The 57671-nt window shown below is 54.7% G+C and carries 47 protein-coding genes and 1 pseudogene (1 of these 48 running past the window's edge); 17 read left to right on the top strand and 31 right to left on the bottom strand.

The features are described from left to right. From hpsA to H6G52_RS08580, 4 genes are all read left to right on the top strand, one after another. Positions 1-2131 carry the 3' end of a hormogonium polysaccharide biosynthesis protein HpsA gene (gene hpsA, locus H6G52_RS08595; RefSeq protein WP_190527737.1) on the top strand. Its footprint begins 3062 nt before the window's first position, so 2131 of the gene's 5193 nt are visible here — the last part of the coding sequence; its start codon lies beyond the left edge, outside the window; it ends in the stop codon at positions 2129-2131. 36 nt (positions 2132-2167) lie between these two features. Beyond that, positions 2168-2938 (top strand): prepilin-type N-terminal cleavage/methylation domain-containing protein, encoded by a 771-nt coding sequence (locus H6G52_RS08590; protein WP_099533939.1) that lies wholly within the window; start codon positions 2168-2170, stop codon positions 2936-2938. Further along, the gene (locus tag H6G52_RS08585; RefSeq protein WP_190527736.1) at positions 2935-4098 is read left to right on the top strand and encodes a PilW family protein; all 1164 of its coding nucleotides are present in this window, start codon (positions 2935-2937) and stop codon (positions 4096-4098) included. The genes H6G52_RS08590 and H6G52_RS08585 overlap by 4 nt, the downstream gene beginning before the upstream one ends. 427 nt (positions 4099-4525) lie before the next feature. After that, on the top strand, positions 4526-6046 hold the full coding sequence (locus tag H6G52_RS08580; RefSeq protein ID WP_190527733.1) for a DEAD/DEAH box helicase: 1521 nt from the start codon (positions 4526-4528) through the stop codon (positions 6044-6046). Between the two features lie 229 nt (positions 6047-6275). Here the strand turns inward: H6G52_RS08580 and H6G52_RS08575 are convergent, their stop codons facing one another. The 3 genes from H6G52_RS08575 to cbiB form a co-directional block, all read right to left on the bottom strand. Next, complete coding sequence (locus H6G52_RS08575; RefSeq protein WP_190527731.1) at positions 6276-6980, bottom strand: THxN family PEP-CTERM protein; 705 nt, start codon at positions 6978-6980, stop codon at positions 6276-6278. A gap of 171 nt (positions 6981-7151) precedes the next feature. Further along, a complete protein-coding gene (cobD, locus tag H6G52_RS08570; RefSeq protein WP_190527729.1) occupies positions 7152-8228 on the bottom strand; it encodes a threonine-phosphate decarboxylase CobD in 1077 nt (358 codons plus the stop codon). Continuing rightward, positions 8225-9241, bottom strand: coding sequence for an adenosylcobinamide-phosphate synthase CbiB (cbiB, locus tag H6G52_RS08565; protein ID WP_242026282.1), 1017 nt, complete (start codon positions 9239-9241; stop codon positions 8225-8227). The genes cobD and cbiB overlap by 4 nt, the downstream gene beginning before the upstream one ends. 136 nt (positions 9242-9377) lie before the next feature. Between cbiB and H6G52_RS08560 the strand changes: the two genes are divergently transcribed. Both H6G52_RS08560 and H6G52_RS08555 read left to right on the top strand, forming a co-directional pair. Further along, a complete protein-coding gene (locus tag H6G52_RS08560) occupies positions 9378-10322 on the top strand; it encodes an IS630 family transposase (RefSeq protein ID WP_190527727.1) in 945 nt (314 codons plus the stop codon). A gap of 37 nt (positions 10323-10359) precedes the next feature. After that, a complete protein-coding gene (locus H6G52_RS08555) occupies positions 10360-10638 on the top strand; it encodes a DUF86 domain-containing protein (protein WP_190527725.1) in 279 nt (92 codons plus the stop codon). Positions 10639-10843: 205 nt separating this feature from the next. Here the strand turns inward: H6G52_RS08555 and H6G52_RS08550 are convergent, their stop codons facing one another. From H6G52_RS08550 to H6G52_RS08500, 11 genes are all read right to left on the bottom strand, one after another. After that, complete coding sequence (locus H6G52_RS08550) at positions 10844-11161, bottom strand: NIL domain-containing protein (protein ID WP_099533912.1); 318 nt, start codon at positions 11159-11161, stop codon at positions 10844-10846. A 94-nt stretch (positions 11162-11255) separates the two neighbouring features. Continuing rightward, entirely contained in the window at positions 11256-12314 is a 1059-nt protein-coding gene (locus H6G52_RS08545) for a sulfate ABC transporter substrate-binding protein (protein ID WP_099533920.1), read from the bottom strand. Positions 12315-12616: 302 nt separating this feature from the next. Further along, positions 12617-15223 carry a M48 family metalloprotease gene (locus tag H6G52_RS18765; protein WP_190527723.1) on the bottom strand — a complete coding sequence of 869 codons (2607 nt, stop codon included), beginning with the start codon at positions 15221-15223 and terminating at the stop codon, positions 12617-12619. 76 nt (positions 15224-15299) lie between these two features. Further along, positions 15300-15638 carry an MGMT family protein gene (locus H6G52_RS08535; protein ID WP_190527721.1) on the bottom strand — a complete coding sequence of 113 codons (339 nt, stop codon included), beginning with the start codon at positions 15636-15638 and terminating at the stop codon, positions 15300-15302. 121 nt (positions 15639-15759) lie between these two features. Continuing rightward, positions 15760-17124, bottom strand: a complete 1365-nt coding sequence (dnaB, locus tag H6G52_RS08530; RefSeq protein WP_190527719.1) for a replicative DNA helicase — start codon at positions 17122-17124, stop codon at positions 15760-15762. Positions 17125-17403: 279 nt separating this feature from the next. Next, complete coding sequence (gene rplI, locus H6G52_RS08525) at positions 17404-17862, bottom strand: 50S ribosomal protein L9 (RefSeq protein ID WP_099533812.1); 459 nt, start codon at positions 17860-17862, stop codon at positions 17404-17406. A gap of 234 nt (positions 17863-18096) precedes the next feature. Further along, positions 18097-18426, bottom strand: a complete 330-nt coding sequence (locus H6G52_RS08520; RefSeq protein WP_190527717.1) for a hypothetical protein — start codon at positions 18424-18426, stop codon at positions 18097-18099. 1249 nt (positions 18427-19675) lie between these two features. Then, entirely contained in the window at positions 19676-20245 is a 570-nt protein-coding gene (locus H6G52_RS08515; RefSeq protein WP_190353708.1) for a hypothetical protein, read from the bottom strand. Between the two features lie 414 nt (positions 20246-20659). Further along, positions 20660-21040 (bottom strand): hypothetical protein, encoded by a 381-nt coding sequence (locus tag H6G52_RS08510; RefSeq protein WP_234406971.1) that lies wholly within the window; start codon positions 21038-21040, stop codon positions 20660-20662. 366 nt (positions 21041-21406) lie between these two features. Beyond that, positions 21407-22030 carry a hypothetical protein gene (locus H6G52_RS08505; protein ID WP_190527715.1) on the bottom strand — a complete coding sequence of 208 codons (624 nt, stop codon included), beginning with the start codon at positions 22028-22030 and terminating at the stop codon, positions 21407-21409. A gap of 258 nt (positions 22031-22288) precedes the next feature. Then, a complete protein-coding gene (locus H6G52_RS08500; protein ID WP_347278284.1) occupies positions 22289-24151 on the bottom strand; it encodes a penicillin-binding protein 1A in 1863 nt (620 codons plus the stop codon). A 228-nt stretch (positions 24152-24379) separates the two neighbouring features. Between H6G52_RS08500 and H6G52_RS08495 the strand changes: the two genes are divergently transcribed. Then, on the top strand, positions 24380-24748 hold the full coding sequence (locus H6G52_RS08495; protein WP_190527713.1) for an EamA family transporter: 369 nt from the start codon (positions 24380-24382) through the stop codon (positions 24746-24748). Here H6G52_RS08495 and H6G52_RS08490 read toward each other — a convergent pair. Continuing rightward, a complete protein-coding gene (locus tag H6G52_RS08490; RefSeq protein WP_190527711.1) occupies positions 24745-26307 on the bottom strand; it encodes a hypothetical protein in 1563 nt (520 codons plus the stop codon). The two genes, H6G52_RS08495 and H6G52_RS08490, sit on opposite strands and share 4 nt — an antisense overlap. Positions 26308-28116: 1809 nt before the next feature. Beyond that, positions 28117-28614 (bottom strand): DUF427 domain-containing protein, encoded by a 498-nt coding sequence (locus tag H6G52_RS08485; protein WP_190353711.1) that lies wholly within the window; start codon positions 28612-28614, stop codon positions 28117-28119. A gap of 257 nt (positions 28615-28871) precedes the next feature. On the opposite strand from H6G52_RS08485, the gene H6G52_RS08480 reads away from it, so the two are divergent. From H6G52_RS08480 to H6G52_RS08470, 3 genes and pseudogenes are all read left to right on the top strand, one after another. Then, positions 28872-30341 (top strand): TldD/PmbA family protein, encoded by a 1470-nt coding sequence (locus tag H6G52_RS08480; RefSeq protein ID WP_190527709.1) that lies wholly within the window; start codon positions 28872-28874, stop codon positions 30339-30341. Positions 30342-30344: 3 nt separating this feature from the next. Continuing rightward, complete coding sequence (locus H6G52_RS08475; RefSeq protein ID WP_370567684.1) at positions 30345-31682, top strand: TldD/PmbA family protein; 1338 nt, start codon at positions 30345-30347, stop codon at positions 31680-31682. A 97-nt stretch (positions 31683-31779) separates the two neighbouring features. Continuing rightward, positions 31780-31956 (top strand): annotated as a pseudogene (locus H6G52_RS08470) (Uma2 family endonuclease); the annotation flags it as partial. Between the two features lie 106 nt (positions 31957-32062). Here the strand turns inward: H6G52_RS08470 and H6G52_RS08465 are convergent. From H6G52_RS08465 to H6G52_RS08445, 5 genes are all read right to left on the bottom strand, one after another. Continuing rightward, a complete protein-coding gene (locus H6G52_RS08465) occupies positions 32063-33997 on the bottom strand; it encodes an esterase-like activity of phytase family protein (RefSeq protein ID WP_190527705.1) in 1935 nt (644 codons plus the stop codon). A 172-nt stretch (positions 33998-34169) separates the two neighbouring features. Beyond that, positions 34170-35357 carry an NAD(P)/FAD-dependent oxidoreductase gene (locus tag H6G52_RS08460; protein ID WP_190527703.1) on the bottom strand — a complete coding sequence of 396 codons (1188 nt, stop codon included), beginning with the start codon at positions 35355-35357 and terminating at the stop codon, positions 34170-34172. A 131-nt stretch (positions 35358-35488) separates the two neighbouring features. Further along, positions 35489-35710: a helix-turn-helix transcriptional regulator gene (locus H6G52_RS08455; RefSeq protein WP_190353700.1), complete on the bottom strand. Its 222-nt coding sequence runs from the start codon at positions 35708-35710 to the stop codon at positions 35489-35491. 50 nt (positions 35711-35760) lie between these two features. Further along, on the bottom strand, positions 35761-35997 hold the full coding sequence (locus H6G52_RS08450) for a helix-turn-helix transcriptional regulator (protein WP_190353699.1): 237 nt from the start codon (positions 35995-35997) through the stop codon (positions 35761-35763). A 50-nt stretch (positions 35998-36047) separates the two neighbouring features. Then, positions 36048-36278: a helix-turn-helix transcriptional regulator gene (locus tag H6G52_RS08445; protein WP_190353698.1), complete on the bottom strand. Its 231-nt coding sequence runs from the start codon at positions 36276-36278 to the stop codon at positions 36048-36050. Between the two features lie 230 nt (positions 36279-36508). Here H6G52_RS08445 and H6G52_RS08440 point away from each other — a divergent pair, with 230 nt between their 5' ends. Beyond that, on the top strand, positions 36509-36778 hold the full coding sequence (locus tag H6G52_RS08440; protein ID WP_190353697.1) for a hypothetical protein: 270 nt from the start codon (positions 36509-36511) through the stop codon (positions 36776-36778). Between the two features lie 84 nt (positions 36779-36862). On the opposite strand, the gene H6G52_RS08435 is transcribed toward H6G52_RS08440, so the two are convergent. Beyond that, a complete protein-coding gene (locus H6G52_RS08435; RefSeq protein ID WP_199312278.1) occupies positions 36863-38062 on the bottom strand; it encodes an HNH endonuclease domain-containing protein in 1200 nt (399 codons plus the stop codon). Positions 38063-38269: 207 nt separating this feature from the next. Here H6G52_RS08435 and H6G52_RS08430 point away from each other — a divergent pair, with 207 nt between their 5' ends. Then, the gene (locus tag H6G52_RS08430; RefSeq protein ID WP_190527701.1) at positions 38270-39049 is read left to right on the top strand and encodes an MlaE family lipid ABC transporter permease subunit; all 780 of its coding nucleotides are present in this window, start codon (positions 38270-38272) and stop codon (positions 39047-39049) included. Between the two features lie 200 nt (positions 39050-39249). Further along, positions 39250-39645 carry a peptide-methionine (R)-S-oxide reductase MsrB gene (gene msrB / locus H6G52_RS08425; protein WP_099534448.1) on the top strand — a complete coding sequence of 132 codons (396 nt, stop codon included), beginning with the start codon at positions 39250-39252 and terminating at the stop codon, positions 39643-39645. 306 nt (positions 39646-39951) lie between these two features. On the opposite strand, the gene ftsH3 is transcribed toward msrB, so the two are convergent. Continuing rightward, the gene (gene ftsH3, locus H6G52_RS08420; protein WP_099534429.1) at positions 39952-41790 is read right to left on the bottom strand and encodes an ATP-dependent zinc metalloprotease FtsH3; all 1839 of its coding nucleotides are present in this window, start codon (positions 41788-41790) and stop codon (positions 39952-39954) included. A 290-nt stretch (positions 41791-42080) separates the two neighbouring features. Between ftsH3 and H6G52_RS08415 the strand changes: the two genes are divergently transcribed. Further along, positions 42081-43040, top strand: coding sequence for an LD-carboxypeptidase (locus H6G52_RS08415; RefSeq protein WP_242026281.1), 960 nt, complete (start codon positions 42081-42083; stop codon positions 43038-43040). Positions 43041-43347: 307 nt separating this feature from the next. On the opposite strand, the gene H6G52_RS08410 is transcribed toward H6G52_RS08415, so the two are convergent. Continuing rightward, a complete protein-coding gene (locus H6G52_RS08410; protein WP_190527700.1) occupies positions 43348-45669 on the bottom strand; it encodes an EAL domain-containing protein in 2322 nt (773 codons plus the stop codon). Between the two features lie 1513 nt (positions 45670-47182). On the opposite strand from H6G52_RS08410, the gene H6G52_RS08405 reads away from it, so the two are divergent. Continuing rightward, on the top strand, positions 47183-47932 hold the full coding sequence (locus tag H6G52_RS08405) for an alpha/beta fold hydrolase (RefSeq protein ID WP_347278317.1): 750 nt from the start codon (positions 47183-47185) through the stop codon (positions 47930-47932). A 796-nt stretch (positions 47933-48728) separates the two neighbouring features. Beyond that, positions 48729-49544: a DUF2993 domain-containing protein gene (locus tag H6G52_RS08400; RefSeq protein WP_242026280.1), complete on the top strand. Its 816-nt coding sequence runs from the start codon at positions 48729-48731 to the stop codon at positions 49542-49544. Positions 49545-49575: 31 nt separating this feature from the next. Here the strand turns inward: H6G52_RS08400 and H6G52_RS19070 are convergent, their stop codons facing one another. The 3 genes from H6G52_RS19070 to H6G52_RS08385 all read right to left on the bottom strand — a co-directional run bounded on the left by H6G52_RS19070 (position 49576) and on the right by H6G52_RS08385 (position 54321). After that, on the bottom strand, positions 49576-51483 hold the full coding sequence (locus H6G52_RS19070; protein WP_099534425.1) for a bifunctional diguanylate cyclase/phosphodiesterase: 1908 nt from the start codon (positions 51481-51483) through the stop codon (positions 49576-49578). A 771-nt stretch (positions 51484-52254) separates the two neighbouring features. Then, on the bottom strand, positions 52255-52923 hold the full coding sequence (gene grpE, locus H6G52_RS08390; RefSeq protein ID WP_099534424.1) for a nucleotide exchange factor GrpE: 669 nt from the start codon (positions 52921-52923) through the stop codon (positions 52255-52257). Between the two features lie 549 nt (positions 52924-53472). Continuing rightward, positions 53473-54321: a DUF1350 family protein gene (locus H6G52_RS08385; RefSeq protein WP_099534423.1), complete on the bottom strand. Its 849-nt coding sequence runs from the start codon at positions 54319-54321 to the stop codon at positions 53473-53475. A 171-nt stretch (positions 54322-54492) separates the two neighbouring features. On the opposite strand from H6G52_RS08385, the gene H6G52_RS08380 reads away from it, so the two are divergent. Further along, positions 54493-55728: an LL-diaminopimelate aminotransferase gene (locus tag H6G52_RS08380; protein ID WP_190527698.1), complete on the top strand. Its 1236-nt coding sequence runs from the start codon at positions 54493-54495 to the stop codon at positions 55726-55728. A gap of 65 nt (positions 55729-55793) precedes the next feature. Here the strand turns inward: H6G52_RS08380 and H6G52_RS08375 are convergent, their stop codons facing one another. From H6G52_RS08375 to H6G52_RS08360, 4 genes are all read right to left on the bottom strand, one after another. Beyond that, positions 55794-56303 (bottom strand): DUF2442 domain-containing protein, encoded by a 510-nt coding sequence (locus tag H6G52_RS08375; RefSeq protein ID WP_190527696.1) that lies wholly within the window; start codon positions 56301-56303, stop codon positions 55794-55796. 29 nt (positions 56304-56332) lie between these two features. Beyond that, positions 56333-56584 carry a DUF4160 domain-containing protein gene (locus H6G52_RS08370; RefSeq protein ID WP_190527694.1) on the bottom strand — a complete coding sequence of 84 codons (252 nt, stop codon included), beginning with the start codon at positions 56582-56584 and terminating at the stop codon, positions 56333-56335. Positions 56585-56701: 117 nt separating this feature from the next. Continuing rightward, positions 56702-57043, bottom strand: a complete 342-nt coding sequence (locus H6G52_RS08365) for a XisI protein (RefSeq protein WP_190527692.1) — start codon at positions 57041-57043, stop codon at positions 56702-56704. A gap of 135 nt (positions 57044-57178) precedes the next feature. Further along, positions 57179-57671: HEAT repeat domain-containing protein (locus H6G52_RS08360; RefSeq protein WP_190527690.1), on the bottom strand; the 493-nt coding region annotated here is incomplete at its 5' end.

The following is a 57671-nucleotide window of genomic DNA, read 5'->3' as shown; positions in this document are numbered from 1 at the left end:
ACATCACTACAGCTACACCGTCCAAAATGACCTGACCCCCACGCCGCCCTCCGGATCATTAACCGTCGGCTATGCTTTTGGCGGCCGGGTGTATGAGCAAGCCAAAACCTATGAGTTTGGTTGCGATTTCAGCAAGACAACGGGAAATAACTACTTCGGCTACGGAGTTCCTGGAACGGTTGCGGAAGAAAAGCGGTTCTTGCACCTGGCAGGTACTCTCTGCCCCGTGGAACCCAAATATCCTGCGCTGTACTATCTGCTCCCGCGGCCCCTGTCTGAAGACTTCATCGCTCACGATGCGGATGGAGATAAAACGCTGATCCCCGACTTGGAAGTGGGCACTGCCACCCTGTCTGTGGAGGTGGATCATGCCCAACCCAGGGCGACGGATCCGTTCTATGCGCCTTACGACAAGCTGTATTTCGATCCCTATCTGACGGTTGCTCAGGGTAATTTCCAGGTGCTGAGTGATAAGGATCTGGAGTCAATCATTATCAAGCCTCGGAAAGTGGCCGATTGGCTGCTACCTGTGGACGACAATCTCACGCCAACGGGTAGTTGCACCAATTCAGCTCCTAACTGCTCCCAGATGTTGTTTGTGGCAGTGGACAACGATGGGGCCAAAGCAGACAAGGCGATCGAGTATCACCGGGTTGCCTTCAAGGATGCAGCCTTGATGGACGGGCGAGAGCGCCTCGTGGAGCGGGTGCTGGATATCGACATCGACATGCTGCGGCAAAAAACCTACGCCCCATCTGCCCTCGGAGATCTGTGGTTGACCTTTGGCAACCTGAAGAAGAACGAGGCAGGTGGCATCGTCTATGCATTCCGGGAGGACAATACTCGGGAAGACGCGATCGAGCGATCGCCCTCTACCACCTGGTCAAGCTATAACCTAGACACCGAAAGTGCTCGCATGAGCATCGGTCGCAGCAATCCCTTGGGGCAAGATCCGCCGATCAGCGACGTGACCGGCATTAGTCCTAAGCCCGTGGACTACTATGCCGATCCCGATCGACGACCCCATGGGTTCCGATTGATCAACGGTGCTTTAGTAAGGCGCGAAGGTGGCGGGGATGAGAAGTCCAACATTGCCGGGATGTCCTTCATTACAGACAACCCCTTGTTTGTGAAAGGTGACTTCAACCTGCACCGAGTAAGCGGTGTCATGGTTGAAGAATTCAAGACCCTTCTTAATCGCGACAACTACGGCAACTTCTACTCCCGTGGTAGTCGCAGTCCTCAGGATGATCTGAATACTCAATTTGCACGTCTTGGGGTAGATACATGGCGACCTGTGGAATTGCTAGCAGACTCGATCACGTTGGTCTCTAGTAACTTCTGCGACGGCAGTGTTCGAGATACCTTCCTCAATGCCTCGCCCAAACTTGCAGATTGGTATGGTTGCCAGCGGGTTGGCTCGCTTTCTTCTCCTACCACTTCGTTCTATGCCCAAAACCGTCCCCTAGAGATGTCTGCTCAGGAACGGGACTTAGTGTTGGATTGGTGGCATGAAGATCGGTTTGACTTCACCAGCTCTGTGGCAGTGGATTACACTGGCAAGCCCCTACAGCGAATCAATGAAGACGCTGCCCGTCCAGAGTTTGGACGACCCAATCCCTACACCGGCAACTACCAAACAGTTCCCTTGGGCCAACGCTATGGTCGTGGCGCAAATGGTGTGTTGCCCGGTGCGAGCACAACTGAGGCGAATGCCATCTTTATTAGCGGCATTGGCTCCAGCCGAGAAAACCAGAGCTATGGCGGTTTCCATAACTTCCTCCCCATGCTGGAAAACTGGGGAGGCAGTAGCTCCAGCCAGTCTCAAACCATTTCAGGAGCCTTCTTGCAGCTAAACTTCCGCACGTCCTCAACGGGCCCCTATGAGCACGATGCTTGGGAAATCAATCAGCGCCCAGTCGGCGGTCAGGATGATATTCCCTACTACCAAACCCCAAGACGACGTTGGGGCTACGATGTGGGATTGCAATATGCTCCAGTGGGCCCCATTTCCAGTCGCTTTATTACGATCGGGAATACGCGCAGTGAGTTCTATAACGAACCGGAAGCCGGTGATCCCTACATCTGTGCTTTACGACGTTCAATTGAGACCACCCCTGATGGTTGCTGATAATCTGTCCCGATGAACTTGCGAGGCTTACCCGTCATGTCTAACGCCGCGTTCAATTACTGGGTTCGCCGCTGGCGCAGGCAGTCCCAAATCTCAGGCTCAGAATCTGGGCTGACGTTGCTGGAATGCATCGTGGCCTTGGTGATGATGTCTGTGGTGGCGGTGGCGATCACGCCTCCCCTATTTCTGGCAACAGCCTCGCGAGTCCAGAGCAACCGGGCAGAACAGGCCATTCAAGTGGCTCAGGGTGAAGTGGACAAAGTGCGCGTCACCATGGAGCGAGGAGATTTTAGTAATAATTTGTCTCTGCTGCCCCAAGAAAGTAGTAGCGGAGCCAGTGAGTTTGAAAAAACGCCAGCACCTTCGGGAGTTCCCGATTTAAAAAATCTGGAGTCTACTCGAAATAGTTGTGACAAAGGCGTGCCATTTGTGGGCGCTTTGGAGTTGCGGCCTGTGGATGTGGATGGCGATTGTTTGCCAGATTTTGCTGTTCAAACCTTTCGAAGTGCTGCCTCCGATAAAACCGCGATTGAAGGTGCGGCTGGCTTAGTTCCCGTGGCTTTTCGGCTTGGGGTGCGAGTTTGGGCTTATCAACCCATCCGGAGTGGAACTCAGCCCCTGGACATTAAAGCCGCTTCTCTGCAATTAACCAGTGGCACGGGTGAGCAGGGAATTAAGCCCTTGGCAGTGCTCTACACACAACTGGCCGTTTCGGACACCAAAGGTGCTTACGAAAAAATGTGTTATCTCCTCAACGGGGGGGCTGAAGACTGTAAGACGAAAACGAGTGGTGGAGAAACCCCATGATTACCCTTCAACGAGTCCTCAAACGAGTTAAGCGTCGTTACCAAGCATTTCAGCTACCTCATGGCCTTGCATTTTTAGGTAAACGCAAAGGCGCAATCCAAAACCGTCAGCTTGATTCAGCCCAAACATCTGGATTTACGCTGATCGAATTGTTGATTTCAGCGTTGATTGCAGGGCTGATCATTTCAGGCCTGTTAGGGATTGTGGTGGAGCTGGTTTCGACCAATCGTCGAGAATTGGCGCGATCAGAAACCATGCGTGATATGGGAATTGCTGCGGAGTTCATGAGTAATGAACTGCGAGAGGCGATTTATGTCTACACCGGTAAATGTCTATGGGAGGGGCAATCTTCTCCCGGGCAAACTGATTATTGTCCAGGTCTATTCGGTGGTGATGGAGGCTTGGAACCGCCTAAAGATAGCCTTCCACTGATCGCCTTTTGGAAGCTTGATCCGCTACCTCCTGGTTGCAATTCGAGTGAGTGTAGGACATATCAACTGTCGGGTAGAACGTACACTTTGGTTGTTTACTTTCTAGATAAGGATAATGAGAAAAAGCTATGGGATGGTCGTGCTCGAATTTCGCGACGTGTTCTCAAGCGATTTAATGACGCGGCAGAATTTAATAACACCTTCAATGATCCCCTAGATGCAGGCTTAGGTTTGACTTTGCAGACTTGGCCAAAAACGGCTGAAGGTAACACGCCCCCGGGTTCGTCTAACCCGAAGTTTGATCCACTACAGGTGCTGGTGGATTTTGTGGATGATACTCAGGATCAAAACTTAAGCGCAGAGCGGGAATGTCCTGCCCAGTATGAAGTTACGCCTAGTCTTGAGTCATTAACGGGGGATTTTGAAGGGGTTCGCAGTGTCTATGCCTGTGTGCTGGACGAAACTGGAGCAGTTAGTTTGCAACAGCTCCAGAAAAACGAGGGTAACCAGAACCAAAAGGTGATTTTGGCAGTTCGCGGTAACCCAGAAGGGCGCTATGGTTTGGATCGGCGGAGTTGCTCTCAGGATGATCCGGCGGCTGGGGAAAAGAATTTGAGTACGGAGCTGGGTAAAGAGACTCAACAGACAACCTGTCGGCTGGCGGCCGTCAAAACTGAAGTTTTGAACCGAGGCACGGTGAACAAGGTTCCGTCGAAGCTGCTGCAATAGCCAGCGGGCTGCCTGTTGGGCATCTGCGAAGGTTGCCTAGCTGAGAGGGTAAACGTTTTGAAACCCCGACGAATGAAGGGATTGAGGCGATCGCGCGGTTTCCTGACATGGCGTGATCCCAGAAAAATCTAGGGCATTTGCGATCGTATTGCCATTTTTTAAGTTATTTTAAGTAAAGAACGAGTTAACACTCGTCTGACTGTTTAAAGCGCCCAATTTTGCCTAATCTGCCCCGCTTGCTCGGGGGGCGATCGTGCGGTTAGGGTCAACGCGTCATCCCATCAGAAAGGACGTATTGACTCTGCGGCAACACAGACGACCGCTATTCAAATAAGATTCCCAGCCGTGCAATCTAGATCGTGCTGCGGGTTTTCGGGGCTAACTGCGAGATTGGGTTTTGGTTGTTCATCCGTTACGAAGCGTACTCATGACCCTTTCCTTCCAAAGCCTCGGCCTCTCGGAAACCCGTGCTGCTCATCTGGAAACCCTTGGCTTTACTGAACCCACCCCCATCCAAGCACGCGCGATTCCCGCCTTGCTCGAAGGAAAAGATGTGGTTGGCTTGGCTCAAACTGGAACTGGCAAGACGGCGGCCTTTGGGCTGCCCATGCTGGAGCAGATTGATGATGCCAATCGCACTGTTCAAACATTGATTCTGGCCCCGACTCGTGAGCTGGCGTTACAGGTTTCCCAGGCGATCGAGAAGTTTGTGGGCCCTGGTTCTCGTTTGCGAACCGTGACGGTCTACGGTGGCCAATCGATTGATCGGCAAATTAGCCAACTGCAACGGGGCGCGCAAATTGCGATCGGCACGCCCGGTCGGGTAATGGACTTGATGGATCGCGGTGCTTTGCGCCTCGACCAGGTGCGTTACTTTGTGTTGGATGAAGCCGATGAAATGCTGAATATGGGCTTCATTCAGGATATTGAAAAGATCTGTAGCTCGCTGCCCGCTGAGCGCCAAACGGCCTTCTTCTCCGCAACGATGAGTCCGACGATTCGTCGTCTGGTGGCGAACTTCCTGAAAGACCCGGTGTTTGTGACGGTGGAGCAGCCCCAGGCAACTCCCACCCGAATTGAACAGGTCCTGTATACGGTTCCCCGGGGTTGCAACAAAATTCGGGCCTTGCTGCCGATCCTGGAGCTAGAAGATCCTGAGTCGGCGATGATCTTTGTGCGCACCAAGCAGGGAGCTGCGGAACTGACCGTGCAACTGCAAGCGGCTGGCTACAGCGCCGATGAATATCACGGCAACCTGAACCAAGCCCAACGCGAACGCCTGATCACGCGCTTCCGCCGTGGGCAGTTGAAGCTGATTGTGGCGACTGATATTGCTGCTCGGGGTTTGGATGTGGATCGGGTAACCCACGTGTTCAACTTCGATCTGCCCGATAACCTGGAAAACTACGTTCACCGAATTGGTCGGACGGGCCGCGCAGGTCGGACGGGTCGTGCGATTACTCTGTCTTACAGCCTGGAGCGTTACCGGATTCGGCAGATTGAGCGGCACACGCGCCAATCGATGCAGCCGGTGGATTTGCCGACTCGTGCCGAGATCGAAGCTCGCCGGATCGATCGCCTCAAGAACCGGGTTAAGGAAGCGTTGACCAGTGATCGGGTGGCCTCGTTCCTGCCGATTGTGTCGCAACTGGGTGAGGAGTACGATCCTCGGGCAGTGGCGGCGGCGGCGCTGCAAATGTTCTACGACATGGAACGACCCGCTTGGCAAGTTGAAGGGGTCTTTGGTGACGATAACTTTGAAACCGAGCGTCCCGAGCGGGGCGATCGCGGTGGCCGAGGCGATCGCGGTGGTCGTAACTACGGGGGTGGCTCCCGTCGTCGGGGTGCTGGTGGGGGTGGCGATCGCCGCCCGAACCCCAATCGTCCCCGCCCCGATGCGCCGGTGAAGATGAACGATCGCAACCGTTTTGCTCCCGTCGGCGAATAAAAGCTCAGAGTCTGTCTCTTGGTTAATGACAGACTCGTAAGTTCCAGAAAAATTCAAAAATTCCAAAGGGTCTCAAGTCAATGATTAAACGCTTGAGACCCTTTTTTGTGGTCTTTACTTTTTGGGACTGCGTTTTTTGGGCAAAGACCCAATTAAGCAAAGACCAAAAATGTGATGTTGAATCTATGGTTTCCCAGAGCTACAGAGCACTGAGACAGTGACAAAATCCCTAGGAATTGACCCAACGGCGACGCAAACCCAAAGCGGCGAATCCTGCTAAGCCAAACATGAGCGACGGTTCCGGTGTGCTGCGCTCTTCGGGCACTTCACGGATCTGACCGTATAGATAGGCGGTACTGGTTCCACCTTCTTGGGAGATAAAGTCAGCGACCAGATCACCGATAGGAGAAGATTTGAACCCTGACAATTCTAGAGTGTACTGCTTTCCCGCGTAAGAGAATGAGCGGTCTCCCAAGGCGTTGTTCCAGCTAATTTTATCTGCACAGGGAGTGACACTGTAGTATGCACACAATCCATCGTTGGTTGTTTCGTCAATATCCAACGTGAAATTAAAGGTTTGGCTGGCGATTTCCGCAAACTGTAAGGCGACCGTTAACCCAACTGACGCAGCCGCAGTTCCACCAAAGATGGGATTGTTGAAATGCTGCAAAACTCCCAGTTGGAAGACATTACCAGGGGTAATGGATGTTGTTCCTACGCCAGTAAATCCAAGGCCGCTAGTTCCGGCCACACTGGCTGGAGATCCCCACCGAACTTGGCTTTCACTGCCAATGGTCTGAAACCCGTAATATGCGGTTCCAGACGGGGTGCCCCAAGATCCAGAGCTATTGAGTAAGGTTAGGGCAGTTGCTGGACTAGCCGACACAAGAGCAGCGGTAGCTGAAATGATGGCGGCTGATACAGTGAGTCGCATTTTGATTTTCAAGTGAATGGGAAATCTTACTGATCACCTTATCAAGGTAATGCTAAAAATCACAACATCACTTATTTTTGAAAAAATTTTAAAAATAGTGCCTGTGAGGTGATGATTTTCGGTGGCTGGTCGCTTACGCCGCAAGACTTTCACCCGCTCATCATTACTGAATTACGGCACTACCAAACTTTGTTGCAGCGATCGCAACAGTCGTTGATGATCGGCGGTGGTTCTGATCGCAACTCGAAAGAAGCGATCGCCTAACTCTGGGAAGCTGGAACAGTCTCGGATCAAAATCCGATCGCGCCGTAGCACTTGCTGCTGGAGCTGATTGCTGGGCAGGGCGGTTTTGACCAACAGATAATTGGCGGCGCTGGGATAGGGGATCAGCCCCGGTTGGGCTTGTAGACCCAGAAACAGTTCCGATCGGGCCGATTCCAGCCAAGTCCAGGTTTTTTCGGCAAAGGGGCGATCGGCAAGGGCGGCAAGGGCGGCGGCTACGGCTAAACCGTTAACAGACCAGGGGTCTCGCCATTGTTGCCAGCGTGTTAACCGATCGGGCTGGGCAATCGCGTAGCCTAGCCGGAGTCCCGGAATAGCGTAGAACTTGGTGAGCGATCGAATCACAATCAGGTTCGGATAGTCCTGAACCCAGTTCACAACGGTGGGTTGCTCGATCGGGCGCAAAAAATCCATAAACGCCTCATCCACCACCACCAACCCAAAACGATCGCAAAGGGGCCGCAAAAGATCGTGGCTCCAAAGTTGCCCGGTGGGGTTGTGAGGATTGTTCAGCACCAAACCATAGGCGGCGCAATCGCGATTCAGCCAGTCGCCCCAATCCCAAACCCAAGGCTCCACGGGCGCGATCGGCACAATTTTCGCCCCAAATGCCCGCAAGGCTCGGCCGTAGTCTGCGAAGGCCGGCACGGGCAGCATGGTTGCGGCCAACTGACTCAAATCCCGAGCGGCCCAAGTCAAGAGTTCCGCCGCCCCATTGCCTGGCAAAATCCAGTCTGGGTCGAGGTTGTGGTGCTGAGCGAGGGCCTGGCGCAATTCGCTGTAGTTTGGATCCGGGTAAGCGGCCAGGGAGGGCAAGGCGGCAGTGAGGGCGGCCAAAATGCTGGGTGGCAAGCCCTCAGGATGGATACTGGCAGAAAAGTCCAGAATTTCAGAGGGCGCACAATGGGCGATCGCGGCGGCCCAAGCCAGGTTGCCCCCATGGATTGGGTGGGAAACAGTGGTCATGGCAAAAATCCTAGCGCCAATAGCCCGATCGCCCCGCATAACCACCCCAAAAAGACCACACGGGTCAACCCCAAAGCCGATCGCACGGTCTCCGGTTCGATCGGTCGCTGGGGGTCTCCCAACAGGGGCTTGTATTTCACTTGACCGCGATAGCGATTTTCGCCCCCCAGTTGCACCCCCAAGGCGATCGCATAGGCGCACTCGCTCCAGCCGGAATTGGGACTAGGATCCAGCGCCCCATCCCGCCGACAGCGGCCCCAAACCTGCAAGGGCTTTCTTGAAATCAGGGCGATCGATCCCACGGCTAATCGACAGGGTAACCAAGTGAGGTAATCTTCCAAGCGAGCGCTGAACCAACCCAAATCCCGATGGCGTGAGTCTTTGTAGCCCACCATCGAATCCAGAGTGCTGGCGGCCTTGTAACCCAATGCCACCGCTGCGATCGCCCCAGAGCCCCACCCGAAAATTACCGTTGCCCCAGCACCCACCAAGGCCCAAAACAGCGGCCCCAACACGCCATCCACGGCATTTTCCGCCACGGTTTCCAGCACGGCTCGCAAAATTTCTGGGCGATCGAGATGCTCTGTTTCGCGGCCCACGTAGCGACTGAGACGTGATCGCGCTTCCGGCAAATCCTCACGGGCCAACGGTTCCAACACATCTTCTGCCGCATCCCGTAAGCTGCGACCCGCAAAACAAGCCGCCACCATCACCGCCTCGATTCCTAAGCCCAAAATGGGGTTCAGCTTGAAGGCTAGCGACCCGATCGCCCCAGCCAGGGCCCCTGCACCCCCGATCGTGGACAATGCCAGCCCCACCCCTAGCCAGCGCTGAACCCGATCGGGAGCGGCCAAAGACCAAACCCAACGACGGTAGCGATCAATCCATGCCCCGATGACCTGCACCGGATGCAACCAACTCCAAGGGTCACCCACCAGCCAATCAATCACTGCCGCCAGTCCCAATACCAGGATCGATCGGGTTGGCTCTCCCATGCCAATCAATCCGTTCATTCCTAAATTTAGATAAAAAATTATCAGTAATCTAGCTTAAACCAACTCATTCGCCTATTTTTCTGATACAGCCTTTGCCTATAACAAATGGCAGGATATAGTTATCAGTGTAGTGGAGTTATCGTCAGGAAAACTCATGAGTCTTTATTCGCTGAACTTGCGCCGAAAAATCGTAGAAGCTTACGAGAAGGGAGACACTTCGATTCGGAAAGTAGCAAAACAATTTTCGATTAGCCCCGAGACAGTCAGACGGCTTCTAAACCTATATCGCTCCACTAGGAGCTTATCACCTAAAAAGTGTGGTACGAAGCGGGTGAGCATCTTATCTCAGCATGAAGAAGCTATCTTGGAAATTGTAGAGACTAATCCTGATTTTACATTGCGAGAATACTGCGAAGAAGTCCAGGAAAAATTGGGTGTCAGTTCTAACACAGGCATGATGCATCGATTTTTAAAGCAACATGACATCAGTCTCAAAAAAACTTACAGGAGCGAGAAAATAATCACGGCGGAAGTGCAAGCAGAGCGTGTAGACCACTGGCAGCAAATTTTAAAGGTAGAAGCTGAAAGGCTTGTCTTCACTGACGAAAGCGGTTTTTGGGTTGGAATGAATCGCCCGGTTGCGAGAGCTAAAAAAGGAATGAAAGCTTATAAAATTCAGAAGCCCTATTGCGGCAAAAAGATGACAGTTATTAGTGCAATTAGGCGATCAGGAGTTGTAACAATCAAAGGTTTGAAAGGCTCAATGAAAAAGGAAGACTTTCTGGAGTTTTTCAAAGTAAACTTGGTACCGCAGCTCAAAGTAGGTGATGTGGTTATCATGGACAACTTAAACTCTCATCATCGTCCAGAGGTAAGAGAAATGATAGAAGCAGTAGGAGCAACGGTAGAATATCTGCCAGTGTATTCACCAGACTTTAATCCTATAGAAATGATGTGGTCGCAGTTAAAAATCTTTTTGTGGAAATTCAGAACAGAACCTATAGAGGTGTTGGAACAATTAACGAGACTAGCAGCCCGACTAGTGGATTTACAGTGCCTGAGAAACTGGTTTACTAAGTGCTGTTATTGTACCCAGTGATTGCGGCAAGGACTGTATCTCAAAAACCGAAGACTTCTTGGCAACCAAGGCTGGACGCAGCAATTTAGATACTATTTGCATGGTACTGCTTGCGGTTGGAGAAGCATTTAAAGCCATTGACAAAAGAACAGAAGGAACATTTCTCGTTCAATATCCAGAAATTCCCTGGAAAAAGGTTTTTGGACTCAGAAACTTGCTAGCTCACACTTATTTTGATGTTGACGAAGCTCAGATTTTTAACACCTGTCACCATGACATTCCAGCGCTAGTGACTACGGTGCAAAAAATGATCCAAGACTCCCAAGGCCAAGACTGAGCCAGACGACCGGCATTGCTAGACTCTAGCGCGATCGGCTGATCAGCACGAAATCTTGATCCAGTGGGCTAGCCGCTGGGCCTTGTCGATCGCCCCCCCCAAGAACCGATTACTTAGTTTGGATCTCGTCGAACAGAATGATGGAAGGGCGATCGAGCGGGTTCAGAACGCCATCAAAGCGGGGTGGCATGGTTCAGTCCAGAACTCAAATTCCGTCCGGATCCCCATCATCACGCCACACTTCCAGATCCAAATCGTTGAAATATAGCAAGGCGCTTTGAATTTGAGCGTTGGAACCGCTGAGTTCTAGGTCAAACCAACCATCGCTCTCTTGGTCAGATCCCAGCAAGGCTGCCAGCACATTCACCGTCAGCCCAAACCGGGAAATGATGGTGGAAATGACGGGATCGGGACGATAGTTACTGGGCACACGGATGCGCACCCGGACTTGCGATCGATGCCCCGGTTCTGAGTCGATCGGGGAATTCGTGACCGGAGAATTGGTGTGGATGGGGTCAGTCATCGGATTGCCTCCCGTCCAAAATCGGGATTGTGGGAATGGTGCGGAGCGATCGCGCTGGAGCCGTTGAGATCCATGGGCGATCGCCCCCCAAAACCTATTTCTTGGTTTGGATCTTGTCGAAAATGGCTCCATCGGCAAAGAACTGCTTCTGGACGGCATCCCAACCACCCAGTTCCTTAACCGTGAAGAGTTTGGTCACCTTGCCAAAGCGATCGCTAAACTGCGCTTCAATGGCCGGGTCGATCGGGCGGAACCCTGCTTCCGCAAAGGCTTTTTGGGCTTCGGGGGTGTAAAGGAACTTCACGAAGGCTTCCGCTACCTCCCGAGTACCCCGTTTGTCCACCACCTGATCCACCACAGCCACGGGGCTATCGATCGAAATATTCGTCGCCGGAACCACGTAATCGACCTTTTGGCCCTTGGCTTGGGCCAACAGCAGTTCGTTTTCGTAGTTAATCAGCACATCGCCTTGGTTTTGCTTCAAAAACACGTCCGTGGCTTCTCGCGCATCCCGAGGCAAAATCGGCACGTTGGCATACACCGACTTCACAAAAGATTCCGCCTTCTCCGGCGTGCCGCCCGTTTGGGTCACCGCGCCCCACAGCACCAGGAAGTTCCAACGGGCCCCGCCCGAGGTTTTGGGGTTGGCGGTAATCACCTTCAAACCCGGCTTGGCCAAGTCGGGCCAATCTTTCACGCCCTTGGGGTTGCCCGGCCGAGTCACCAGCGCGGCCACGGACTTGTGAACAATCGCGTCATTCGGCGCTTCCTGTTGCCAACCGGGTTCAATTAACTTAGCCTTTTCAATTTTTTCCACATCCTGACCCAATGCCAGGGCCACCACATCCGCTTCCAAACCATCGATTACGGCACGGGTTTGGGAGCCAGAACCGCCATAGCTTTGGTTAATTTTGACCGTTTGGCCCCGTTCTTTTTGCCACTTTTCGACAAAGAGCGGAATGATTTTTTCATAGGCCGATCGGGTCACGGCATAGGACACCAAGGTAATTTCGATCGGTTCGTTATTGGCAGCCGATGCGTTGGCCGCTGGTGTGCCCGTCGCGGGCGAGCTACCGGCAGCCGGGGAGCCGTTGGCGTTGGGATTGTTGGAGCCAGTGCAGGCGGAAATCATCCCACTCGCGAGCAAACCCATGCCCAAGCAGGCAAGCAGGCGGCGGCGGCTGGGGCGATTTAAGCGAAAAGGCACAGTCACGATGCAAAACTCCTTGCAATTAACCCTGTTTAAGCGTGGGTCGCAGGGTGGGGTAAAAAAATCGGGGGTGGGGTGATTGTACGCCCCGAATTGAATTTCCAGTAAATCAGTCGGTTTACCGGAGATTAAATCGCCTCTGAGAATAACCCATGTTGATCCAAAAGTCCAGATACCCGATCGAGTTACCGGTGTTTTGATTGCAAGGGGCTTGGTCAGGGCAGCCACACCAGTAGAACTCGCCCCTAAAACCAGCGATAGCGCATCAGAATACTGAAACCGATGGCCACGGCGATCGCCCCCAGGAGCACCGATCGCAAGGGATGGGCATCGGGTGAAACCAGGCTGGTGGTGCTGGTGAACCGACCCTGCACGAGATTCAGGCTTTCCACGTCAATCCAAGGAATGCCGCCCCGCCGCAGCCAACCAGTGACCATCACGGGGCTGCCGATCGGGAGTTCTTGGCGACTTTGACGAATCAAGGTTCCCAGCCAACCCCAACGGCTGGCCAGGTGCAAGGGCAAGAGGCCGCTGGGGGTTTGTAGCCACAGATCTTGCCATAGTCCATTGGCCCAGCCCGATCGCCCCAGGAGTCGTCCTGATACTTTCACCATCACCGCATCGATCGGGAGGGCGTTGGGTTCGGCCAAGGCGCTGGCCAAGGGCGGCCCATCCGCATGATTAAAGATCAGGGGTAAGCGGCCGCGAATTTCTGGAAAGAAGGCATTCAGCCGCAGGAAAATCCCCAGTCCGCAACCCATCCAGGCCAGGCCCCACAGCAGGGAGCGATCGGCCCACATCCAGCCGATCGGATGATTCAACAGCCGCCCCAATCCCCCAATCACCCACAGCAGCAGCGCCACCCCCACGCCGGCCACCATGCCCACCCAAGGCCCGGACTGTAGCCACAGGGTTTGAGGGGTGGTGGGTCTCAGGGGGCGGGCCCGGGGCAAGGGTGGCAGATAGCGTTGTTGTTGGTCTTGGGCCGCTCGATCGCTGGCTTCAAATTCCGGTTCCAATCGCCAGCGCACGGCCAATTCCGCCAGGGTGGCCATTCGCTGGCCCGTGAGCGGATGGGTGTGATTGAGCTGGAGCCAAGTGCGATAGGGATTGCGTCGGCCCCAGGCCCACAGGGGTTCGGGGGGCGCGATCGGGTGGAAGCTGCCTTCAATGGCGGCGCAGGTGGGGCTGAAGGGCAACAACAGCTCGATCGCCACCAACCAAGGGGATAGGGCCCGGTTCGCGATCGCCTGTTCCGCCACTGCCGCACCGCACTTAACCAGGGCCCGCGCCAGGGCATTGGGATCCCCCGTTTCGGCGGCCCCGAGCCGATCGGCTTCGGCCTGGCGCGATCGACTCCAACCAAACAGGGCCCAACGCTCCACCCGATACAGCCCATAGGCCAGGGCCGACAAACCCACCGCCCCCAGCTTGGCGGGCCAAAGCTGCCAGGTTTCCGCCAATTGCGCCGCCCATTGATGCAAACCATAGGGCAGCAGCAACACCACCGTGGCCCAACTAGCGATCGCGCTGTCGCCACGATCAATTTGGCTATATTGAGCGGCCACCAAAGTTGCCAGTTCCCCATCACTCAGACCATCGATCGCCCCTTGACTAATGGCTAGGCGAGCTTGGGCCGGCAACCAACCATAGACCACCACCACCGGCAGATCCGTGGTTAGCAACCGGAGATAGGGAACCGGGCGATTGCGCGATCGCACCAGTCGCTGCAACAGGCGTGCCGTTTCCGGCCGCTGGGCAGACAGTTCTGAGAACTTGCGTGTTTGGCTACCCCAACGGTGCATCACCTCATCCAACAGCCAGGGCGACCCCAAAAACAGCAGCCCCAAGGCGATCCAAGCCGAAACCGAGGGATCATCGGTGATGTAGGGTGTAGCTTCTCCCCAAATGGGCAACCAAGGCAACAAAACCGACAGCCAATCCAACAGTTTGTTATAGGTGGCGGTTCCCAACAGGACAGACTGTTGCACGATCCAGGCCAAAAGCACGATCGCGATCGCCTGGCTCACCAACCGCTGACCCCAAGGCCTTGGGGTCAAAGCAGTGCGGCGATCGGCTCGGCCCCCGTTGCGCCATTGAACGCTATAGGGTTCGGGGGTTTGGGCATCCGTCGCCGCCGGGGGTTGCGCTTCCGGTGCAGTCGTCTCTACCGTTGTCACCACCGCCATCACGGCCGGCGGGCGATCGGGATTGGGAGACCAGGGTGGGGAACCGGCTACGGCACTTGGGGGACGATCCGATTTCAATGGGGATGTTGGTGCGGTTGTAGGGGCGATCGCTGGATTCGCTCCCGGGTCAGCGCTCGAAGATCCCGGCGTTGCAGATCCCGGCGTTGCAGATCCCGGCGAGGATCCCAAAGCCGAAGATCCTGAGGCTGGAGACCCCAAGGCTGGCGATCCGGGATGAGGATTCAACGCCACCCGCACCACCTGGGTTCGCTTCCCGATCGCCTGGGGATCCGTTAGGGGCACAAATCCCGCATTTCCCGCTTCCAGGGGCACAAATCCCGGATCCTCGGCGGCTTTGGGTTTTGGGGTGAGCGGCGGTGGGGGCGGCGGCTTCAGTTGCGATCGCGCTTGGGTTGCCCATTGGCGCACCTGGGGGTTGGGATGGTTCAGCAGCGATTCACAAAGGGCGATCGCCTTGGCCCATTGCCCCACAGCTCGATAAGCCCCCACCAGGGCCGCCTGGGCCCGAGCCTGCTCTGCCCCCGTCAAGGTGGCGCTGGCCGTTTCCAATGGGGCGATCGCCGCCGCCGGTTTCCCCTGCTTCAGGGCCGCCAAACCCGCTTGGAGCTGCGATCGCGCCCCCTCTGCCCCCAACTCCGCCATAGTTTCAACCCAAAACTAGCCAACCCAAGACGCAGAATTCGACGGTTGCTCAACCGTTCAACTTCCGAATCCAAATCTAAAGGCTAGTGTGCCCATCAGGCTCCCCCGGCCGCCACCGATAGACCCGTAAATTGACCCGATCGGCTGCATCAAACTGCACCCCCTCCCGTTCCAGCAACGCCCGCTGCAAATAATCATTGCCCTGCCGAAACGGTGAGTAGGAAATTTCCCCCCGCGCATTCACGACCCGTTGCCAAGGAATGTCTCGATCATCCCCCGCCACCCGCGCCAGGGCATAGCCCACTAACCGCGCCTTGCCCGCCAAGTTGGCCAGCTTGGCCACTTGCCCATAGGTTGCCACCTTGCCTGGGGGAATTTGCTGAACCACCGCATAAATTTGGGCATAAACCGTCATTGAATTGCCATTGCTCCTCAACCGCCCGATCGCTATTCAAGCCGATACTCAAGCCAATATCAAAGCCAAAATTCAAAATCAGACTTTCAAGATATTCGCTAAGATTTCAGCCAGTTTTCACCTAGGGCTGAAAGCGGCCACCACCGCCACCAGCCATATTTTTAAATTGCGTAAACTGCGAATCAAACAGTAGGCGTACTGTGCCCGTTGGGCCGTTACGGTGCTTGGTCAGCAACACTTCTGCAATTCCCCGATCAGGAGTATCTGGGTTATAATATTCTTCTCTATAAAGCATTAATATTAGATCCGCATCTTGTTCGATCGATCCAGATTCGCGTAAATCCGACATCATTGGTCGCTTATTTGTTCGTGATTCTACACTACGACTGAGCTGAGATAGGGCCAAGATTGGCACATTTAATTCCCGAGCCAGGGCCTTGAGCGATCGGGTAATTTTTGACAGCTCCTGTACCCGGTTATCTCCGCCTCCTTCCATCAATTGCAGGTAATCAATCACAATTAGTCCCAATGCGCCGCCGCGTTCCGCTTGCAGGCGACGAGCTTTTGATCGCATTTCTGTAATTGAAATATCCGCTGTGTCGTCAATATAAAGCTTCAGATTAGAAAGACCTTGAATGGCAGACCCAATTCGCCCCCATTCGTTTTCGCTAATCCGTCCCGATCGCAGGCGATTACTTTCAATTTGCGCTTCGCTGGAGAGCATCCGATACATTAGTTGCTCCTTCGACATTTCCAGACTGAAAATGGCGATCGGGAGGTTATGAATTGCAGCCACATTGCGAGCCGCATTCATCACAAAACTGGTTTTGCCCATTGAGGGCCGACCCGCCACAATGATCAAATCCGATCGCTGAAATCCTTGAGTCATCGCATCTAGATCATAGAAGCCGCTGCTCAGTCCCGGCATCTGAGATTCCAGGGCCCGACTTTCCAGCTCAAAGAATGCTTCCGAGAGAATCACCTCCGCAGAAGTCAAATCGTTTTTGGCTTTGGATTGGGTGATATTAAACAGGCGCTGTTCTGCGCGATCGAGCAATTTTGCCAACTCTTCCCTATTGTCAAATGCCAACTGCGCAATATCACCGCCCACGGAAATTAGTTGTCGCCGCACATATTTATCGGCAATCAAAAGGGCATAGCGATCAATATTGACTGCGCTAACGGTGCGATCGAGCAGTTGCGATATTTTTTGCGAGCCGCCCACTTTTTCTAAGAGGTCTCGATCCTTCAACCAAGTGGTCACCGATAGCAAATCCGTAGGATTGCCCCGGGCGTGCAATTCACGCATGGCTTCAAAAATGGTGCGGTGGGCACTTAAATAAAACGCCTCCGGTGTCAGAATTTCAGCAACGCGGTTCATCGCTTCCGGATCTAGCAAAATGCCGCCGAGGATCGACTCTTCCGCGTCAATATTTTGCGGCGGCAGTCGATCGCTCACGGTCGAAAAATCAAGCGACTCACTCATATTGCAAACAAGTTTGATCGATGGGTTCGCGATCGCAAAAATAAAGAAAATAGGGAATCTAATAGGAAATTCAGGGCCATGCGCATTCTGATCGGCACTATGCCACAGAAATGGGGGCTGGAACTAGCCAGACCCCCATGGGCGTGAGTTGCTCGGAATCCCGCTGGGGATCTGAGCGATGGATAGGATATTCAGGACAGGCATGATGGAGAGCGGGCCACCAGCGATCGACCATGAGCGATCGCCTAGCTGATGTGCCCAGACATCCCGGCGGCAATCCTACTCAGCAATCACTTCGATCGTCGCCGTTGCCACCACTTCCGGGTGCAACTTCAGCGACACCGTGTACTTGCCCAGCTTGTTGATTTCGGGCAAGGTCATATCGCGGTGATCCAAATCGATCCCGGCGTATTCCTTCACCTTGTCAGCCACTTCGCGGGTGGTCACAGTTCCAAAGATCGCATCGCCTTCGCCCACCGACTTGGCAATCCGCAGCGTGCCCACGGTAGACAGAGCCGTTTTGTTGGCTTCTGCGCGTTGTTTTTCTTCAATCTTGCGTTGGCGCTCGGCCTCGCGGCGGCGCTCCACTTGCTTCAAAATTCCAGGGGTTACGTTAACGGCTGCCCCCTGAGGCAGCAGGTAGTTGCGGGCATAACCGGGAGCCACTTCTACCAAATCGCCGGTCTTACCCAGCTTGCTAACGTCTTTGCTCAGAACTACTTGAACTCGCTTAGCCATGGTTGAGGATATCGTGTGTTGGGCTGTTGATGGGCGGGTCGCTGGGTAAGCACTCGGGCACTGCGCAATTACGGTGTAGGAGCGATGTCACGCGCACCGATCGCGCCCCACTCAACAAACTTTTAGACATTGCCAGACAAAAGGCAATTTCCAATATTAACAGCTATGTCGAGCTTGGCAGCAGTCTGAGGACGAAGATTCATCAGCGAAGCCTGGCGGAAATTGTCTAAATCCTTAGCGTGTGCCCGATCCCTGGCTGCGGCTGGGGCCGCCGGAGTCTGGAGGGGTGGGCGCTGGCTGTTGGGCGGCCGCTCGCACTAACCAACTCTGCTCGGGAGAACCGGCCAGGGCAAAGCGCTGGCCCCGACCCAGCCAAGACCAGGGTTCCACCACCGCCAACAGCCCCCAAGCCAAAATCACCATTCCTTTGATCAGGGGTTGCGATCGATCCAGGATCGCAGCGGATCGACTTTCGCCCATGACCAATCTTGCTGATTCCCCTTCCGATCGGTGCATGAGTCGTTGGGGGCGAACCACTGTCCTTCGATCGCAACAGTCCAACATCACAAACCTCCCTAGTGCTTTCAAAAACACAAATTAAAGGGCGAAGCTTAACAAGCAATCAAACCGAAACTGAATGGTTAATGGTGATTTTTGAATAGCAATGATTCATTTCAGGCATTCATTTCAGTCATTTATTTCAGTTATTCATTGTTGCAATCCATTAAAATCATGAATTGCAAATCATCAATCGCAAATGATTGATCACAAGCGGCTGATTACAACGGTTAACAGCATGGTTCACAAGCTGATCACAGTTGGTCACGGTTGGTCAGAACCGCTACCACCCAAAAAAATTGATGACCTAGCGGGGGATGCTCCCGATCGTGATGTTGGTTTCCAAACAGTCCATCAAATTACGAAACAATCAACAAACATCATGATCAGAGTGATCTTGACTGATCTTTGATTGTCCAAGCTTGATGATGAAAACTAAGTTAATGGAACCTAATTGGCACAAACTCAGTCAGTGGTCATCAAACTCAGGCTTTCAAAGGTTGCAATCAAGAGTCGTAACCCAAAATTGCAGCTTCAAGTTACAACTTGTAATCGCGACTCAGAATCTTGACCCCGAATCTCAACTCAAGATTGCAACTCAAGATTGCGGCTTAAAATCGCAACTTTAGGGCTGCTTCTACGGTTTCGTGGGCAAGCTTTGGAGCTTCGGTTTTAGCACTGATTTTACGCATTGACCATAGCCCTCTAGTAGTACCGTAGAACGGATATGAGTAACTCATCAGATCTCTTGGGAATTCTGAAGAAAATCTTAATATCCACCATCATAGCCACTACTAGTCTGGTGAATTTCCTGTGCCTCGACCGCTAATTCACCTCAGCACAAAATGCCTGAAGCCTTTGCCAAAGCTGGGTTTCCAGGATCAGTAGGTGGACTTTCTTATATCTGATAAATTGCTCAATTAAACCCACAATTATTCCCGACTACGGCCCCATCGGGCCGAGCCGCAACCGTCGCCCAAGCTCCGTGCTCCTATTCCGTACCCCCGTTCCGTGCCCCTGTTGCGCCTAAGTTTCCCATTCCCAATCAGGGCTAATCATCGAAGAAAAATCCGGTTCATTAGCCCTGAGCGGGATTGGTTAAACTTTTTGAGCAATTCATGACATGGGATTAAAGAAAATACCAGATCTTGGCGAAAATTCGTAAAAATTCAGAGACGATCGCCTGTGGAAATCCTGCAAGTGATTAATGGTTGGCGATCGGCGCTTTTTGCTGCGGCTAGGCTGCTTGTTGCGGCTATTGATTTAACCACTCCATGAGTTCGGTGGGGCTGAGTCCCAAATCTTTGGCCAGGCGATCGGTGTCGCTGCTGCCGCCAGCATCGCGGATTTCGGCCAGTTCTTGCGCCGATCGCCCCACAATTCGGGCAATGTTTTTGAGCTGCCCGTCATTAATCGGCCGCCCTTCGTAAATATCCTTCAGCTCGGGAGGCGAAAGACGATAGGAATCGCAAAATTGCACAAATTCTTGGCTCCCCATGCCCAGGGCGGCTTGGCGATCGCGCAGCAGGTAGGCAATGGCGCGGGGGCCGCTGGTGGGGCGAATGGTGGTTTCCAAGTACCGCAACATCAGTTGGCCCACCTGTTGGGAGTTGCCGCCCATTTTGGCCACCATGTCGGAGCAAAGGCGCTTGAAAGCTAAGCGCAACACAGTGTTGGTCGCCTCTAGTTTCTTTTCGCGATCGAACAGCTCAGACAACTGGTTAGCAAATTCACTGGTGCACCATCCCACCTCTTCGCCGTTGATGGTGAGGCTGGAATACCAACGCTGGGGGCCAAATTGCACCTTGGGGCTGTCTGTCGCCACGATCGTCTCCTTATGCAAACGCAGGTATATGCAGGGCCTGAAAATCCTGAAAACACTGAGCGGGTTGGGTCGATCGGGGTTCGGGGCGTTGGCGACGCAGAATTCTGAATTCGCAGCTTGCCTTGGCCTTGGTCGATGCAACCCTCTCCATCATCATCATCCATGATCCACTCTGACCATTGAGAGATCATCTCAGAGATTATCCCCGGCCCTTCAGCATCATGGATGATCAAAACCAGGGACGATCAGACGATTAAATGATTTTCTAACGATTTTATGGACGATTGAATGCTGATTGGATGATTTGTTAATGATTATGGGGATTTCAGGCGAAACTGGCCGCGCTCGCCACCGAAAGCCCCAACCACAAGCGGCGGCCGAAACGCCCAAAACCGCTTTTTCGATGTTTTGCAATTAACTTTCGGGCAAATTGGGTCGATCGAGGGGCCGACAAAAGGTTTCGACTCCTTGATGGCTGACCCACAGAACCACGGGCAACAGCAACACGGCCGGACAGGGGGGCTGATCATCCAAATAGCCCAGGGTGGCTGCGATCGCCCCTTGGGCTAGGGATTGGCGAACCGGTTCTTGCACGCAGAGCCGGGCACGACATCGCTTGGCCAAGCCTTCCAACCAACCATCACTGCGATCGGGCTGTTGACCGGCCCGAATGGCCAGGGCGATCGCCGCATCTTCGAGATCGCCTTCACAATCTTCAATCTCTGCCAGGGCCTCCAAAGCAGTGGGATATTCTGCTAACTCAACCCGCAGTTGGGCGATCCTGTCCGTTGACACTACCAAACGATTTTCGTTGCTCATAAAATCCGCAATTCGTCCGCAATCGATCGGCCTGCCTCAGTCCAGCACCCGCGAGCTAGAGACTGGCGACCCCTTCTAGCAACCAACATCAACAGAAGTATCAAACAGAAAAATCAACCAGAAAAATCAACCAGAAGAAATATCAAACCGATCATCAACTCATCAACAAAAACGTTAGCCAAGCCCATGCATTCAACCATTGACCCAGCCCATGCATTCAACCATTGACCCAGCCCATGTACTCAACCATTGACCCAGCCCATGTACTCAACCAACTCAGTGATTTAGTTCGTCTAGTCCGCCGGTCAAGGCCAATGGTCAAACCCATGGGCCGCTGCCCGTTTAGTACAAATACACTTCGCCCTGTTCGGTCACGTTCACGTAGTTCACATCGTGATCAATATTGTCGGTGGCGGTTAACACCAGTTCCAGATCGCCTTGGGGGGTCACGGTGGGGCGGGCCAACAAAAAACCGCGATCGGCCCGATATAACACCAGATTGCTCGGGGTGGGCAACATCTCCAAAACGCTGGTGGCGCGATCGGGAGAGTCTAGCTGACCGGTCAACAGGCGATCGCCCGTTACGCCAATCACCTCAAAGGCCACCTTGGCATTGGTGAAATTCACTAACCGCACAGTCACCTTGCCACCCTTGAGGGCCAAGCGCGAGGCGGGCAATGGAAAACGAGCTGGCAAGGGCAGCCGGTTTGCTTCGGCGCGCGTGTTGGGGCTGTTGGGCACGGCGCGGGCCGGTGCGGGGGTGGGGGTTTGGGGACGGGCTGGCGGGCTGGCGGGCTGTTGGCCAGCGGCACAGGGACAAGCGCACTGGCATTGGCCAGCGGCCGGTGGCCGAGGCGGGGCCGTTTCCGCCGTCACGGACTGACTTAAACCCAAAACACCGCCATACAGAAGGGCCACCGCCCCGATCGCTCCCATGCCCGATCGCCCCAGAAAACGCCGTACCATCGCTTTACTCCTCAAAAATCGAAAAAAATCGAATACCCACCACAAGGTTGTCTCAATGCAGCATCAAGCGACATCTGAATTCAATCAAACTCAAACCAGAATCAAACTCAAATCTCAACGAGGCCGATGAGGACCCTTGGGCCCATCCTCTCGCCAAGGCGGAATCAGGGTTTGAAGACCCGATCGAAGATCGTTAAATCGAAGATCGTTAATTAGCCCTCAAGATCCTCATCCTAGAGATCCTGAATCCGAGAGATCCTAGGGCTTTTGGAACTCCCAAGGCTTCCGAAAATCTTCCGCCGGCACGCCTTGCAGCGCCTTCAGCATAAACTCCCGCCAGATGGGAGCCACATAGCTGCCCCCCGTGGCCCCATAGCCGATCGGGCGGTAATTGTCATTCCCCGCCCAAACCGCCACCGACAGTTGCGGCACATAGCCCACAAACCAAATATCCCGCTCTGAGTCCGTTGTGCCCGTTTTGCCCGCCGCTGGCCGGCCAATATTGGCCGTCTTAGCCGTGCCGTTGGTAATCACCCCCCGCAGCGTATCCGTGAGGGTTGCCGTCGCCCAAGGATCCAGCACCAATTGCGGCCGGGGCGTGTTGTCTAAGAGCACTTTCCCGCTGCTGTCGGTCACCTGCACAATAAACGTGGTGTCCGAATGCCAGCCATTATTGGCAAACGTGGCATAGGCTCCCGCCATTTCCAACGGGGTCACGTCCTCCGACCCCAACGGCAAGGACAGCACCGGCTCCAGCGGGCTTTGGAAACCCAACAGCCGACAGGTCTCAATCACCTTGTTCAGCCCCACCTCCTGGCCCAGGCGCACCACGGGAATATTCAACGAAATTTCCAAGGCCCGCCGAATCGAAACCGAGCCGGAAAAGCCGCCCCCGTAGTTTTTGGGTCGATACATCACGCCCCCATCGTTGTAGCTGACGGGTGTGTCATTCACGGCAGAATTGGGCGTGTAACGGCCGGTGGCAAAGGCCGCGTAATACACAAAAGGTTTGAAGGCAGATCCCGGCTGGCGCATGGCCTGAATGGCCCGGTTGAACTGGCTCTTGCGATAGTCCACGCCGCCCACCATGGCCTTCACGAAGTGGGTGCGCGGATCCACCGCCACCAGGGCCACTTGATCCGCTCGCAACCCGCGCGATCGCATCCGGGCGTGGGCCGCGCTGACGGTGGCCTCAGCCATGGTCTGAAAATCAAAGTCCACGGTAGTTTGGATCCGCATCCCCCCCTTGAACAGATCTTCGCGCCGGAAGCGTTTCTTTAGCTCTTGGGTCACCGCCTCGGTCACGTAGGGCAGCTTACTGGACTGGAAGGAAGTGCTTTTACCTAAATTCAGCGGTTGATTGCGGGCGGCCAACTCCTCGGCGGGCGTGATCCAACCCAAGTCCAGCATTCGCCCCAGTACGATCGCCTGGCGTTGCTTCGCTCGCTCGAAGTTCAGAAACGGACTGTAATCCTCGGGAGCTTGGATCAGGCCCGCCAGCATGGCGCTCTCGGCCAGGTTCAAATCGGCGGCCGCCTTGCCAAAGTAGCTGCGGGAGGCGGTTTCAATGCCGTAGTTATTGTGGCCCCAATAAACTTGATTGAGATATAGCTCTAAAATTTCGTCCTTTTTCAGGATTTGTTCCAAGCGCAGTGACAAAACCGCCTCGGCCACCTTCCGGCTAATTCGGCGCTGGGGTGACAGAAACAGGTTTTTGACCAACTGCATGGTCAGGGTGGAGCCACCTTCGGAGGTGCGCCCTCGCTCCAGGTTGGTGACCAGGGCCCGCATAATGCTGCCGGGGTTGATGCCAGGGTGCTGATAGAAGCTGCTGTCTTCGATCGCGATGACGGCTCGCTTGAGGTGGGGCGAGATTTGATTTAGGGGGACCACGACCCGGTTGGCTTCGTCGTGCAAGCTGGCCAGCACACGCCCTTTGATGTCGTAGATATAGCTGGTTTCGCTGGGAGTGTAGGTTTGCAGAATCCGCACGTCCGGTAGGTTGCGGAAGCTAACGGCCAAGCCCACCAAGGCTCCGGCCACGGCGGCGCTGCCCAGCATGGTGACGGTCAACAGGGTGCCGCCGGTAATTTGCCCCGCTCCAACGACCAAACGCCACAGGCCCGGGCTGGGAGGCTCGATCGGGGGAGATGGGGCGGGTGTTGATCGGGGCAAGGGGCGAACTCCCGATCGGGGACGACGGGGAGAAGGCTTGTGTGAAACGTTGGAAGACACAGGCGAAAGCAGGCTCCTAACCGATCGCGATCGATGGAATTGCACCGTATCCTAGCATTTGAATTTGTGGGTCAAGTTTAAGATCTCAGCCCTGCGGGGCCAGGAGCGCGATCGGTGACGATTCAGGAATTGGGTTTGCTGTTGGGGTCAATTGTGGCCAGCGTGGTGGGGCAATTTTTGCTAAAAGCAGGGGCCCTGCGCTTGGGCAAAGTGACCGGCGACAACTGGCTCAGTCACTTGCTGTCCATGGTCACCACCTGGGAACTGGTGGCAGGGCTGACGGCCTATGGTCTTGGGGCGATCACCTATATCCTGCTGTTGACCCGAGTTAAGCTCAGCATTGCCGCCCCTTCCGTCTCCCTGATCTACGTGTTCACGGTGCTGATCGGGGTGGTGGCCTTTGGGGAATCCCTCCCGATCGCCCGGCTCGTCGGCGTTGGACTGATTATGACTGGGGTGGTTTTGGTGGCCTCTCAGTCCTAGGGAACAGCTTGAGTCTTTTGGGTTTTGGATCCTGGGGTCTCGACGGCTACCCGACCCGGCCACCAAAACTGATTGGGCAAGCGATAGGCCCGCGCCTGATTGGTATCAAAGGCCCAAGCACTCAACTCCGTTGGCTCCGCTGGCAATTCTTCCGGCGTGAAAGCCGCTTGCCAACCCGAAACTCGAAAATCAGCCCCAAGCTTGCGGGCCACATCCGGCCGCGATTCCGTTACCCAAGCGAGGGCGATCGGGCGATCGACCTGGGTTTTGGGATCCCGTGCCGCCAGAATCACCACATCAGCCGATCGCCTCGATCGCCGCAAAATCGCCCACCCCTTCGCCACCCAATGGGGCAATTCAGGATGACTCACGGGGCGTTGTTGATCCTTCAAAACCACCTTTGATTGCCAAGTCCAGCTATCCCACTGTCCTTCAGCCACACCCGCCAAATCCCGGGAGCCAAAAGCTGCCAAATTGGGCGCTTCGATCAGGGGAGGATTAATCACCCCCAAATCATTCAGCGGTCGCAAATATTGCCTCAACAATTGCAGATCCGGGTGAATCTGCTGCAAACCAAATGAATCATAAACAACGGGAAATAAAGTAATACAGGCTTTACCCAACCGTAATTGTCGATTCAAGATTTGCATTCCTCCCAAACCGGCGCGGTAGCTGTTAGACTCCAAAATTAGCCACAATCCCAATAGAAAAGCAGCTCCCCAAGAGAACCAGCGCCAAAATTGGTTGATTTTTAGGCTGTTGAAACCAGCTCTAGAACTCGTTCTGGAAGCGATTGTTGAATCGGCTTCAGCAGCAATCCCTTGCGCAGGCTTCAGAGCATATAAATTGCTTCGACCCAGGCTAGTGACAATCAGCCCAGTAATAGCAACCCACAAATAATTAGAAACCGTAATATAGCGCGGAGAAAATGCCTGCTCAATCCCAAAGCCCACTCGTCCCAATGACGTAATGGTTCCACTCAGAAGGCTATAGCTGCCCAAAGATAGCCAAGGGATCATGGCCATCAAAGTGCTGTGGAAATTTGGGTGATCGCCTGATTTCTGAAATTGTTGCCAAGCACTCCAAGCGTAAATAGCCACACCCCCCACAAAAGCGATCAGCGCAAAGGCTCCCAAGACCTGAGCCAATTGCTGATCAGAAAAGCTCAGGGGCGCACCCAGAAAGCCCAAAAAATATTGCACGAGCTTGAATGGATCTTCTAAGCCCGACAACAAACTTGGCGAATCGGGTGGTTTCACATAGCCATGAAAATAAAAAATCAACGTCCCAGAAAAGCAGGCCAGCCAACCCAACAGAAAAGCCCATGCCTTGCGATTAGGTTGTTGCCAAATTCTAAAACCGATCGGGATTAAGGAAATTAACCAAAAGGTCATGCCATTGGCAAATGTGAAGGTGGCAAACCAAGCCAAACTCACCATGGTCAGGAAAATTTGCCATTGGGGTTGATCGCCCCGCATCAACAGCAACATGCCCACCAAGCAAGCAGGTGTCACAAACATGATGTATTGCAGACCCCACAGCAGATTTTCGTACTGCAATGGGCTACAAAGAATTGTGGCAGTTACGGCGGTGGCAACAGCAACTAGACTCGGTTCGTTAGGAATTGAAAATCTGAGCAGGCGATGAATACCCAACAAAATGAGTAATAGAAGCGTGATCGTTAGTCCCACTTCGTAAGCAGCGTTCCAGTGAGTTAATTCTGCTAACCCAACAAGTATTAGGCGTGGAAAAAATTTGCGACTTTCATTGTGTTGAGCAAACAAACTTTCAAGCGTTATGTTCCCATGCTTCCAAGCATGAAAATAAACTCCGATCATCCAACCATCAAAAAAGGGAATATTGACGACATATTTGGCTAGCCAATGCAGCAGCAGTGCAACGGGTACACCAGCCATTCCATAAATCAAGAGGTTGGCTGAAGAAATTCCCATGAAGTGGGATTGATTGACCCAGTTTTGCAAAATCGAAAAACATTGAAGGCGTTTTTTGAGAGTGATTAACCAAGAATTTAGGATGGTCAACATTGATTCTTGAGCTGAGTTACTGAGTCTCAGAGTTGTCTAATTTTTAGAGAAGGTTTGAACAGTGTCAGATATGAATTTTTGAACCATAGGCACAACAAAACCAGGGATCTACATCCCTTGTTTGAGTTGGTTACTTGCGCAATTACGGGCTTAGGATCAGCCGTTTAGACATTTCCTAAGTCCGTGAGTTCCCGTCACTGTAGCGCGAGTTCTGTCCTTTCACCGATCGCAACTCGAAAAAAAACGCCACCGAGTCAAACTCGATGGCGATTTGCTTCCCTGGGTCAAGCCACGGATCCCGAAAAAGCGGGTGAATGTGCCTAAAATTTCACTCCGATTTCCTGGGTCTTAATGGCTTTGAATGCAATCAGAACGCTGACTGAGCCATGATCTAGTAGGAACTGAGGCCCCTTGAATGGAGCACCCGATCGCCCTGTTATGCACCCTGACGGTCAACAGTTGAGGGTCGATCGAGGTCGATCGCAGGGCCAGTTCCTCAGATGGCAGACAAAGTGAGATGCGGTAGATGCACGATGCACCCCGATTGAGGGGCAGAATCAGAGCTTGCGATCGCCTGAGTGATCGATCGCAATTAATGGAGGAGTTGGGCCTGCATTCACGGTTCGATCAGGTAGGCCAACTCCAGGCAGATACAGCTTGGCAGATGCAGAAGAAGGGAATGAACCCGAACTTTGGCGGAGACTGTGTAGATGCAAAAGTCGCCTGAGCGAACCTGATGAGTGGGAGAGCCTTGGCGACCATCGTGATCAACGGCTCATTTGCGGAGGCTGGTTGAGGACGCAGAACCTTATGAACCCAAGATCTTATGAACCCAAGATTTTGAACTCAAGAACTGGCCGGCTAAACCGCAATTCCGCAAGGGCGTTGCTGACGATGACCCCACACTTCAACTCAAAACGCCCACCCCTTTTGGGGAATGGCAACGGCGTTGAGGCAATTGACCCTAAACCCTCATTCAGCAACTTCCCAAGGAACTTGCAAGAAGTTTGAGTTAGTGTTTTGCCTTGGGTTTGAGTATAGCAACTTTTTTCCGAGAATTTACGGAGATTACTCAATTTTTTTGAGAAGTCCCGGCAAAGCCTGCTGCTTTTCTCCGTACAGGTTCTGGGGGTGATCGCACAGTCTCAGACGCAAAAATTGTTACCGGCCAATCTTTTCGGGCTTTGAGCTGTTCGATTCAGCATTCGTCACTCATTTCTTGGCGGGCAATGCATGTATTAAAAATTACTTCAAAAACCGTTACAAATTTCACGCCCCATGAACGGGATGAGCGGGATAATCTGCCCGCCCGCCCTGGCATCCTTACCATCCCCAAGTGCCGGGCGATCCTTTGAAGGGGCCAACAATCTCAGAGGTGATCCAGCCGCCATAAAAATCACCGGGCTGGGCCTGCACCAGCTCGCCATCCACATAGCAGGCATCCACGTAGCTCGGGTAAATTGCCACGTAGTTTTGAATCTCGGCAAAGGCGGGAGTCGGCGCGGGATAGAACCAAGCAGCGGCCTCGGCCCGGCGATCGCCCACTTGAATGCTGTAGTACCGGGCGGCCCCTTTCCACTCGCAAAAGGTCGATCGGGCAATTAGCTCAAAATATTCCTGCCGCAAATCCTCTGGGGGAATGTAATAAACCGGCGGGTGGCTGGTTTCCAAAACCCGTTTCGCTTGGTGGGTTTCGGCAATCACCACACCATTGAACTCCACCCGAATTTGCTTACCCGAGTCTTCCCAGCGCGGCGGCCGGGGATAGTCCCACACGGATTCTTGGCCAGGGCCGGGAACCATTCGATCGGGATGTGCCATCACTCAAAACCCCAGTTGAATCGTTTTGTTGAATTTTGCCGCTGAATCCTTTGAAAGTCACTGGGAATCGCCTGAGTGCAACCACCCCCAGCCCAAACACTGCTACGACATCGCTTTGCTAGACTGAGAACCGGGGCTTAACGTTTCTTAAAACCCAAGCCCACAGCAGAAAATTTTCATCGGTTTCCTGGGGCCACCCCCCTTGATCACCCCCTAATTCTGTTTGCTGCCCTTCGCACCGTTTGAGGAATCATTACATGGCTCCAACTTTGCTGCTGTCTCGGGATGTGCCCGAGTTGCGTTACCTGCCCACGGTCGATCGCTTCGATGAAAGCTGGCGATCGCCCCTTTCGACCTTGTTGGGTTGGGGGCGCGCCGCCGGAGCCGATTTTGTGGAATTTTTCCTGGAGCGCAGCAACTACATCAACTGCCTGGCCGAAGACGATGCCATCACCAGCATTGCCCCCCGACTGGCCACCGGCGCGGGGGTGCGCGTGTTTCGTGGCCATGCCGACTGCTACGTCAGCACCAACGATCTGACCTTTGCCGGGTTGCGATCGGCCTTGGAAAAAGCCCTGGCCATCCTGGGGTTGAGCCTGCCGGGCCCCAACGCCTACATCCCCGAAGTGAACCTGGAACCCCTGCGGGACTACGTGGCCACCAAGGGCAAGGACGCTTGGTTGGGTCAATGTAGCTCCATGAAGGAGATGGGCGAGGTGCTGCTGGCGGCCAATGACGCGCTGGCCAAGCAAGGCAGCCATGTGCAATCGAGGCGATCGAGCTATTTTCGCGACTGGCAAGAAGTGTTGGTGGCCGCCAGTGATGGCGTGTTTGCCCATGACATTCGCCTGACCCAATCGGTGGGGTCAAGCTTGCTCTGTGCCGATGGGGCCAATCGATCGTCCATTGGTCAGCGGGCCGGCGATGCCAGCAATCCCCAATTCTTGCGGGATTGGGACTACGAAACCTTCACCAGTAGCATTGCTGAATCGGCGGGCAAAATGCTCTACGCCGACTATGTGGAGTCGGGCAACTATCCCGTGGTCATGGCCAATGCCTTTGGCGGCGTGATTTTCCACGAAGCCTGCGGACACCTGCTGGAAACCACCCAAGTGGAACGCAAAACCACGCCATTTTGGGACAAGAAAGGCGAAAAAATCGCCCATGAAAATTTGACCGCTTGGGATGAAGGCTTGAGCGACAACGCCTTCGGAACTCTGGATATGGACGATGAAGGAATGCCGGTGCAGCGTACCTTGCTGATCGAAAACGGCATTCTGAAAAACTTCATTTCCGATCGCGCGGGCTTTGTGAAAACCGGCCATCCCCGCACCGGCAGCGGCCGCCGTCAGGGCTACACCTTCGCCGCCGCTTCACGGATGCGGAACACCTACATTGCCCCGGGCAAATTCTCGATCGATCAGTTGTTTGGCTCAATCGATCGCGGCATTTATTGCAAGCGGATGGGCGGCGGCAGTGTCGGCCCCACCGGTCAATTTAACTTCGGCGTAGATGAAGCTTACCTGATTGAAAATGGCCAGCTCACCAAACCGCTGAAGGGCGCAACCTTGATTGGGGAAGCCGTAGAAATCATGCAGAAAATTTCCATGTCTTCCAATGATTTGGCCCTGTCGCCGGGGTTCTGTGGATCGGTCAGTGGCAGTGTCTATGTCACCGTGGGTCAACCCCACATCAAAGTGGATGCAATTACCGTGGGAGGTCGCTAAGTCGTGGCAATTTCAATTGAACAATTGGCAACGGATGCCCGCGATTTGGCAACCAATTTGGGCATCAAACAATTTGATTTGTACGGATCATCAGTGGATGAAACCAGCGTCAAAGTGCGCGACGGCGAGCCGGAACAGGTGAAGGCCTCCCAGCGATCGGGCGTGACCGTGCGGGTTTGGAACCAAGATGGGCGCGTGGGCATCACCTCCACCACCGACATCGATCGAGCCGGGCTGGAACTGGCCCTGCGCACCGCCAGCGAGGCCAGCGCCTTCGGAGCCACGGACAATGTGCCGGACTTCAGCCCCGAAGCCACCCAGCCGATCGATGGCAACACCAGCGACATGGCCCCGCCTGCCCCGATCAACACCTTGATCACGGCCCTGGCCGATGCCGAAAAACGGCTGCTGGATGCCCACCCGGCAATCACCTCCGTGCCCTACAACGGCCTCTCCCAAAGCGACACGGAGCGGTTTTATCTGAACAGCGAAGGGGCCCTGCGGCACGAGGCCCGTTCGATCGCCTCCATGTACCTCTACGCCAAAACCGATCAGGAAGGGCGCAAACCCCGCAGCGGCGGCGCATTCCGCATGGCCCGCAGCTTCGATCGCCTCGACCTAGAAGGCTGCCTGCAAGAGAGCACCGAAAAAACCCTCAGCCACCTGAACTACGACAAAATTCAGTCGGGCAAATATCCGGTGGTCTTTTCGCCCGAAGCCTTCCTCAGCTTGCTGGGAGCCTTTTCCAATCTGTTCAACGCCCAGAGCATTTTGGATAAGCAAAGCCTCTCGACCCCGGATTCGCTGGGGCAAACCCTGGCCGCGTCGATCCTGTCGCTGGCGGACGACGAACACCACCCCGGCAACATTGGCGCAAGCTGGTTTGACGGCGAAGGCACCCCCACCCGCCGCATCCCGCTGATCACCGATGGGCAACTCAGCAACTTCCTGCACAGTGCCGGAACCGCCAAGCGCCTGGGCGCACAACCCACGGGCCACGCCAACATGGGCGCAAAGGTGACGGTCAGCCCCGGCTATTGGCACGTGTTCTCAAACCAACCGGGAGACCTACGCTTGGCCGATGCCGAGCAGGTAATCTTGGTGGACGATGTGAGCGCGCTGCACGCGGGGGTGAACGCCCTGGAGGGATCGTTCTCGCTGCCCTTTGATGGCTGGTTGGTGAAACGGGGCGATCGGGTCAGCATCGAGTCCGCCACGATCGCGGGCGACATTCGCGACCTGCTGAAGTCGATCGTCTGTGTGGAACCGGAAGCCGAGGTGCTCCCCGGTGGCACTTGCCCACGCATTTGGGTGGCGGAACTGTCGATTACGGGCGACTAGCAATTTAATTAGGGCGATCAGTTGGGAGTAGCCCCTTGCTGCCCCCAACTGCATCCCCATCTCCTAGCGATCGCCATGGTTGCTAATTTCGATCGATGCGGCGGACCCCTATTTTTATCCCGATGGAGTTGTCACTTGCGATCAGCGCGATCGCCAGGCCACCAGCCTGATTAGCCATCCCAAGCTGATTATCGAAGTGCTGTCACCCAGCACAGCCCGGTTCGATCGCACTGAAAAACTTGCCGATTACCGAACCATTCTTAGCCTGACTGAGAAGGATAACCCCTTACCGAAACGATGAAATGGTTGGTTTTTTTGGGGGCTTCACAAGGGGCCGTTGCCCCCTGTGAAAACGAGAGACCCGAGCGAGAGGAACCGCTCTAGACCAGTAGGAACCGACTGGCGATCGCGCTGGCTTCCGCCGTTGAGCGACCGCGCAACACCCCAATCAGTTCATCACCGCCGCTGAGGCCCGCCGTACCGTCATTGTCGATGAACAGACCCAGGGCCGTGGCATCCACGGTGGTGGTACCGAGAACGTAGGTGGCTCCGCTGGCCAGTTGCAGGCGATCGTCCGTGGGGCTGAAGTCCGTGATCAGGGCGTAGTCACCTAAGCCGGGATTGCTGTTGTTGGTGTTGCTGTAAAACGCGCCGCTGCTGTTGCCCAACACAAACAAATCGCTACCGGCTCCGCCGACGAGGGTGTCGATTTCGCCAGCGCCCCGGAGACTGTCGAGGCCCGCGCCCGTCAGGGTGTCGTTGCCCAGGTCGCCCGACAGGGAATCTCGGCCCAGGTCGCCAAACAGTTGGTCATCGCCCTGGCCACCAAACAAAACATCGACATCTTGGCCGCCGCGCAGGAAATCGTTGCCTTGGTTGCCGTAGAGGGTGTCGTTGCCCTGATTGCCTGCGAGGCTGTCGTTGCCCTGGTTGCCGAAAACTAGGTTGTCGCCACCCCGTGCATCGAGTCGATCGGCGGCGTTGGTGCCGCGAAACGCCCGCGCCACGGGTAGGGCCTCATCAAACCGGATCAGACCCAATCGCACGGGGGTGACTTCCGTTTCAAAGGGCACGGTGCCGTTACCGGGCAGGGTGTCGGCCGCCAAGCCGAAGTCGTTGTCGTTGACGATCGCGAGGGTGTTGGCATCAACCCGCGCCAGGCCTTCGGGTTTGTCCACGTTCACATAGCCCGCTTCTGCGGCGTTCACGAGCAGCCGCTTGGCAACGGGTTCAATGCCGGCCGCTTTTAGTTCTGCGTAGGTTAGCTGCTCGATCGTTTTGCCGGGGGGCAGTTGACGCAAGTTGGCGGGGGAGTTGATGTTGGTCGCGCCAGCTAGGTCGATCTGATAGATCAACTTGTTGGAGCTGGTGTCGGTCAGGTCGTCGCGTTCAATGACGGCAAATTGACCGCCCCCGATCGCCACGGCATCCCCAATTTTGTCGGTGCGGCCATCGCCACTGCGGGTGATGTCATCGAGGATGTAGAGATATTCGGCGGTCACTTCGCGGGTGCTGATGTCCAACTGCACAATCCGCAGGTTGCGCGATCCTCGGGAGGTGGTGTCGGCGGTGCTGTCGGGATTGTCGATCGCGCTTTGGATGAAGGCATAGAGTTTGTTGCCATCCAAGGCCACGGCTTCAAATCCTCGATTGGCCCGTCGCGACCCATAGACGGCGGGTAGGATTTCCGTGCCAAATGTGCCGGCGGGTTGTTGAGCGGCGGCGGCGGTTCCTTGGGGAATGAAGCGGTTTAGGAGTTTGCCGGTGCGATCGAACTGATAGATGGCGGGGCGATATTCATCCACCATCCAGAACGACCCATCGGGGGCCACCACCACCCCTTCCGAGTCAATGCCTACGGGGTCGTTCGTGAGCCGGTTGCCAAACAAGTCCACGGGCACTTCATCCGTGTAGGCTGTGCCTGAGGCGGCCGCTTGCAAATTGGGCAGGCCGGTGATCGGGCGATTGTCGGCGGCCTTCAGTCCGATCGTCTCGGTGAGGGTGAAGGCGCGAGTGGCCGGATCCAAAGAAAAGCGAATTAACTGCGGCTGAAAATCGGGCAGCGCAAAGGGGCGCTCGTTGCCGGGCACGTCGCGCAACAGGTTGGTGGGTTCACCATTGGGGCCGCGATCGGTATGGGTCAGGAATTGCAACCGCCCGTTGGCATCTCTTCCCTCGAAGGCTAACCCGGAAAACCCGCCCAGAAAAATCTGTTGACCGGGAGTGGTTTGGGAAGGGTTGCGGGGGTTGGTCGTGGCTGTTGTGCCCAACAGCGGACGGTTATTCCAATCGAAGGTCGAAATTGTGGTGGCCATACAGCACAGGAAACAACAGTGGGCAGAAGCTCCCGAACGATCGAATCGCGCCTTGGAGCTTGGCCACTCTATCGGCCTGGGCTTAAGCAACCATTAACACTAGATTGCTGTTTGCTTAATCTGCGCAGTCCGGCTCAAGGCCGCTGATCCCAGGGCAACCGATCGCCCCTGCTCAAACCTGCACCAAGGCATCCCAACGGCGAAGCGTTTTTGCCGATCGCAGCAAGCGCCGAGGGAGCGATCGCCCGGTCAGGAAGTTCATCAACCAGGGGGACTGGTTCCAGCGATTGATCCGACGAGACAGGACAAACTCCTGATCAAACAGTCGTTGCAAATCGCGATCGTAAGCGGAGAGGGCTGCGCGATCGAACTGGCCAACCCGGATGGCCGTTGCGGTCACGGCTGCCGCCAGCCGCCCCGAGTCGATCGCCTTGGCCGTACCAAACCCCGTTAGCGGATTGCACAGGCCGGCCGCGTCACCCGCCAGCAACACCCGATCGCCCGATCGGCGGATCTGGGCCGAGCCGCCAAAGGTCATGGGCCAGGTTTCTGGCTCACTGATGGGTTCTGCGGTTGCCAAGCGTTCCCGCAACCAGGGTTTGGCGGCAATCACTTCCGACAGCAACCCGGACAGGCGGGCGGAGTCGTTGCCAATTCGATCGGCCCTAGTGCCCAAGCCAACTTTGAACCGCCCATGGGCCAAGGGAGCGATGAACAAAAAGCCCGGCAAGAGGGGCTGAATGTAGTGTGCTTCGATGTGGGGCTGCTCGAAGCCGGCCACGTTGCGGTAGTAGCGGTGGAGTGTCAGGGCCCGATCGGTGGGGTCTTCGGTTTGGTTCAGCAACAGACTGGCCACGCGCGATCGGGCCCCATCGGCTCCAATGACGAGCTTGGTGTGCAGGGTTTCCGTTTGCTCACCGATTTTCACCACTGCCGCCAACCGATCGCCCGCCGGTTCCAGGGTCACCAATTCACAGCCCAGCCGCAGATCCGCAGTCGATCGATCCACAAACCCCAATAGCAGGGCATCCATGGCCTGGCGATCCATGGTGTAAATCGGGGCTTGGTCGGCCGGGTGGGGCAGGGGGGGTTGGTAGCGATCGCCCCGATCGCTGAAAATCCAAGCGCCGGCCGGACAGGGCAACAGGTCGGGGCTGGCGAGGAGGGCTGCTGCCAAATCAGGGCGATTGAGGCGATTGAGCGCGGCCAACAGATCCTGGCCAAAGGCGTTGCCGTCCACTTTGTCGCGGGGAAAAACGGCGCGATCGATCAGCACATGGTCAATTCCCCGCTGACTGAGGGCGATTGAGCTGGCCACGCCTGCCGGCCCAGCTCCGACAACTAAAACATTGGTTTCCATAGCAGTGGATTGAAGGGCAAATCTTTTTTGAAGCTTGAATACTGTCTATTGATCTTCTTAGATTGCCCGATCGTCAACTTGCCAAAATTGGAGGCACTGGGGTCTAAAAACTCAAAAAAATGGGCGATCGGCTATTCCACGATTTCGCCCAAATATAGCCGCACGAAATCCCGCGCTGCTTCTGGATTTAGCTTTTTTAAGGCTGTGACGATCGCCACGATCGTTGCGCCTGTGGGATCGCTCAGCTCATGAACCCAACGATAGGGCACTGATCGCCGCAACCCCAGCTCAACAGCCAGTCGATTTTGGCTGATGTTGTGGATTGCTCTCAGTGCTTGTCCGGCACGTCCCATGCCCTCGATCGTCGCAAAGGTTGGAGTTTCCGTGAATGCGCTCCCGATCGCTAACGCTCCTCTAAGAATTCGCCCAAATATAACCGCACAAAGTCCCGAGCGGCGGCTGGATCAATCTCCTGAAGTGCCTGAGCCAATTCGTAAACCCGTTCAGCGGTTGGGTCGCGCACCTCGTTGCACCAGCGATAAACGTTCGAGGTGCTAATTTCCAGGGCTGAGGAGACCTTTCCCTGAGTAATTCCGTAAGTCTCGAGGACTTGCTTGAGTGCTTTGCCTGCTTTCCCCATGCCCCAATCTTGCCGTTGTCGTTGAGTTGAACAGTGGGTGGGGCGATCGGCTATTCCACAATTTCGCCCAAATATAGCCGCACGAAATCCCGCGCTGCTTCTGGATTTAGCTTTTTTAAGGCTGTGACGATCGCCACGATCGTGTCACCGCTAGGGTCGCGAACGCCATTGCACCAGCGATATACGGTGGTTCGCTCGATATTCAATCTGGCGGCGAGAGCGTACTGACTGACCTCGTGCGAGGTCAAAACTTGCTTTAAAACTTGTCCGGCTTTCCCCATAGGCTCAATCCTCTCAAAAGCCTATAGGTTTCGTAAATTGGCTACCATTTGGACTAGTAAATTGATCGGTTGACGTATACAGATTGGACTATTAAACTTAAGACAAGTCCAAGTAAGTGAGATTTGACAAAGCTGTTGTACGTCCCACATTCAATGGGGGATAGAGACTGATGCCTCATTGATCTTGCTTTGCTTGTGCCAACGGCCAATTCATTTCAGGAGGAACGGCCATGACGACTGTAACTGACTTTGTGGAAACGCCGATCGCCCCGGAATCCTTGACTGAGGGGCAATTCGCGCTCGATTCCCTGCCCGCGCGATTGGATGGGCGCGAAACGGTGAAAGTGATGGTGATTGGGTCGCCGCGTGCGGTGGAAAACACGATTCGGGTGTTGTATCTGCGCGGCTTTGCGGAGTTGTATGAGTGGTCACCGATGCAGCCGACCCAAAATCCCGGTGAGGTGATGAGCTTGCTGAGGCGGCTGTTGTCGTTGAGTTGAGCAGTCTAGAGTAAGGCTCGAATTTGACCGATCGCGTTGCTGAGGAGTTGAGCAGCGCGATTCGCGTTATCGCCTGCCAACTATTTATGGTTTGTAAGTCCACTCACCAATAAAGCCTTGCTGGTTAGCGAGGGATAGTAATGGCTCTAGGGTTCGACGATAGGACATTTGAAGATGCTCAAGAATCAATAGATCTGGAGCTGATATTCTCAAGTCTGAGATGTATGAACTGATGTGCTTATCCCATTTTCTCGATGTCATATGCTGATAATGAAAAACAAGAAATTTGTGTTGAAGTCCGATAAAGAAATCCAGATAATTTACACTGGGCAAATGATTAGACTTCATTAGATTTGCACGACTATCAACAGGAATTAGATTCCATGGCAGATCATGAGCCACAAAAGACCATGGCAGAAAATGATCAATCGCAGAGGTCGTATCTTGGAGAGACTGACCAGAGTAGATACAGGATAAATTCTCAGATTGAATTACTGGCTCCCAGAGCTTTGAAATCTGGTCAAGGGAGCTTCTGCGAATAGGAGGAAATATTTTAGAAACAATATTAGGCGTTGATGGGTTTCGCTGTTGCATATAAATCAGCCATTGCCAAGTTGCCCAACCTCGAACAATGGGGAAATTTTCCCGAAAGTAAATAATCCAATCTTGATGAAAAATAATAGACTGACAAAATGTTGCTTGATCAGATTTAAAACAATACAATGGCTTGATATCCTGGAATTTTTCTCTAGACAAGTCTACAATTGCTTGGTTGATTTTTGTATCCTTGATTCCGCGCAAAAATTCTTGAAAGAAAGGGTAAATTAGGCGAAAAGGAACATATCGAAGAATATCTTTGGAAATGTCATCTAAATTTTGTGCTTGAATCGATTTTCTGATTGAGTTTCTCTCGAAATTGGCAAGATTGAGAGCCGATTTCAAGAAAACAGGAGCGAGATGATCTAGCTTCTTGGCAATTCGATCTTGAGAGCCAAAAGAGAGCTTGAAGTAACTATGAGGATACCAAGCATTAATTAACATTTCAATAATCACTTCTCTCAAGTTAATCTCAAGAGGGCATTCAAATGCATGGCGCTCTAGAATATCAAGGAGCGATAAAAAGAATAGATATTTGTAAGAGGTGGTAGTACTGTTGAATAGTTGCGAGAGGATGCCAATATTAACCCCGCTCGACTGTGGTAGTTGCTGTGGGATAAAACTAAAAATTTCATCGCTCATTATTTTTGAAGTTAAGTGTTGATTGAAGTTTTTTGAAGCCATCATCGGCTCATGGCTTCCATCACGTATCTTGCATGTTTTATTTTGAGTAATCTAAGAAAGCCTTGGCAAGTAATTTGCTGCTTGAATGGAGTGCTTGAATAGTCAGCCCCCAGCCGATCGCCCTGGGGGCAGCGTGGCCGGGCGATCGATGGCCAAGCCAGACAGTCGCCCTAAACTAGGAAGAGTTCGCCCATTCTCCAGCCCGTTCCCATGGCCAATCTTGCGGATTCTCGATTAGGACGGTGGGCCCAGCGCGTGCAAGCGGCCGCCCTCATTGGTGGTCAAACCCTGGTTCACCTCAGCCGTGGCAAAATTCACCGCCGCAACACGATCGAACAAATGCACCTGGTGGGGCCCGACTCGTTGGGCATTGTGCTGCTGGCCGGCGTGTCGATCGGGGCGGTGTTTACGATCCAAGTGGCTCGCGAATTTATCAAATATGGAGCCACCTCCGCGATCGGGGGTGTGATGGCAGTGGCCATGGCGCGGGAACTGTCGCCGGTCTTTGCCGCCGTGATTTTGGCCGGGCGGGTGGGGTCGGCCTTTGCGGCGGAAATTGGCACGATGTGTGTGACGGAGCAAATCGATGCGCTTTATGTGTTGCGCACCGACCCGATCGACTATTTAGTCGTGCCTCGGGTTTTGGCCTGTTGCACCATGCTGCCCCTGCTCACGGAATTGGGGTTGCTGGCGGCCATGCTGGCGGGACTGACCATTTCGGAACTGGGCTTTGGCATCACCCGCTACGAGTTTCTCGATTCTGTGAAAACCTTTTTGGAAGTGCGGGATCTGTTTTGCGCTGCCATCAAAGGCGCTTGCTTTGGGGGGCTAATCGCCGCGATCGGCTGTGGTTGGGGTCTCACCACCAGCGGCGGGGCCAAGGGCGTGGGCCAAGCCACCACCTCCGCCGTGGTCACCTCTTTGCTGGCGATTTTGATTGCCAATTTCTTTTTGTCCTGGCTGATGTTCCGCAGCGCTCCCACGCTCTAGGCGTAATTGATCAGCGCGGTCGATCGGTGCAGTTGAATGGTCACCAGTCGCTGCGTCAAAAATCCCAATTTTCCTGAAATTCCTGGCGCGGGATGGGGCTTTTTCGATCGGGTCAGCTCGCCCCAAGAAATCTGTCACAATAGAAGGGATTTCTGGCGCAAAACAGCCGCCGTTTTTAACCCCCAATTCCGTTCTTGATCATGGCTTTTAAGATTCAAAAAACCGATGCCGAATGGCAATCGCAACTGACTCCGGAACAGTTTCAAGTGACGCGCAAGCATGGCACGGAACGCGCGTTCACGGGAGAACATTGGGATAACAAGGCTCCCGGAACCTACAACTGCGTTTGCTGTGGAACGCCCCTTTTTATTTCAGATACCAAATATGATTCGGGAACTGGCTGGCCCAGTTTTTGGCAGCCGATCGCTCCGGAAAATATTGAAACTCAGGTCGATCGCACCCTGTGGATGACCCGCACCGAAGTGCATTGTGCTAACTGTGGGGCCCACTTGGGCCATGTGTTTGAAGATGGCCCGCCGCCCACCGGCCTGCGCTATTGTATGAATTCTGCTTCCTTGAAATTTGAGCCAAATTAAGGGCCAGATTAAGGGCCAAATTGAGCTTGAATGGCGATCAATTGTCATCCGTTGTGGTTGAGTGATCGCCGAGGTTTCGATCAAACCGTTTGATCGGGTTTTTGGGTCTTGTTTCTCGATCGCATTTTGAGCTAAGAAAAAATCCCCCGCAATCGATCGACTGTGGGGGATTTTGCTTGAAGATGAAAGCTTTGCTGAATTCAGGCCATGAAGTTTAACACTGATTCTGAACTTTGGGGGTGATTTCCAGGTCAATTTCCTGTGATCACCCCCCTTGAATTGCAGCGCTTCAGGGCAGGTTGCAATCTAGGCGATCGCGGCCATTTTCACATCGCTTTCGTTCAGCAGGTCTTGCAATTCTTGGGCATCAACGGTCTCTTTTTCCACCAGCATTTGAGCCAGGCGATCGAGCACGGAGCGGTTTTCTTGCAGCACTTGCTTAGCGCGGCGGTAGGCTTGATCCACCAGGTTGCGGACTTCCTCGTCGATCGCGGCGGCCGTCTCTTCCGAGAAGTCGCGCTCGGAGGCAATGTCGCGACCCAGGAACATGTTGCCTTGCTGGCGACCGAGGGCCACCGGGCCCAGGCGATCGCTCATGCCAAAGCGGGTCACCATTTGGCGTGCCACACGGGTCACCTGCTGCAAGTCGTTGGAAGCGCCCGTGGTCACTTCCTCTTCACCGAAGATGATTTCTTCCGCCAGGCGACCGCCCAGGGCAACCGCCATTTGATTTTCCAGATAGGAACGGGAATAGAGACCCGAATCCATCCGATCTTCGCTAGGCGCAAACCAGGTCAAACCGCCGGCCTGACCGCGCGGGATGATGCTGATTTTTTGCACGGGGTCGTAGTCGGGCATCAGCGCACCCACTAGGGCGTGGCCGGCTTCGTGGTAGGCCACCAGGGTCTTGCGCTTTTCGCTCATCACGCGATCTTTCTTTTCGGGGCCGGCCAAAATCCGGTCGATCGCGTCGTTGATTTCGTCCATCGAAATTTCCGTCAAGTTGCGACGGGCGGCCAAAATTGCCGCTTCATTCAGCAAGTTCGACAGATCCGCACCGGTAAAGCCGGGGGTGCGGCGAGCAATCCGCTCCAGATCCATATCCTTCGAGAGGGACTTGCCGCGCGCGTGGACACCCAGAATTTCCAGGCGGCCGTTGAAGTCGGGGCGATCGACCACCACTTGGCGATCGAACCGGCCGGGACGCATCAGCGCCGCGTCCAACACGTCGGGGCGGTTGGTGGCCGCAATCACAATAATCCCCGTGTTGCCCTCAAAGCCGTCCATTTCGGTCAGCAATTGGTTCAGGGTTTGTTCGCGCTCGTCGTTGCCGCCGCCGAGACCCGCGCCCCGCTGACGACCTACCGCGTCGATTTCATCGATGAACACAATGCAAGGGGCGTTTTGCTTGGCCTGCTCAAACAGGTCGCGCACGCGGGAAGCCCCCACACCCACAAACATTTCCACAAATTCCGAACCGGAGATGCTGAAGAAGGGCACACCCGCTTCGCCAGCCACAGCCCGCGCCAGCAGGGTTTTACCGGTTCCCGGAGGGCCCACCAGCAGCACGCCCTTGGGAATCTTTGCACCCACGGCGGTGAAGCGATCGGCATTTTTCAGGAAGTCCACCACTTCCGTCAGCTCCAACTTGGCTTGCTCAATGCCGGCCACGTCGTTGAAGGTGATTTGGGTTTGGGGTTCCATTTGCACCCGGGCCCGCGATTTGCCAAAGTTCATGGCCGGGTTGCCCGCGCCACCTTGGGCCCGCCGCAACAGGAAGAACAAACCCACCAACAGCAGAATCGGCAGGAACAGGCTGCTCAGGGCCCGGAACCAGAAGCCTTCGTCGCTGGGCGGTTGCACGGAAATATCAACGTTGTTGCTGGTCAGAATGTTGATGATTTCCGGGTCGTTGGGCAGGTTCACCAACACGGTGCTGCCGTCTTCGGTGGTGGCCAAGGCCCGGGAGCGATCGGCGCTAATCCGCACGCGATCAACCTTTTTAGATTGCACTTCCTGCACGAATTGGCTGTAGCGCCAGGTTTCGCGGGTTTGGGGCTGTCGATCGAAGAACGCTGTACCCAGGGCGATGATTACGATCGCCAACAGGGCATAGAGTCCGGCATTTCTCCACCGTTTATTCACTGGTGCATCCTCCTAAAAGGCGTTCTGCCAGGGCGTTTGTTATGCCAGGGCTGTACTTGCCGTAGCTCAAAAATTAACTGGTTGTTAACTAATGTTAACGCAATGGCTTCCAGTCCGTCGCCATGGCTGCTATTAACGATTATGCGGATTTCCGACTCAGGATGGGTGTGGACGAAATCGCTTGGTGGGTGTAACAGCGCGATCGCCCCGCAGACTAAGGGTTATGCGGTCGTCGCCGCCAGTCGGTCTAGCCGGTCTAGCCGTCAGTGGGTTGAAGTGTTTGGGGAGAAATGAAGAGAATGCAGGCATTTGGCGGCCCGAAGACCACAGAATTTCCGATGCCGCTGGAGCCGGGCGATCGGGTGTGGGTGATTGCCCCCAGCGGGCCGGTTTTGGATCCGGCGGCGATCGCCCGGGGGGTGGAAATTTGGCAAGACCGGGGCTTTCGGGTGCAGTTTGCGGCCGGTTGGGACGCGCAAACGGGATTTTTGGCGGGCACTGATGCCCAACGTCGATCGCAACTGGCGGCGGCCTTGGCGGATCCCGGTTGCCGAGCGATCGTCTGTGCGCGGGGGGGCTATGGCTCGGCCCGACTGCTGGAGGATTGGGATTGGCCGCTGTTTGCCGGTCGAGGGGCAGGGCTGATGGTGGACCCAGCGCGATCGCCCCTGTGGTTGATTGGGTTTTCAGACATTACGGCTCTGCTGTGGAGTTTGGCCCGGCAAGGGGTGGCGGGTGTGCATGGGCCCCTGCTCACCACCTTGGGCCAGGAACCGGCCTGGACGGTCGATCGCCTGTTTAATCTGTTGGCCGGTCAGTCCCTGGAACCGCTTCAGGGTCAGGGTTGGGGCGGCGGAGCTGTGGTGGGTCGCCTGTTTCCGGGGAACCTGACGGTGATTGCCAATTTGCTCAATACGCCTTTGCAGCCCGCTTTGGAAGGGGCGATTTTGGCGATCGAAGACGTGACGGAATATCCCTACCGGATCGATCGGCTGTTGACCCAGTGGCGCTTGAGCGGTCTGTTGCGGGCGATCGGGGGCATTGCGATCGGCCATTTCACCGCCTGCGATCCGCCGCCCAACCGGCCCAGTTGCTCCATGGCGGAAGTGCTGCGCGATCGGCTGGGGGATTTGGGCCTGCCGATCGTTTCCGGGTTGCCCTTTGGCCATGAACCCCCGAATGCGGCCTTGCCCGTGGGCACGCTGGCCCGGTTGGATGGGGAGGCGGGCACGTTGGAACTCTTGAGCTAGGCAATTGTGCCCAGCAGGTCAGTCAAGGGGTCAACGGGGCGGGCAAAGCACACCTTAGACCTCTTGCGCGAATCGGCTAACAGCCCTCATCCCCCAACCCCTTCTCCCAAGGTGGGCGAAGGGGAGCCAGAAATCAGGAATAACGGCGATTTCGTTGTTGATTTTCAAGTCCCTCTCCCGACTTGGGAGAGGGATTTAGGGTGAGGGTTTTGATTGATGCAAGAGGTCTCTTGAACCCACTGCTCAACGAATCGGATTTCCATCCTGGATCACCATTGAGGAGCAGGGCCCGGTTGAGTTTTGGGGGCTAGCGATCGTCGCCCCGCAAGGCCAAGGGCGATCGGGGTAACTCAAAGGTTTTCAGCAGCAATTGCCCCGTCGCTTCCCCATCGATCGGGCGGGAAAACCAATAGCCCTGACCATAGGAACAGTCCATCGATTGCAACTGTCGCAACTGCTCGATCGTCTCAATCCCTTCCGCCACCGTGTCCATCCCCAGGGATTCCGCCAGGGCAATAATTGCCCGGACAATGGCCCAATTGCTTTCCTGGTCTGGACTGCGGGTGACAAAGGAGCGATCGATCTTGATGGTGTCGATCGGGAAGCGTTGCAAATAGCTGAGGGATGAATAGCCCGTGCCAAAGTCATCAATGCTCAGTTGAATGCCCCGATCGCGCAGTTTCCGCAACAGGGCCTCCGCCGTTTTGGCATCTGCCATCACCACGCTTTCGGTAATTTCCAACTTCAGGTGCTGCGGCGGCAGTCCCGTTTCCGCCACAATGCCTTCAATGGACTGGGCCAAATTGGGCTGGGTAAACTGCCGCGCCGACAGGTTCACACTCACACTTAGCCCGGCCCACCCATGGGCCGATCGCAGGCTGGGAATGGCCTGTAACCAAACCATCATTTGCTGGCAAGCTTCCCGCAAAATCCATTCGCCCAGGGGAATAATCGTGCCGGTTTCTTCCGCCATGGGAATAAATTCCGCCGGACTCACCAACCCCCGATCGGGATGATGCCAACGCACTAGGGCTTCCAGGCTGGCAACCCGGCCCGTAGCCAAATCCACGATCGGTTGATAAGTCAGGAAAAATTCTTGCCGCTCCATGGCCCGGCGCAAATCGCGCTCCAGATGCAGTTGCGCAATCACCCGCTCGCGGAAGGAGCGATCGAACGCCGCGTAGCAATTGCGGCCCAACTCCTTCGCCCGATACATGGCCAAATCCGCATCCCGCAGCACATCCCCCGGCCGGGCATATTCCGGCGTGCCGAACGCAATGCCAATGCTGGTGGTGATGGTGAATTCGTGGCCATCCACATCAAAGGGAGCTTTCAGGGCCAACTGCACCCGCTCGGCGGCGCGGGTGGCAATTTCCGGCTGATCCAAATCCGTCAGCAAAATGGCAAATTCATCGCCCCCCAGCCGTGCCACCGTGTCCTGGGGCCGCACACAGGTGCGCAACCGGTTCGCCAGTTCCACCAAGAGCCGATCGCCACAGAGGTGACCCAAGCTATCGTTCACCACCTTGAAGCGATCGAGATCTAAAAACAGCACCGCAAAATGGTGATTGCGTTGGCGACGGGCGATCGCCATGGTTTGACCCAACCGATCGATAAACAGGGCCCGATTCGGCAGCCCCGTCAGCGCATCATGGAGCGCGTCATGCAGCAACCGCGACTCCACCAACTTGCGCTCATGGATATCCGCCAAGGATCCCGCCATCCGCAACACATGGCCCCGCCCATCCCGAATCGCCAACCCCCGACAGAGCACCCAGCGCACGGAACCATCCGCATGGCGAATGCGATGCTCACTTTCAAAGTGGTCACTGCGGCCCTGCAAGTGGGCATCTAGCTCCGCTCGCAACTGGGCTTGATCATCCACATAAACCCGATCGAGCCATTCCTGGGGCTGGTCGCCCACTTCCGAATCGCGGTAGCCCAACAACGCCTTCCAGCGGGGCGAAAAATAAACCCGATTGGTCAAAAAATCCCAATCCCACAGCCCGTCATTGGCCCCCCGCACAGCCAAAGCGTACCGCGCCTCACTTTCCCGCAAAGCCGACACCAATTGGGATTGCCCCAAGGCCACCCCCGCCTGCACCGCAATTTGTTGCAACAAGTCCTGCTCAAAGGGTTGCCACTGGCGCGGCCCCTGGCAATGGTGAGCCAACAGCAGTCCCCACAATCGGTTTTGAGAGCGGTCTGGCTCAATCACCGGCTGCAAAATTGGTACGACCAAATTGGCCTGCACACCGAACTGGCGCAGCAGTTGGCGATGGCAAACCGAAATCCGAGCGGTTTCCACATCGTCAATGGCCGAGGTGCGCCCTTCAAGATATTTCTGGTGATAGTGGGTCGTGAAGCAGGGGTCGGAAACGGTTTTGCCCAACAGAGAATAGGGGCCATTGCCGGTAGCCTCCACCACAAAGGAGCCTTGCCGCTGTGCATCGAATTGGTAAACCAAGACCCGATCGCACTGCAACATCCGCTGCACTTCCGTGACCATGGTTTGCAGGATCGTATCCACCCGTGATGACTGGTGAATTTTGAGGGCGATTTCTGCGAACAGTTTCGATCGCCAGTATTGACGCTGTAGCTCGACTTCCGCCTCCATTCGATCGATCACATCCTACCCAGTCTTCATTGAGTTAAACGTTTGATTAAACTGCTCAAATTGGTTCTGTTTTGAGCATTAGCGGGCGATCGCCTGACGAAATCATGACAGCAGCCACCGCCCAACCTTGATGAGCATTCGATGGTGATCCTAACGAAAGGGGGTTGCTGAAACCTCAGCTCAGTGCCTTCGGGCGCAGAATAGCGAATGGGTTTTGAGCCATGGCAATGATGGATCAAAGGCTGTCTAGGGTTTGTGATGGCTAGCTGGGAGCCAGTCGCCTCTCCGGGGTTGAGGTAGAGAGTTTGGGCCCGGCTAACGAAACCGGTGTCTTAGGGTGGCACTGGGGCTGGGTGAGGGTAATGGTGGTTTGAGAGTAACGATTTTGATGCGATCGTAATCGACAAACCCAATTCAAGAAAAGGCGGCCGCGCGATCATTCCTTTCGTTAACCCCTTGATTTACGTTGATTTACGCCACGCTCCTCTAAATGTTCCCGCCAAGCGCCCCCAGCCCATCCCAAGTCGCTTCCCCCACACCGAAAGCGACCATTTGATCATTTGATCGGGTCAGCCCATTCCAGACAGGTCACACCTAAGCCACTTTTCAACGCGAAAGTATCTTAGGGTGTCGTCCTATCCTCCAAAGCCTAGTCTAAAACCCTGTGAATCTTTTAATGATCATGGTTAATAGGCTGAAATAGATCTTCTGTTTATTCAGTCTCCAATCAGGATTGTCTTCTTTGTAGCGGAGCATTACGATTTCAATCCAAGGGTCATGGTCGATCGGTTGGGATCATGACTTTAGATGACTCATGGCTAGAGGGATCCTAAGTAAGATCAGCAAAAAATCTTGACTGCTTTAGGAAAAAACACTGAGATCAACAAAAATCCCGAAGTGATCTACCCGATTTTGATGTCTCAGATTAATCTTTTATATTAACGCGATTATGATACTTTTTTGTTTTTGTCTAATTTTCATTGAGCTTTCATGGGGCTTTTCTTAGATATTTACTGAAAGTTTATAGAATTTATTACAATATTCTATCAAGATTTGATTAATTTTGTAATAAGATTTCGTGAATCAAAATTGCTTCAAAGTCACTTTTAAATTACTTTAAAGCTGACTAGATATTGATTAAAGATTAATCAAGAATTGACTGCAACTTAACTGAGAATCGATCCAATTGCAGTTGAATTGAATACTGATTAAGTCTTGATTTAGTATTTGTTTAATTTTTATTTGATATTTGATCAAAACTTAATCCGATATGGCCTCAATCTAGAAATTTCTCGAGCTTTGATTGGGTTTTGGGGATTGACAAGGCTTGGGTGGGGGGGCAGTTGCCGCTGCGGAGAAGCAACCCAATTTTGAGGCAGACTATTGTTGGAAGCGTTTGGGGACAAAAGTTCATCAGCCCCGAGAATAATAGTTCAAGACTGCTGCTAACGATCAAACTTCAACCATGTCGAATCAGTCGGGTTTCCCCTTTTCGTTCGCAACGTTAGATAATCAGCCCTTTCAAGTGGTTGCCACACCCGATCGCTCGCGGGCGGTGCTTTGTTTGCATGGCTTGGGGGGTGGGCCCTATGAAATGCGACCGTTAGCACCATTGCTGTTGAATTTGGGATGGACGGTGGAGGCGATCGCCTATCCGGGCCATGACCAACCGGGCCCGAAAATGCCCAATTCCCGCTGGGAAGATTGGTATCAGGCGGCGGAGACGGCGTTCGATCGCCTGGCTCAGTCCCATGCTCAGGTGGTGGTGGTCGGATTTTCCACGGGCTGTCCCTTGGCGTTGCGGCTAGCCCTCCAGCGATCGATCGGGGGGTTGGTGTTGCTGAGTCCGTTTATGGCAATTGTTCGCCCTGCGGCCTGGTTGCCCTCGGCGGAACAGTTGTTGCCTTGGGTTTATCCGCTGCTGAAGGAAGTGCCCCGATCGGCCTTGGCCATTGCGGATCCGGAAGGACGGGCGGCGGCCGATCGAGTAGCGCCCTATCGCTCCTTCCATCTGGGTGCTGTGCAGAGTGCGTTGGCACTGATTCAACAAGTGCGGCCCCGGTTAGGGGAAATTACGGTTCCGACGCTGATTGTGCAACCGAAGCGCGATCGGGTGGTGAATCCTCAAGGCGCACTGTATCTTTTTCAATCCCTGGGTTCCTCGTCCAAGCGTCTCTGCTGGCTGGAAAAATCAGACCATATCCTGACGCTGGACTATGATCGCGATCAGGCATTTCAAGAAATTGCCACTTTCTTTGAGCAGCTTCCTGCCTAAATTTCCTGTGCTTCAAGGGCGATCGGGTTGGGAATTTGCTGAGCTTGTGCTGCATGGGGCTGAATTTGTGCCGTATCCTATGGCCCCGTTTGGAGCAGTTGTGAGCGAGGCTGTGGTGGCCCGTTGGCTGCCCGTTGAAAGCTGAAAGTTGAAAAGGCAAATCGGCCCAATGACTGGGGCCAGGCTATTAAGAGATGGCTCGCCCTTGACCATGCCAAAATCAACCATTCAAATTGCTTTTATGGAATTTCATGGAATTTATAATATTGTCCTTGTTGATGTCATTGATTGTTTTTTCTGATATTAAATCCAATATGAAATTCCGTGACTACAATCGAAAAAACTTGATCTCGAGACTTTGCTCAGGATTTTGATTCTTGGAAAATGAGCACTGAAGTAAGCCTGAAGCGAGTGCTGATTCAAAAATTTCTGAAATAAAATTCAAATTTAAGGCCAATGGAATAATCAAAACTTCAGGAAACAATTGTTAACTGGACTACCAAATATTGAAATAATGACCAAAATTTTGAGCCGTAAGAACGGTCAGCGCCAGTATTTTTGATTGGGCAATTTAAGGAATGTGTTGTTTTTCGTCACGTTCTGTCATAATAATTTTAAAAGATTCTTAACAAAGACCGCTGAATCCAAGTAATCAACCCCAAGTGGTCTGCGAATCGGGCAGGAAACTGAAAAATGCCATGGGTGATGCGTGGTTGATGGCAGTTCCCCGGTGCAAGATCCCAACGACTGATCGCTGGCTGAAATGATGTTTGGATCGATAACTAGGTTTTCGAGTATGCCAAGTGCCGACTGGGGCGAACAGTTGCTGAGTGTTGTGGCTACTCAGGTCATCCGCCACCTGTTCACCGCGAGCGATCGGGTGGAGGTGCGGGTGGAATGTACACCTCAGATCAAGTTGCTGCAAGGCCAGGTCGATCGCTTCCAGATGTCTGGCTCGGGGCTGGTGATTCGCCATGCCTTCCGCACAGAGGCCATGGAATTTGAGACCGATGCGGTGTCGATCGACTTTGCGGGCCTGTTGCAGGGGCGGTTGTTGCTGCGTCAACCCACCCAGGCGATCGCGAAGGTGGTGTTGCTGGAAGAGGATATCAACCGGGCGTTCACGGCTCCCTTGGTGGTTCAACATTTGGAAAATTTGCCGCTCCAGGATTGGCAGGACTTGCCCGGGAGCGGGCTGGCCAAGGCTGAAAGCGTTTCGTTCCAATCGATTCAGGTGCGATTGCTGGCCAGCAATCGAATTGCCCTCAGCGCCCAGGCTTGTTTTGGGGCCGATCAACCGGTGCCGATCGCCCTGCAAGCGACCTTGGGCATTGAGCGCCGTCGGCGGTTGCGGTTTTTGAATTGCCAATTTGATCCCGATGGTTTGCCCGATCGCGCCGCTCTGGGCGAAGCAGCGATCGCCCTGGCGGCCTCGGCCAGTGAGCGACTAGGCAAAGTTTTGGATCAGTTGGTGGATCTCGATCGCTTCAATCTGGATGGGGTGACCCTGCGCATCAACACGATCGAAACCCGCGGCCAACAATTGGTATTTAGCGGTTGGGCCCAGGTGAACCATGTGCCGGAAACGACAACTCCGGGATTGGTGGCCTAGTGGCCTAGGAGCTTTAGCCGAAGGGGTAACCCTAGGGGGCTTGGGAGTTCACCGGATAATCCGAATAATCCTCTGCAAAATCGTCTCTGTAGTCTTCACAGTCTTCGCAGTCTTCGCAGTTTTCTGAATAATCTTGCCGGTAGTCGCCATAGTCCGGGTAATCTGGGGCCGCGCCAAGGCGGGAAATGGGGGGCGCGGCGATTCCTTCAACGAGGTTGAACCGATGATTCAGCAAGCTGGCCACTCCGGAACCGCTGACCGGCGGCGAAAACCAATAGCCTTGGCCATATTGGCAACCCAAGGCGCGTAGCTCACGGGCTTGGGCGGAAGTTTCGATGCCCTCGGCCACCACGTTCATGTTCAGGCTCTCTGCCAGGGCCAAAATGGTGCGGGCGATCGCCACGTTGCGCCCATCGGACTCGATCGGGGCCACAAAGGCCCGATCGATCTTCAGCGTATCGATCGGCAGTTGATGCAAACGACTCAGGGACGAATAGCCTGTGCCAAAGTCATCAATGCTGAGTCGAAAGCCCAATTCCCGAAACTCAGCCAAGGTGGCAGCGATCGTATCTTCGCGATCGAGCATCATGCTTTCGGTAATTTCAAACCCAATCCAACTGGGATCAATTTCCTCTCGGACACAGATCGATCGCATGTGCTGAGCCAGGTTGGGTTGGGCCAACTGTTGCACCGACAGGTTCACCGCCACGGTGATCGGTCGCCCGGCCCGCAAGCCCGAATTCCAGTAGCGCAGGTGGCGACAGGTCATTTCCAGCACCCATTCCCCAATTTGGCTGATCACCCCGCTTTCTTCCGCGATCGGCACAAATTCCGCCGGAGAAATCAGGCCCCGTTGCGGGTGATGCCACCGAATCAGCGCCTCAAAGGCCTTCACTTCCCCGGTTGCCAAGCAAATGATCGGTTGATAATAGGGTTCCAGTTCCCCCCGCTCGATCGCCCGCCAAAGTTGATTTTCCAGTTGCAAGCGCGCCACCGCCCGATCGCGCATACTGGGATCAAACACCACCGATTGGCTCTGGCGTAGGGTCTTTGCCCGATACATCGCAATATCCGCATCGCGCAGCAGTTCCTCCGCGTGGCGATAGGCCGGTTTGCCCGGCCCCGTGCGGCTAAACACCACCCCCACACTGGCGCTGGCAAAGATCTCCATCTCATCGATCGTGAATGGATCACTGAGCGCCGCATGAACCCGCTGGGTCACGGCCTCGGCTGTTTCCAACTGCCGTACCTGCTCCACCAGCACCACAAACTCATCTCCGCCCAACCGGGCCACCATCCCCTGCTGAGGCAAGGCCGAAACCAGCCGCCGAGCAATCATTTGCAACAGGCGATCGCCCGTGCCGTGGCCGTGGCTGCTGTTCACCAGCTTGAAGCGATCCACATCCAGCAACAACAGTGCAAAATCCAATTGCTCTCGATCGAGCAATGACTGCACCCGCTCCGCCAAGGCCCGCCGATTGGGCAGCGCCGTCAAGGGGTCATAGAGCGCGTGATATCGCAGCCAGCTTTCCGCCTGCTCATGGGCCGTGATGTCGTGGCAGTTCACCACCACTCCCCGCACCGACGGATCATCCAACAAATTGGTCGTGACCGCCTCCAGCAAATTCCAGTCCCCATTGCGGTGGCGCACACGGTAGCGAACGGGGGGCTGACTCAACCCCGGTTCCGCTAGGGAACGCAACAGGGTTTGCAACACCACCTGCACATCATCCTCATGAACGAAGGTGCTGAGGTGATGGTTAACTGCCTCCTGGGGGGAATATCCTAAAATCCGCTCGGCCGAAGGGCTAACGTAGCAAAACGTCCCTTGCTGATCAAGGATGACGATGATGTCACTGGCATTGGCCAGCAAAGACTCAAACCGATGGTTATTTCCTGGAGACACAGAACCATAGGAAGGTTGAAGGGAGTCAGCCACGCGAGAGCGCCCTCAGAATTTGCCACGTCAGTCGTTGTACCAAGAGCAGATGGGGATTAAAGATTAATCGCAACCCACCCAGTGAGTCCTCTGGATAATTTAGAGGTTACCGGTCGTCTATGGGGCACCGGTCGTTACTGGTGTCGTGACCATCCGGCTGCACTCATTTCCCCACAACCGCCCCCTGGGCCCGGGTAAACCACCACAGAGAATTCCCGGGGCGATCGCCCAAGGTTTGCATTGTTAACAGCGAGTTAACAGCGAATGAATGAGAGTTCCATGAACTGGAGGCCAAGGGATGGAACTGACGCTGATTGAGCGGGAGTGATAACAGCTCCACGGCAGCACCCGATTCTGGAAACTCAGGCTAGCAGGTATGCGGGTTGTCCAGCTCACTAAGTGAATTATTCATCAGCATTTCTTAGCCAGCCTATGACAATCGGCATACCTGCTAGCCGCTGAGATACCAAACATTGCACGAACATCAAAAGACTGACACCCTGACAGTCAAACTCTAACGCAGATTCGCGCTGATTGGAAGCAGCCTCCGAGGGCTTCCGATAAGTGACCAGGGGGGCGCAAGAGCGCGATCGAGCGTCGGTAATGCGGACAGTTGCGACGATTTGGAGTGCTTTGGATCACCACGGGGTCACGATGAAGTCACTCAAAAATGGTACTGGGATCATTGCTAAATGCCCACTCATTCAGGGCAAAACAGCCCCGAGATCAGCCGGTAATGGGTCTGTGATCAACCCACGATCGACTATGGGATCACTGCACGATGCTGACCTGGGCCCGATGCAGCAAACGGCCCTGATGACGAAAACCGGGCATGGTTACTTTGACGCGATCGCCCGGTTGAGCATGACCCCAGGCTAATTGATGCCATTGGGGGTCATAGACCACTTCTTCCCCGATCGGGGCAATTTGTTCAACGGCCCAATGTTCCAGCAACTGATCCAGCGGCCGCAACAGGGGCAAGAGATTGGTGGCGGGAATGTGGGGATTGTGCTGGGCGGCGGCAACGGCCTTATACCAATTCAGCAGCCAAGGTTCCAGAATTTGCAAGCTCGATCGTTGGAATTCCGCCAACAGTTGCTCTCGTTCGCTTTCCAGGCGAGTTTTCAGCCGGTGATATTCCTGCTGAAGCTGCACTAACTCGGCCGCATGAACATCAGGAGCCAACCGCTGGGCCGGGGATTGGTCGGAGGCGGGCTTGGTGTTGTCGGCATTGTTCGCCATGCCCAACAGATCGATCGGGGTGACGTTCAAGGCCTTGGCAATCCGCCCGATCGCATCGAGGCGCAAGCGATCCAAATTGCCTTGCCGCAACAATCGCACCTGATACATAGAAACCTGTGCGGCATCCGCCAAGGCTCGCCAACTGCGCACCTTGGCCGTCACCATCCAACGTTTCAGCAACCGCTCCCGATCGCTCATTAACTTCTCGTACTTTTGCTTGAGTCCTTTACTTGGGCCCCGATGGGCCGCCAATTGCTCCAAACAAGGGCCCTGTCCCTTTCGCTCTTCCCTGGCGCTGGCCCTAGCCAATGGGCTAGTTGCAAGCTCAGGAGCGGATTTCACCCATATCCTACCAGAATGAGCGAAAGCACCCCCGAAAGCCGCTGAACCACCCAACGCAAAGCGCCATCCTTTACATTGCAACTTGCAACATTGCAGCTTTCAACATTTCAACTTGCAATATTTCAACTTGCAATATTTCAGCTTTCAACCGGCTAGCGGCCTGAGCCGGAGATCCTCGATCGCTGGCTGCCCATCCTCAGCCCGTCCCCACGCCAAGGCCTAGGATAAGCGGCTGCTCATCCTAGGGCTGGTTGTCAAATCGCCTGAAACCCTGATTCCGCCGTTGGCAGATCGTGAGAGACAAGGGGCTTAAGCCCCTTGTTACAACGACTGGGATATGGAAAATCAATCGTTTCCGCCTGATCCTAGGAAATGACGACAGCCCCTAAACCGATTCAATCTGACTCAGGCCGATTCAAATGGATTCAGCCAACGCAGCAATTCTTGGCTGAGGCGATTTAGATCGCGATAAAAAATTTCTTGCTTGGCCCATTGCCCGATCGCGTCGAGGGGGCTGAACGCGCCGCCGGTTTGCCACTGAATATCCTGGCCCAAAGGGGTGAGGTGATTTCCCGGTAACTCCTGCAAGGCTAACCAGCCGGGAAAGCGTCGTTGCAAAATGGGAGCCAATCGGCTCGACTGATCCAGATCATCGGTGGCAAAACGAATGAGCAAATTGCGACGAATCCCGTATTGGGCGGCGATCAATTGCTCCGTTTCCGTAGGCGAGGGGGTGAATTCCGCATTCAGCCGCTTATCAAACACATCAGCCGGAACAGCCCCAGGCACAGCACGGTTAATCGACTCCAGAACGGGGCCGAAGCGATCGAACAGGGGAATTGCCCGTTGCGCCGAATAGTTATTGAAGGCCATCAGCGCATTGCCGGCCCGCTCCACCTCAAAGATGCTGCCGATGAGCAGATGCAGCTTGCAGCCCATGCTGTGGCCCAGACCATAGACCGGGATCGATCGCCGCCGCAGTTGACCATGGCGATAAAGCCAATCGATGGCGCGATCGAACCGGATCAGCGCATCCTCCGCGATCGCCTCATGGTCAAACCCAGAATTGACAAAGGGCGTGGCGATCGTTCCGTAACCGCGATTGGCCAGCCGCTCCAGCAACCAGCGGTAGGTGAACTGGGGAGCCGCGCCCACAAAAGCCCCGCCCAGGAAATGAATCACCCCTAGCGGATTCGCCGGGATCAGCACCCAAGCTCCGTTTAATTCACGCCACTGTGCTGCCTGTCCCGCCATCGATCGCCCACGTTCGTTCTGTTGATCAAACCCTTGGCATTGTAGCGCTTTGCTTATGGAGCGGGGTTTCGGCGGGATTTTCTGCCCCCGATCGCCAGAAGATCCCGCCAGGGCCGTAGGCTGGTTAGACACCAAAATTCTTGGGATTTTCGCAACCCCCAGGGGCAAACCATGGCCAGAATTAACGACAACTACCTGAAGCTAAAAGCCGGTTATCTGTTTCCCGAAATCGCCCGCCGGGTGAACGCCTTCGCCGCCGAGCATCCCGATGCGCCGATTATCCGCTTGGGCATTGGCGACGTGACCGAACCGCTGCCGGAAGCCTGCCGTACCGCCATGATCAACGCGGTCAACGACATGGGCGATCGGGGCAGCTTCAAGGGCTACGGCCCCGAGCAGGGCTACGCCTGGTTGCGCGAGGCGATCGCCCAGCATGATTTCCAAGCCCGTGGTTGCGATATTGATGCCTCGGAAATCTTCATCTCCGACGGCTCCAAGTGCGACTGCGGCAACATTCTGGACATCTTCGGCCACGACAACACGATCGCCGTCACCGATCCCGTCTATCCCGTCTATGTGGACACCAACGTGATGGCGGGCCACACGGGCGACGCGAACGATCGGGGCGAGTATGGCGGCTTGGTTTACCTGCCGATTTCCGCCGAAAACGACTTCACCGCCCAAATTCCCAGCGAAAAAGTCGATCTGATCTATCTCTGCTTCCCCAACAATCCCACCGGATCCGTCGCCACCCGCGAACACCTGCAAGCCTGGGTCGATTACGCCCGCAGCCACGGCTCGATTATCTTCTTCGATGCCGCCTACGAAGCCTTCATCACCGATCCGGCGATTCCCCACTCGATTTTTGAAATTGAAGGGGCCCGCGACTGTGCGATCGAGTTCCGCTCCTTCTCCAAAAACGCTGGCTTCACCGGAACCCGTTGCGCCTTGACCGTTGTGCCCAAGACCCTGAAGGGTCAAACTGCTGACGGCACGGGCGTGGATCTCTGGAGCCTGTGGAACCGTCGCCAATCCACCAAGTTCAACGGCGTGTCCTACATTGTCCAGCGCGGGGCCGAGGCGGTCTACTCACCCGAGGGGCAAGCCCAAACCAAAGCCCTGGTGAGCTTCTATCTGGAAAACGCCCAAATCATCCGCGAGAAGCTGACCGAAGCGGGTTTGGCGGTCTATGGCGGCATCAACGCGCCCTATGTGTGGGTGAAAACGCCGAACGGTCTGTCGAGCTGGGATTTCTTTGATAAGTTGCTGCACACCTGCAACGTGGTGGGCACGCCGGGTTCGGGCTTCGGCGCGGCGGGCGAAGGCTATTTCCGCATTTCAGCCTTCAACAGCCGGGCCAACGTGGAAGAAGCCACGCGCCGGATCGTGGAAACCTTCAAGGCGTAATCGCTAAACCTGATCAGGGGCGCGGGGAAAATCGGTCTCCCGCGTACCCTGCAAAGGATTACGAATTAAGCCGCATGAGACGTGGCGGGGGTGATGGGCAACGGTGAACCGTCGGGCAGTAGAACGGGTTGTTCAAGAGCTGCTTGAAGCGATCGCGCCAAGGCTTTAAGTTCATCCAGGCTATTGGCTTTGGGTTGAATCACCGCAGTGGTATCGATCTGAAGGTTGCCCATGCCATCGTCAAAAACTGGGCAGATTTGATAGCGATTGTCTTGGAAGACAACGCGATAGCTTTTGGTGGTGGTTGGTGACGTTGCGCTTGTTTTTTGACCGATTTGGTACAGGAATTCCGGGGCAAAATCTGCACCATTGGGCCAGGCGATCGTGTGGGTTTCTGGGTCGATTGCCACTTGCTGAAAAGCAGCCAGGGATTTGAGGGGTTCAAAAATTTCCCCGTAAAGTTCAGCTTCTAGGTCAACCCGTACCGTTTCTTGATTATTGAAAATCAGTTCTAATTCATAGCCTTGCAAGTGGCGAACTTTTGTAATTGCTAGAGATTGAGGTGCTGTCAACATGGCTAGAGCACTTAATGCCAGAGAAATTTTTAGGACTCGATAAACAAGAGCGGTTTGCGATCGCGGGCCCGCTGCCAATTGTCTCGAAGTTCTGCATCATGCTGATCTGCCCACTCCAGTACCATCCGCAGAGCTTGTTTATTCATTTTCCCTTGGACTAAACCGCTGTCTAGCTCAATTAAAACCTCTTGGTCTTGATAGCGGGCGTGGAAGTGGGGTGGTTGGTGATCGTTGTAGTTGATATAGATAATGATGCCTTGAAAACGGGCAATCGTGGGCATAGTCTTTTAGATCGAGATAAGACGGGATAAACCCAATTTAGTTGTGTAGGTTGGGTTGAGTCTTACGAAACTCAACGTGATCAGTTCAGAACTGACAATCTGCAAACCTCTAAATGATTAGGACGCGATCGCAAAGCCAGTGTGGGGACGAACTTTGGGGTGACGGAATCTGAGCACGATCGCCTGTTGAACAATGCCGCGATCGAGTAAATCTCGGGCTACGCCGGATTCGGTTTCATCGTTTTGAATCCAAATCAAGCCATCAATAATTTCGATATGGATTGGGGTGCTGTGAAAGTAGCGATCGCCCTCCCAGCCGCTGTCGATTAGGGCGTAGTTGTCGCGGGTTTCATCCACAAGGATGCGCAATCGATAGGGGCTATTGGCGCTGTTGCGATAGTCGGCGTGTTCTTGCAAGACGGCTTGAATAATGGTGCGGTAGTTCAGCGGGGTATCCATTGTTTGGGTGATCGTCTTTTTGCTAAATCATTTATCCCAATCAATTTGTGGTCGTGTAGGTTGGGTTGAGTCTTGCGAAACCCAACGCGATCAATGCAGCACTTACTGTTGTTGGGTTTCGTGCCTCAACCCAACCTACTGAGGATCAATTTTAGCGAGTTGTTCGGTTGCCCATTGGCGTAAGAGATCGTCGGGGTCATTGGCAGCGCGATCGCGTAACAAGTCAATCACCAACGGATTCTCAGGCGCAATTTCTAACAATCCATCAAGGGCTGTTCGACGCGGGTTAAATTGCCATTCGTAATCTCGCTGAAGCTGAAATGGATCTTGGGTGGCAACTTCGCACAGTAAGTTGAATGTATCAGGGTCATTTCTCCAGCCCCGAGCCAACTCCTGCACCGCTGCTTGCCGCACAAGCCAGTTCTGATCGGATCGCGCGCGGTCTTTGAGCAAGGGCAAGGTGTCGGGGTCGTCTTTCCAGCCCCGAGCCAACTCCTGCACCGCTACTTGCCGCACAGGCGAGTCCTTATCGGATCGCGCGCGGTCTTTGAGCAAGGGCAAGGTGTCGGGGTCGTCTTTCCAGCCCCGAGCCAACTCCTGCACCGCTGCTTGCCGCACAGATCCGAAC

Origin of the sequence: Limnothrix sp. FACHB-881 (assembly GCF_014698135.1) — a bacterium.
Lineage (GTDB): Bacteria > Cyanobacteriota > Cyanobacteriia > CACIAM-69d > CACIAM-69d > CACIAM-69d.
This window is presented reverse-complemented; position numbering and strand designations above follow the sequence as displayed.

Coding starts and splice junctions, on each gene's coding strand:
- H6G52_RS08560 (WP_190527727.1), top strand. CDS start 9,378: ATGAGTCTTTATTCGCTGAACTTGCGCCGAAAAATCGTAGAAGCTTAC.
- H6G52_RS08535 (WP_190527721.1), bottom strand. CDS start 15,638: ATGACGGTTTATGCCCAAATTTATGCGGTGGTTCAGCAAATTCCCCCA.
- H6G52_RS08585 (WP_190527736.1), top strand. CDS start 2,935: ATGATTACCCTTCAACGAGTCCTCAAACGAGTTAAGCGTCGTTACCAA.
- H6G52_RS08380 (WP_190527698.1), top strand. CDS start 54,493: ATGGCCAGAATTAACGACAACTACCTGAAGCTAAAAGCCGGTTATCTG.
- H6G52_RS08365 (WP_190527692.1), bottom strand. CDS start 57,043: ATGGATACCCCGCTGAACTACCGCACCATTATTCAAGCCGTCTTGCAA.
- H6G52_RS08430 (WP_190527701.1), top strand. CDS start 38,270: ATGGCCAATCTTGCGGATTCTCGATTAGGACGGTGGGCCCAGCGCGTG.
- H6G52_RS08485 (WP_190353711.1), bottom strand. CDS start 28,614: ATGGCACATCCCGATCGAATGGTTCCCGGCCCTGGCCAAGAATCCGTG.
- H6G52_RS08415 (WP_242026281.1), top strand. CDS start 42,081: ATGAAGAGAATGCAGGCATTTGGCGGCCCGAAGACCACAGAATTTCCG.
- H6G52_RS08575 (WP_190527731.1), bottom strand. CDS start 6,980: ATGCGACTCACTGTATCAGCCGCCATCATTTCAGCTACCGCTGCTCTT.
- H6G52_RS08580 (WP_190527733.1), top strand. CDS start 4,526: ATGACCCTTTCCTTCCAAAGCCTCGGCCTCTCGGAAACCCGTGCTGCT.
- dnaB (WP_190527719.1), bottom strand. CDS start 17,124: ATGAGTGAGTCGCTTGATTTTTCGACCGTGAGCGATCGACTGCCGCCG.
- H6G52_RS08520 (WP_190527717.1), bottom strand. CDS start 18,426: ATGTTGGACTGTTGCGATCGAAGGACAGTGGTTCGCCCCCAACGACTC.
- H6G52_RS08590 (WP_099533939.1), top strand. CDS start 2,168: ATGTCTAACGCCGCGTTCAATTACTGGGTTCGCCGCTGGCGCAGGCAG.
- H6G52_RS08465 (WP_190527705.1), bottom strand. CDS start 33,997: ATGGCCACCACAATTTCGACCTTCGATTGGAATAACCGTCCGCTGTTG.
- H6G52_RS08435 (WP_199312278.1), bottom strand. CDS start 38,062: ATGATGGCTTCAAAAAACTTCAATCAACACTTAACTTCAAAAATAATG.
- H6G52_RS08385 (WP_099534423.1), bottom strand. CDS start 54,321: ATGGCGGGACAGGCAGCACAGTGGCGTGAATTAAACGGAGCTTGGGTG.
- H6G52_RS08370 (WP_190527694.1), bottom strand. CDS start 56,584: ATGCCCACGATTGCCCGTTTTCAAGGCATCATTATCTATATCAACTAC.
- H6G52_RS08550 (WP_099533912.1), bottom strand. CDS start 11,161: ATGACTGACCCCATCCACACCAATTCTCCGGTCACGAATTCCCCGATC.
- H6G52_RS08545 (WP_099533920.1), bottom strand. CDS start 12,314: ATGGGTTTGCTCGCGAGTGGGATGATTTCCGCCTGCACTGGCTCCAAC.
- rplI (WP_099533812.1), bottom strand. CDS start 17,862: ATGGCTAAGCGAGTTCAAGTAGTTCTGAGCAAAGACGTTAGCAAGCTG.
- H6G52_RS08375 (WP_190527696.1), bottom strand. CDS start 56,303: ATGTTGACAGCACCTCAATCTCTAGCAATTACAAAAGTTCGCCACTTG.
- cobD (WP_190527729.1), bottom strand. CDS start 8,228: ATGACCACTGTTTCCCACCCAATCCATGGGGGCAACCTGGCTTGGGCC.
- msrB (WP_099534448.1), top strand. CDS start 39,250: ATGGCTTTTAAGATTCAAAAAACCGATGCCGAATGGCAATCGCAACTG.
- grpE (WP_099534424.1), bottom strand. CDS start 52,923: ATGAGCGATCGGGAGCGGTTGCTGAAACGTTGGATGGTGACGGCCAAG.
- H6G52_RS08400 (WP_242026280.1), top strand. CDS start 48,729: ATGCCAAGTGCCGACTGGGGCGAACAGTTGCTGAGTGTTGTGGCTACT.
- H6G52_RS08440 (WP_190353697.1), top strand. CDS start 36,509: ATGACGACTGTAACTGACTTTGTGGAAACGCCGATCGCCCCGGAATCC.
- cbiB (WP_242026282.1), bottom strand. CDS start 9,241: ATGAACGGATTGATTGGCATGGGAGAGCCAACCCGATCGATCCTGGTA.
- H6G52_RS08450 (WP_190353699.1), bottom strand. CDS start 35,997: ATGGGGAAAGCAGGCAAAGCACTCAAGCAAGTCCTCGAGACTTACGGA.
- H6G52_RS08445 (WP_190353698.1), bottom strand. CDS start 36,278: ATGGGGAAAGCCGGACAAGTTTTAAAGCAAGTTTTGACCTCGCACGAG.
- H6G52_RS08460 (WP_190527703.1), bottom strand. CDS start 35,357: ATGGAAACCAATGTTTTAGTTGTCGGAGCTGGGCCGGCAGGCGTGGCC.
- H6G52_RS08505 (WP_190527715.1), bottom strand. CDS start 22,030: ATGGTACGGCGTTTTCTGGGGCGATCGGGCATGGGAGCGATCGGGGCG.
- H6G52_RS08455 (WP_190353700.1), bottom strand. CDS start 35,710: ATGGGACGTGCCGGACAAGCACTGAGAGCAATCCACAACATCAGCCAA.
- H6G52_RS18765 (WP_190527723.1), bottom strand. CDS start 15,223: ATGGCGGAGTTGGGGGCAGAGGGGGCGCGATCGCAGCTCCAAGCGGGT.
- H6G52_RS08480 (WP_190527709.1), top strand. CDS start 28,872: ATGGCTCCAACTTTGCTGCTGTCTCGGGATGTGCCCGAGTTGCGTTAC.